General features: G+C 67.9%; 58 protein-coding genes and 1 tRNA gene (2 of these 59 only partly in view). 37 read left to right on the top strand and 22 right to left on the bottom strand.

Features of this window, described 5'->3' with window-relative positions; translation table 11 throughout:
- Both A5756_RS05160 and A5756_RS05155 read right to left on the bottom strand, forming a co-directional pair.
- Positions 1 to 606: the 5' portion of a PPE family protein gene (locus A5756_RS05160; RefSeq protein WP_066948252.1), read on the bottom strand. The gene continues 552 nt to the left of window position 1, outside the view; the window shows 606 of its 1158 coding nt (coding positions 1-606); its start codon is at positions 604 to 606; the stop codon falls past the left edge of the window.
- Positions 607 to 669: 63 nt separating this feature from the next.
- On the bottom strand, positions 670 to 1563 hold the full coding sequence (locus A5756_RS05155; protein ID WP_066948249.1) for a PE domain-containing protein: 894 nt from the start codon (positions 1561 to 1563) through the stop codon (positions 670 to 672).
- Positions 1564 to 1919: 356 nt separating this feature from the next.
- Between A5756_RS05155 and A5756_RS05150 the strand changes: the two genes are divergently transcribed.
- The 14 genes from A5756_RS05150 to A5756_RS05085 all read left to right on the top strand — a co-directional run bounded on the left by A5756_RS05150 (position 1920) and on the right by A5756_RS05085 (position 13200).
- Positions 1920 to 1996, top strand: a tRNA-Leu gene (locus A5756_RS05150).
- A 185-nt stretch (positions 1997 to 2181) separates the two neighbouring features.
- On the top strand, positions 2182 to 2652 hold the full coding sequence (locus A5756_RS05145) for a hypothetical protein (RefSeq protein ID WP_066948246.1): 471 nt from the start codon (positions 2182 to 2184) through the stop codon (positions 2650 to 2652).
- Positions 2653 to 2794: 142 nt separating this feature from the next.
- Complete coding sequence (locus A5756_RS05140; RefSeq protein ID WP_066948243.1) at positions 2795 to 3097, top strand: hypothetical protein; 303 nt, start codon at positions 2795 to 2797, stop codon at positions 3095 to 3097.
- A gap of 44 nt (positions 3098 to 3141) precedes the next feature.
- Positions 3142 to 3507 carry a DUF732 domain-containing protein gene (locus A5756_RS05135; RefSeq protein ID WP_066948289.1) on the top strand — a complete coding sequence of 122 codons (366 nt, stop codon included), beginning with the start codon at positions 3142 to 3144 and terminating at the stop codon, positions 3505 to 3507.
- An 85-nt stretch (positions 3508 to 3592) separates the two neighbouring features.
- Positions 3593 to 4819, top strand: a complete 1227-nt coding sequence (locus tag A5756_RS05130) for a methyltransferase (protein ID WP_066948240.1) — start codon at positions 3593 to 3595, stop codon at positions 4817 to 4819.
- Between the two features lie 116 nt (positions 4820 to 4935).
- Entirely contained in the window at positions 4936 to 5718 is a 783-nt protein-coding gene (locus A5756_RS05125) for a hypothetical protein (RefSeq protein WP_066948237.1), read from the top strand.
- Positions 5719 to 5815: 97 nt separating this feature from the next.
- Entirely contained in the window at positions 5816 to 6571 is a 756-nt protein-coding gene (locus A5756_RS05120; protein WP_066948234.1) for a dienelactone hydrolase family protein, read from the top strand.
- Between the two features lie 12 nt (positions 6572 to 6583).
- Complete coding sequence (locus tag A5756_RS05115; protein ID WP_066948231.1) at positions 6584 to 6859, top strand: DUF6295 family protein; 276 nt, start codon at positions 6584 to 6586, stop codon at positions 6857 to 6859.
- A gap of 23 nt (positions 6860 to 6882) precedes the next feature.
- On the top strand, positions 6883 to 7638 hold the full coding sequence (locus A5756_RS05110) for a DUF427 domain-containing protein (RefSeq protein ID WP_156659238.1): 756 nt from the start codon (positions 6883 to 6885) through the stop codon (positions 7636 to 7638).
- Between the two features lie 376 nt (positions 7639 to 8014).
- Positions 8015 to 9103, top strand: a complete 1089-nt coding sequence (locus tag A5756_RS05105; RefSeq protein ID WP_066948225.1) for a YncE family protein — start codon at positions 8015 to 8017, stop codon at positions 9101 to 9103.
- A gap of 145 nt (positions 9104 to 9248) precedes the next feature.
- On the top strand, positions 9249 to 10880 hold the full coding sequence (locus tag A5756_RS05100) for a long-chain fatty acid--CoA ligase (RefSeq protein WP_066948222.1): 1632 nt from the start codon (positions 9249 to 9251) through the stop codon (positions 10878 to 10880).
- 41 nt (positions 10881 to 10921) lie between these two features.
- Positions 10922 to 11395, top strand: a complete 474-nt coding sequence (locus A5756_RS05095; protein WP_066948219.1) for an SRPBCC family protein — start codon at positions 10922 to 10924, stop codon at positions 11393 to 11395.
- Between the two features lie 20 nt (positions 11396 to 11415).
- Positions 11416 to 12300, top strand: coding sequence for a class II glutamine amidotransferase (locus A5756_RS05090; protein WP_066948215.1), 885 nt, complete (start codon positions 11416 to 11418; stop codon positions 12298 to 12300).
- 30 nt (positions 12301 to 12330) lie between these two features.
- A complete protein-coding gene (locus A5756_RS05085; RefSeq protein WP_066948286.1) occupies positions 12331 to 13200 on the top strand; it encodes a patatin-like phospholipase family protein in 870 nt (289 codons plus the stop codon).
- Positions 13201 to 13232: 32 nt separating this feature from the next.
- Here the strand turns inward: A5756_RS05085 and A5756_RS05080 are convergent, their stop codons facing one another.
- Positions 13233 to 14312: a patatin-like phospholipase family protein gene (locus A5756_RS05080; RefSeq protein WP_066948283.1), complete on the bottom strand. Its 1080-nt coding sequence runs from the start codon at positions 14310 to 14312 to the stop codon at positions 13233 to 13235.
- A 90-nt stretch (positions 14313 to 14402) separates the two neighbouring features.
- Positions 14403 to 14846 (bottom strand): lipoprotein LpqV, encoded by a 444-nt coding sequence (locus tag A5756_RS05075; protein WP_066948212.1) that lies wholly within the window; start codon positions 14844 to 14846, stop codon positions 14403 to 14405.
- Between the two features lie 111 nt (positions 14847 to 14957).
- Between A5756_RS05075 and A5756_RS05070 the strand changes: the two genes are divergently transcribed.
- Both A5756_RS05070 and A5756_RS05065 read left to right on the top strand, forming a co-directional pair.
- On the top strand, positions 14958 to 15554 hold the full coding sequence (locus A5756_RS05070) for a cysteine dioxygenase (RefSeq protein WP_066948209.1): 597 nt from the start codon (positions 14958 to 14960) through the stop codon (positions 15552 to 15554).
- A complete protein-coding gene (locus A5756_RS05065; protein WP_066948205.1) occupies positions 15554 to 16003 on the top strand; it encodes a rhodanese-like domain-containing protein in 450 nt (149 codons plus the stop codon). Before A5756_RS05070 ends, A5756_RS05065 begins: the two co-directional genes overlap by 1 nt.
- On the opposite strand, the gene A5756_RS05060 is transcribed toward A5756_RS05065, so the two are convergent.
- The 3 genes from A5756_RS05060 to A5756_RS05050 are packed head-to-tail and all read right to left on the bottom strand — an operon-like array spanning position 16004 to position 19618.
- Entirely contained in the window at positions 16004 to 17764 is a 1761-nt protein-coding gene (locus A5756_RS05060; RefSeq protein ID WP_066948201.1) for an alpha/beta-hydrolase family protein, read from the bottom strand.
- 7 nt (positions 17765 to 17771) lie between these two features.
- Positions 17772 to 18554 (bottom strand): enoyl-CoA hydratase, encoded by a 783-nt coding sequence (locus A5756_RS05055; RefSeq protein ID WP_066948197.1) that lies wholly within the window; start codon positions 18552 to 18554, stop codon positions 17772 to 17774.
- 14 nt (positions 18555 to 18568) lie between these two features.
- Positions 18569 to 19618 (bottom strand): enoyl-CoA hydratase/isomerase family protein, encoded by a 1050-nt coding sequence (locus tag A5756_RS05050; RefSeq protein WP_066948194.1) that lies wholly within the window; start codon positions 19616 to 19618, stop codon positions 18569 to 18571.
- 224 nt (positions 19619 to 19842) lie between these two features.
- Here A5756_RS05050 and A5756_RS05045 point away from each other — a divergent pair, with 224 nt between their 5' ends.
- On the top strand, positions 19843 to 20694 hold the full coding sequence (locus A5756_RS05045; protein ID WP_066948279.1) for a Bax inhibitor-1/YccA family protein: 852 nt from the start codon (positions 19843 to 19845) through the stop codon (positions 20692 to 20694).
- Positions 20695 to 20834: 140 nt separating this feature from the next.
- Here the strand turns inward: A5756_RS05045 and A5756_RS05040 are convergent, their stop codons facing one another.
- Together A5756_RS05040 and A5756_RS05035 are read right to left on the bottom strand one after the other, a co-directional pair.
- On the bottom strand, positions 20835 to 22052 hold the full coding sequence (locus tag A5756_RS05040) for an acetyl-CoA C-acetyltransferase (RefSeq protein ID WP_066948191.1): 1218 nt from the start codon (positions 22050 to 22052) through the stop codon (positions 20835 to 20837).
- Positions 22053 to 22135: 83 nt separating this feature from the next.
- Positions 22136 to 23110, bottom strand: coding sequence for an SGNH/GDSL hydrolase family protein (locus A5756_RS05035; protein WP_066948188.1), 975 nt, complete (start codon positions 23108 to 23110; stop codon positions 22136 to 22138).
- Positions 23111 to 23341: 231 nt separating this feature from the next.
- On the opposite strand from A5756_RS05035, the gene A5756_RS05030 reads away from it, so the two are divergent.
- From A5756_RS05030 to A5756_RS05015, 4 genes are all read left to right on the top strand, one after another.
- Entirely contained in the window at positions 23342 to 24412 is a 1071-nt protein-coding gene (locus A5756_RS05030; protein WP_066948185.1) for an alpha/beta hydrolase fold domain-containing protein, read from the top strand.
- Positions 24413 to 24482: 70 nt separating this feature from the next.
- Positions 24483 to 25889 carry a cystathionine beta-synthase gene (locus A5756_RS05025; protein WP_066948183.1) on the top strand — a complete coding sequence of 469 codons (1407 nt, stop codon included), beginning with the start codon at positions 24483 to 24485 and terminating at the stop codon, positions 25887 to 25889.
- Between the two features lie 102 nt (positions 25890 to 25991).
- Complete coding sequence (locus A5756_RS05020; RefSeq protein WP_066948180.1) at positions 25992 to 26702, top strand: RDD family protein; 711 nt, start codon at positions 25992 to 25994, stop codon at positions 26700 to 26702.
- 48 nt (positions 26703 to 26750) lie between these two features.
- Entirely contained in the window at positions 26751 to 27911 is a 1161-nt protein-coding gene (locus A5756_RS05015; RefSeq protein ID WP_066948177.1) for a cystathionine gamma-synthase, read from the top strand.
- A gap of 64 nt (positions 27912 to 27975) precedes the next feature.
- Here the strand turns inward: A5756_RS05015 and greA are convergent, their stop codons facing one another.
- Complete coding sequence (gene greA / locus A5756_RS05010; protein ID WP_007168983.1) at positions 27976 to 28470, bottom strand: transcription elongation factor GreA; 495 nt, start codon at positions 28468 to 28470, stop codon at positions 27976 to 27978.
- A gap of 221 nt (positions 28471 to 28691) precedes the next feature.
- Complete coding sequence (locus A5756_RS05005) at positions 28692 to 29126, bottom strand: DUF4307 domain-containing protein (RefSeq protein ID WP_066948275.1); 435 nt, start codon at positions 29124 to 29126, stop codon at positions 28692 to 28694.
- Between the two features lie 115 nt (positions 29127 to 29241).
- Here A5756_RS05005 and mca point away from each other — a divergent pair, with 115 nt between their 5' ends.
- Genes mca through A5756_RS04985 form a run of 4 tightly spaced genes read left to right on the top strand, consistent with a single transcriptional unit; the run spans position 29242 to position 32801 of the window.
- Complete coding sequence (gene mca, locus A5756_RS05000) at positions 29242 to 30114, top strand: mycothiol conjugate amidase Mca (RefSeq protein ID WP_066948174.1); 873 nt, start codon at positions 29242 to 29244, stop codon at positions 30112 to 30114.
- Complete coding sequence (locus A5756_RS04995; RefSeq protein ID WP_066948171.1) at positions 30111 to 30419, top strand: hypothetical protein; 309 nt, start codon at positions 30111 to 30113, stop codon at positions 30417 to 30419. Before mca ends, A5756_RS04995 begins: the two co-directional genes overlap by 4 nt.
- Positions 30406 to 32418, top strand: a complete 2013-nt coding sequence (locus A5756_RS04990; RefSeq protein ID WP_066948168.1) for a thioredoxin domain-containing protein — start codon at positions 30406 to 30408, stop codon at positions 32416 to 32418. The genes A5756_RS04995 and A5756_RS04990 overlap by 14 nt, the downstream gene beginning before the upstream one ends.
- An 11-nt stretch (positions 32419 to 32429) precedes the next feature.
- On the top strand, positions 32430 to 32801 hold the full coding sequence (locus tag A5756_RS04985) for a nuclear transport factor 2 family protein (protein ID WP_066948165.1): 372 nt from the start codon (positions 32430 to 32432) through the stop codon (positions 32799 to 32801).
- A 4-nt stretch (positions 32802 to 32805) separates the two neighbouring features.
- Here A5756_RS04985 and A5756_RS04980 read toward each other — a convergent pair whose 3' ends face one another.
- Positions 32806 to 33585: a hemolysin III family protein gene (locus A5756_RS04980; protein ID WP_066948162.1), complete on the bottom strand. Its 780-nt coding sequence runs from the start codon at positions 33583 to 33585 to the stop codon at positions 32806 to 32808.
- Positions 33586 to 33738: 153 nt separating this feature from the next.
- Between A5756_RS04980 and A5756_RS04975 the strand changes: the two genes are divergently transcribed.
- The 3 genes from A5756_RS04975 to A5756_RS04965 all read left to right on the top strand — a co-directional run bounded on the left by A5756_RS04975 (position 33739) and on the right by A5756_RS04965 (position 36682).
- Entirely contained in the window at positions 33739 to 34527 is a 789-nt protein-coding gene (locus A5756_RS04975) for a (2Z,6E)-farnesyl diphosphate synthase (protein ID WP_066948159.1), read from the top strand.
- Positions 34528 to 34677: 150 nt separating this feature from the next.
- Positions 34678 to 36048, top strand: coding sequence for a hypothetical protein (locus A5756_RS04970; protein ID WP_066948156.1), 1371 nt, complete (start codon positions 34678 to 34680; stop codon positions 36046 to 36048).
- Positions 36049 to 36256: 208 nt separating this feature from the next.
- Positions 36257 to 36682 carry a hypothetical protein gene (locus A5756_RS04965; protein ID WP_066948153.1) on the top strand — a complete coding sequence of 142 codons (426 nt, stop codon included), beginning with the start codon at positions 36257 to 36259 and terminating at the stop codon, positions 36680 to 36682.
- Between the two features lie 26 nt (positions 36683 to 36708).
- Here A5756_RS04965 and coaA read toward each other — a convergent pair whose 3' ends face one another.
- Complete coding sequence (coaA, locus tag A5756_RS04960; protein ID WP_066948151.1) at positions 36709 to 37647, bottom strand: type I pantothenate kinase; 939 nt, start codon at positions 37645 to 37647, stop codon at positions 36709 to 36711.
- 113 nt (positions 37648 to 37760) lie between these two features.
- On the opposite strand from coaA, the gene glyA reads away from it, so the two are divergent.
- The 5 genes from glyA to A5756_RS04935 all read left to right on the top strand — a co-directional run bounded on the left by glyA (position 37761) and on the right by A5756_RS04935 (position 43941).
- The gene (gene glyA / locus A5756_RS04955; protein ID WP_066948148.1) at positions 37761 to 39041 is read left to right on the top strand and encodes a serine hydroxymethyltransferase; all 1281 of its coding nucleotides are present in this window, start codon (positions 37761 to 37763) and stop codon (positions 39039 to 39041) included.
- Between the two features lie 98 nt (positions 39042 to 39139).
- Entirely contained in the window at positions 39140 to 39967 is an 828-nt protein-coding gene (locus tag A5756_RS04950) for an acyl-ACP desaturase (RefSeq protein ID WP_066948272.1), read from the top strand.
- Positions 39968 to 40182: 215 nt separating this feature from the next.
- Positions 40183 to 41484 (top strand): PhoH family protein, encoded by a 1302-nt coding sequence (locus tag A5756_RS04945; RefSeq protein WP_066948145.1) that lies wholly within the window; start codon positions 40183 to 40185, stop codon positions 41482 to 41484.
- Between the two features lie 41 nt (positions 41485 to 41525).
- On the top strand, positions 41526 to 42401 hold the full coding sequence (locus A5756_RS04940; protein WP_066948142.1) for a polysaccharide deacetylase family protein: 876 nt from the start codon (positions 41526 to 41528) through the stop codon (positions 42399 to 42401).
- A gap of 58 nt (positions 42402 to 42459) precedes the next feature.
- Positions 42460 to 43941, top strand: coding sequence for an adenylate/guanylate cyclase domain-containing protein (locus A5756_RS04935; RefSeq protein WP_066948139.1), 1482 nt, complete (start codon positions 42460 to 42462; stop codon positions 43939 to 43941).
- A 10-nt stretch (positions 43942 to 43951) separates the two neighbouring features.
- On the opposite strand, the gene A5756_RS04930 is transcribed toward A5756_RS04935, so the two are convergent.
- The 3 genes from A5756_RS04930 to glpX are packed head-to-tail and all read right to left on the bottom strand — an operon-like array spanning position 43952 to position 47369.
- Positions 43952 to 44863: a hypothetical protein gene (locus A5756_RS04930; RefSeq protein WP_066948136.1), complete on the bottom strand. Its 912-nt coding sequence runs from the start codon at positions 44861 to 44863 to the stop codon at positions 43952 to 43954.
- A gap of 15 nt (positions 44864 to 44878) precedes the next feature.
- A complete protein-coding gene (locus tag A5756_RS04925) occupies positions 44879 to 46291 on the bottom strand; it encodes a class II fumarate hydratase (protein ID WP_066948133.1) in 1413 nt (470 codons plus the stop codon).
- Between the two features lie 25 nt (positions 46292 to 46316).
- Positions 46317 to 47369, bottom strand: a complete 1053-nt coding sequence (gene glpX, locus A5756_RS04920) for a class II fructose-bisphosphatase (RefSeq protein ID WP_082948385.1) — start codon at positions 47367 to 47369, stop codon at positions 46317 to 46319.
- A 55-nt stretch (positions 47370 to 47424) separates the two neighbouring features.
- On the opposite strand from glpX, the gene A5756_RS04915 reads away from it, so the two are divergent.
- The 3 genes from A5756_RS04915 to A5756_RS04905 are packed head-to-tail and all read left to right on the top strand — an operon-like array spanning position 47425 to position 50491.
- On the top strand, positions 47425 to 48123 hold the full coding sequence (locus A5756_RS04915) for a DUF4245 domain-containing protein (RefSeq protein WP_066948130.1): 699 nt from the start codon (positions 47425 to 47427) through the stop codon (positions 48121 to 48123).
- A gap of 13 nt (positions 48124 to 48136) precedes the next feature.
- Positions 48137 to 48934 (top strand): dienelactone hydrolase family protein, encoded by a 798-nt coding sequence (locus tag A5756_RS04910; protein WP_066948127.1) that lies wholly within the window; start codon positions 48137 to 48139, stop codon positions 48932 to 48934.
- A gap of 15 nt (positions 48935 to 48949) precedes the next feature.
- Complete coding sequence (locus A5756_RS04905; protein ID WP_066948124.1) at positions 48950 to 50491, top strand: carboxylesterase/lipase family protein; 1542 nt, start codon at positions 48950 to 48952, stop codon at positions 50489 to 50491.
- Between the two features lie 17 nt (positions 50492 to 50508).
- On the opposite strand, the gene A5756_RS04900 is transcribed toward A5756_RS04905, so the two are convergent.
- From A5756_RS04900 to A5756_RS04880, 5 genes are all read right to left on the bottom strand, one after another.
- Positions 50509 to 50871: a VOC family protein gene (locus tag A5756_RS04900; protein WP_066948121.1), complete on the bottom strand. Its 363-nt coding sequence runs from the start codon at positions 50869 to 50871 to the stop codon at positions 50509 to 50511.
- Positions 50872 to 50924: 53 nt separating this feature from the next.
- Entirely contained in the window at positions 50925 to 52025 is a 1101-nt protein-coding gene (locus A5756_RS04895) for an NAD-dependent epimerase/dehydratase family protein (protein WP_066948118.1), read from the bottom strand.
- A gap of 61 nt (positions 52026 to 52086) precedes the next feature.
- Positions 52087 to 52323, bottom strand: coding sequence for an exodeoxyribonuclease VII small subunit (locus tag A5756_RS04890; RefSeq protein ID WP_066948115.1), 237 nt, complete (start codon positions 52321 to 52323; stop codon positions 52087 to 52089).
- On the bottom strand, positions 52313 to 53563 hold the full coding sequence (gene xseA, locus A5756_RS04885) for an exodeoxyribonuclease VII large subunit (RefSeq protein ID WP_066948114.1): 1251 nt from the start codon (positions 53561 to 53563) through the stop codon (positions 52313 to 52315). Before xseA ends, A5756_RS04890 begins: the two co-directional genes overlap by 11 nt.
- Positions 53560 to 54147 (bottom strand): lipid droplet-associated protein, encoded by a 588-nt coding sequence (locus tag A5756_RS04880; protein ID WP_066948112.1) that lies wholly within the window; start codon positions 54145 to 54147, stop codon positions 53560 to 53562. The genes xseA and A5756_RS04880 overlap by 4 nt, the downstream gene beginning before the upstream one ends.
- Positions 54148 to 54236: 89 nt before the next feature.
- Between A5756_RS04880 and A5756_RS04875 the strand changes: the two genes are divergently transcribed.
- A complete protein-coding gene (locus A5756_RS04875; protein ID WP_066948109.1) occupies positions 54237 to 55235 on the top strand; it encodes a 4-hydroxy-3-methylbut-2-enyl diphosphate reductase in 999 nt (332 codons plus the stop codon).
- Between the two features lie 22 nt (positions 55236 to 55257).
- Here the strand turns inward: A5756_RS04875 and A5756_RS04870 are convergent, their stop codons facing one another.
- Positions 55258 to 55770: the end of a DUF6542 domain-containing protein gene (locus tag A5756_RS04870; protein ID WP_197505740.1), read on the bottom strand. Its footprint extends 654 nt past the window's final position; 513 of the gene's 1167 nt are visible here — the last part of the coding sequence; its start codon lies off the right edge, out of view; it ends in the stop codon at positions 55258 to 55260.

The following is a 55770-nucleotide window of genomic DNA, read 5'->3' as shown; positions in this document are numbered from 1 at the left end:
AGCGAGCGCCTGCACCGTGCCGCCGGTCGAGTCAGCGGCGAGGGCGGTGCTGTCCGCGGCCGCGGCGGCCGCAGGGTTGGTGGTCGAAGCCAGCGGAGTCACTGGAGTCAGCACCCCCGCCGCCGCGGAGGCAGCCTGGTAGGCGGCCATCATGGCGGCGTCCTGTGCCCACATCGCGGCGTACTGCGCTTCGGTCGCGGCGATCGCGGCCGAATTGACCCCAAGGAAGTTGGTCGCGACGAGTGTCGCCAGCAACGTCCGGTTGGCTGCGATCACCGGCGGGGGGACCGTCGCCGCAAACGCGGCCTCGTAAGCGGCCGCGGAAGCCGTGGCCTGCGCGCTGGCCTGCTCGAGCGTCGTTGCCGTCTCGGTCAGGTAGGCGATGATCGGCTGGGCCGCGGCGGCCGCCGCCGCCGATCCGCCGCCGGTCCAGTTTTCGGTGGTGAGCAACGAGACGATCGACTCCCACTGGGTTGCCGTGGCGCTCACCTCGGCGGCCAAATTGGCGTATGAGGCCGCGGCGGCCATCAGCGGTCCGGCACCGGCGCCGGCGTACATGAGAGAGGAGGTGATCTCCGGGGGAATTGCTGCAAAGTCAAGAACCATTTGTGTTTCCCGCTCCTTATGTTGTCTTTTGCAATTCGAGGACTTTGAGGGATTGGCGGAGGGCTAGACGGTCGCCGGTTTGGGCATGACGATCGGCTTGACGCCGTAGCGCGGCGCACCGAAGCCCGCGCTGTTTCGCGCAGCCGCGCCCATCCCCGGCATGCCCGGGATGATGGTCCCGGTGCCGGCCTGCGGCGCGGCGGCGGTCCAGCCCACCGTCTGCAGCGGTGCGGCGCTGGTGCCGGCCACCGGGGTGGCCGCGCCGGCCCAACTCGGCGGCACCGACAGGTTGTTGACCATGGTCGCGGACCCCACGGAGGCCACCGGCATGGCGCCCATGCCGGCCATGCCACCACCGGCCATGGGCGTCGTGACATCGGCAAGCCCCGCCGCGTCGGCGGCCGATCCGGCGGCGTCGGCCGCGGAGGTGTCCAGCAGTCCGCCACCGGCCAGACCCAGCAGGTCGGAACCGGCAGAGGCCCAGTTGCCGAAGCCGATGTTGCCGATGTTGGCTCCGTTGCCGGAGAGGCCGAAGATCCCGCCGAGCATGTTCGGGTTGGTGCCGTTGCCGGTGCTACCGAGGAGATATGCGAGCCAGTCGAGCGGGGTGTTCGACGGCGTCGCCGCGGCGGACGCGAGCGGAGAAGCGGCGCTCGACAGCGCGGCCTGGCTCGCGTTGACGGCCTCGGTGTCGCCGTAGCTGCCCGAGCTGATGCCCAGGGTCTGCGCGTAATTCTCCAGCAGCGTCTGCGCCTCGGTGGCGATCGCCTGGTACTGGGTGCCGTACGCCGAGAAGATCGCCGCCTGCTGGGCCGACACCGGGTCGGCGGCGGCCGGAGCGATCACCGTGGTCGCCGCCGCGGCGCCCGCGTTCTGCGCCGCCAGGTTGGTGTTTATCCCCGACAGCAGCTGCTCGGCAGCTAGCATCTCTTCTGTCTGTGTTGTCAGAAATGCCATTTATTGCTCCTAGTGTTCGGAACGAGTCGACCCCCATGCGGTGGATCGACCTGAGTGTTTACGTAACGGCCCCTGTGCGCTGGCGTAACACTAACGACCCCCGACTCCACGTTCCCGGCCGAAAGGGGCAGGGTTACAGCCGTTTACGGCTTCTTAACGATCAGGCCGGTAGTTTTAACATCGTCCTGCCGGACGACATAGCGGTGTCATCTGTTACCCGAAGGAAAGCCGTGGTTAAGGCTCGGGGGAGCGGATCTTAGCTGACACACTCTCGCAGCGCATCTTGCAAATTTCGGTTATTTCGAGCGAGACGCGATGTCCCGGATTCGGCGCCGGCGCGCTACATTCGCCGCCGAGCCCCCATAGCCCAATTGGCAGAGGCAGCGGACTTAAAATCCGCCCAGTGTCGGTTCGAGTCCGACTGGGGGCACCAGCGTCCGCGCAGGTCAGTGCATGCAGCGCGATAACGCGCGCGCGCCACCCTCAGCCTGTTTGCCCGGCCGCTGATCCGGCGATCGAATCGGGGCCATCCTCTATTCGAGGTAGAGCCTTTATGCCCTGTCTGGCGGGCGGGCTCGGGGCGAAGGATCACCGTTCACAGGACTTAGGAGGTCGACGGTGATCAAGCAAGCCATCGTGGGCGCCGCGGTGGTGCTCATCGTCGCCGGCTGCTCACCCCAAAAACACGCCAGCGGTGGCGGCGCCACCACGACAACGTCTCACACCCAGGCCGTGCGCGGATGGGTCCAACTGACTCAGGACCACATGCAAGACCTGGGTATCGCCATGGGCAAGGCCACCTTCGCCATCGGTAGTAAGGACAACGCCGCTCTGGGGGCGGCCTGCCACGAGGGCCATGACGCGGCGAGCTTCCTGCAGGCCCATCTGCCCTCCCCGGACAAAGAACTCACCGACGCGCTGCAAGCCAGCCTCGACGACTTCGACGCCGCCTCCCATTTCTGCGTCGCCGCGGTCGAGGACAACGATCCGAACGAGGCCCGCCACGCGGGCGAGTTCATGAACTCTGCCGAGGCGCACCTCACGACCGCCACCGCCATCCGCGATCGCATCGTCAACGGACCCGGATAGGTCCATTTTCAGCGCGGTTCCTCGAGAACGCCGGAAAGCGACGAATGGTCCGATGCCGGAGGACCTTGGCCCCTACTCCATTGCAGGGGAGGGGCCGACAGTGAGATCACACGCGTCGTCGCAACCGAGAGAGGACAAGGACATGAATCGCGAAGTGAGCAAATTCTTCTGCGGAGCGTTCGCCGGAATCGCCTATGCGCACGCGGGTTACGCCGTCGCCGCATCCACCGGCATCATCGACGAGCCCATCTTCCTCGGCAGGAAGTGGGGCGTCGGATACATGTGGACGGAGGCCGTTGTCTATACCGCGATCAGCGCCGCCCTTGGTTACGCCGGCTGGCGTACGCAACCCGTCAACTTGCGTGAGGTAAGCGCGCCGGAGACAAGCGGGCAGACCGGGCAGGGTGTGGGCGAGGCGAAGGTACCCCTGTCGACGTCGAATTGATCGTTCTCGACGGGATGCCGCCACAGAAGGAGACCGCAGCCGGTATGAACGTTCGTCTCGGGAAGTGGTCGGCCAGTTGTGCTGTCCTGCTGTTCGCCGCCGTGCCGTTCTCCTCGGCGTCAGCATCAGCAGATCCAGTCGATGATGCGTTCATCGCGTCCCTGGTGAATTACGGGATCGAAGTTCGAGACAGCGACACCGCGATCGCGATGGCCCACCGGGTGTGCACGGGATTCGACAACAACGCGAATGCGAGCGTTCTGGCGCTGAAGGTCAAGCACGACACCGATCTCACGATGAAGGAATCCAGCTACTTCGTCGGCCTGTCCGTGTCGGCCTACTGTCCGCAGTACCGGGGGCAGATCGACAGTTCGCTGATCTGGCTGGTTCCGGGCCCCCCGCTGATGTGAACGCCGAGGCACGCCGTCAGCAAGCCGAACGACGCGAGGCACAGTAAGTTGGTCGCGACCGCCACCGCGAAGGAGCCGCGCCGAAGTGACCGACGATCCGCGGGGTGACGGTGTCTCCCGTCAATACGATCGGTGGGAGTATCCGCCCCCGGTAACCGATCTCGCGGCGTGGACCAAAAATCACTGGGATTGGTTCGATCCCTTTTGGGCGCACCGCGTCCTGTGGCCCAACCGGGAGTACAAGCCGGACCTCGACATTCTCATCGCGGGTTGCGGCACCTTCCAGGCGGCCGTTTTCGCCTTCATGAACCGCGCCGCCAGGGTGGTCGCGATCGACGTCAGCCGGTCAGCGCTCAAGCACCAGCAGTATCTGAAGGACAAGCACGGCCTGGACAACCTGGAATTGCATCTGCTTCCCATCGAAGAGGTGTCGACGCTGTCCCGCGACTTCGACCTCATCGTGTCCACCGGCGTCTTGCACCACATGGCGGACCCACTGGCCGGGCTCAAAGCGCTTGGCGGCTGCCTGCGCTCTGACGGGGCACTCGGAGTCATGCTTTACGCGAAGTACGGCCGGATCGGGGTCGACATGCTCGAATCGGCGTTCCAGGACCTCGGGCTGAAGCAGGACGACGCATCGGTCCAGTTGGTCAAAGAGGCGATCGCGGTGCTACCCGCCGACCACCCGGTTCGCCCCTATCTGAACGGCGCCCGCGATCTGCTGTCCGACGGCGCGTTGGTCGACACCTTTTTGCACAGCCGCCAGCGCGCCTACACCGTTGCGGAATGCCTGGACTTGGTCGGCTCCGCCGGACTGGCGTTCCAGGGCTGGTTTCACAAAACGCCGTACTACCCGCACGACTTCGTCGCGCCGGCGAGCCAGTTCCAGGCCATGCTGAACCGACTGCCCGACATCAAACTCTGGTCCGTGATGGAACGCCTGCAGCCGGCGAATGCCACCCACTTCTTCATCGCCTGCCGCCCGGAACGTCCGAAAGAGCATTACGCAATCGATTTCTCGACGGACGGGGCGCTCGATTACGTTCCGCTACTGCGGACGGCCTGCCTGCTGTCCGGCGACGAGATCCACGTGCCCGGCACGAAGCTGAAGCTGAACCCGGCTCAAGTGCCGTTCGTTCAGCAGGTCGACGGCCGTCGCACGATCAGGGAGATTATCGATTCTGTGGCACAGCGCGGTGACGTCGGCCCGGAAAACGCCGGCCTGGTAAGGGAATTCGGACGCACGCTGTTCCAGTCGCTGTGGCGTCTCGACTTTCTGGCGATGGCGCTGAACACAAACGCATCCGGTTAGTCGTCGGCGTTTGCCGTCAGAAGACCCTGGCGTCACGGCTCACGTCATGACCCCGGACCAAATTTTGGGCCTGCCGCCGACGGTGCGGCGAACCGCCACTCATACACTGACCAATCGTGGGCATGCTGTCTGGTCTTGTGCCGTGGATCGCTTATTGGGTGCTCGTCGGTAACGTCCCGTTCCCTGCCGCGGCGTTGGCAGCGCTAGCGATCACGGCCGTCGCGGTGGTGGTCGGGAGCGTCGCCGGCAAGCCGGAGCGTACGCTCGAATTCGGTTCTGCCGCCGTGTTTGTGGTGCTCACCGGGCTGAGTTTCGCGCGGGACGAGTGGTTCGCCCAACGGTGGATGCTGCCACTCAGCGCCGCCGGGTTCCTCGTGGTGGCCCTGGTCGGAACGCTGACCGGCAAGCCGTTCGTGCGTGCGTTCGCAGCCGCGGAACAACCCGCCGACGTCGCCAAGACCGAGCTGTTCGGCCGGCTCGTCAGCGTCCTGAGCTGGGTCTGGGTGGGGACGGCGGCGGCCATGACGGTGTCGTCGGCGATCCCGCCGATGGTGCGGGATGACGCCACGATCCTGGACACCAAGACCCCGTTGTCGTACGTGTGTTACTGGCTCATTCCGTTCACGCTGTTGGGCCTGGCGGCGCTCGCGTCGCGGTTCCTGCCCGACCGGATGCTGGCCGGCATCGGCGACGTCCCCCGAGAAACCTCGTTCGTCGCGTACGACGAGGCCACCATCGACGAGCTGTACTTCCTCGCCCAGGAACACGCGAACCGGGAGGTCGGCCCCGGCAAGGAGGCCTACAACGTGAAGGTCGGCGGCATGGGCGTCCCGTTGACCGGGGATGAGTCCCGCAAGTCGTGGCCCTCGACCTACAAGGTGCGCGACAAACGGCGCTGAACGCGCGACCGGTGTTCCGATACGTTGGTTTCCGTACCGGCCGCGTGGGCCGCCGGGTCCGGTTGTGCGGCCACCACGGAGCCCCAAAGGAGTTGCGATGAACGCGCTCAGTCCAGACGCCATCCGGGCGGAAACGATCACCATCACCGGCCACGGCGGTGACGAGATCGAGGCGTACCGGGCCACGCCGCTCGCCGAGGGGTCCCGCGGTGGAGTCGTGTGGATCCATCACATGCCCGGCTACGACCGCGAAACCAAGGAGTTCGTCCGGAGGCTGGCCGTCAGCGGTTACCACACCGTGGCCCCGAACCTCTATTCACGCGAGGCCCCCGGTGCGTCACCCGACGACGCGGCGGCGGCGGCGCGGGCGGCGGGCGGCGTGCCCGACGAGCGACTGGTCGGCGATGTGGCGGGTGCGGTGGAGCACCTGCGTTCCTTGCCTGGGGCTAACGGGAAGTTCGGCGTCATCGGGCATTGCTCGGGCGGGCGGCACGCGTACCTGGCGGCGTGTTCGCTGCCCTTCGACGCCGTGGTGGACTGCTACGGCGCGTTCATCGTCGAGGATCCGCCGGAGGGCATGCCCAAGGTTATGAAGCCGATCCTGCAGCTGGCGCCGAACCTGAGCTGCCCGCTACTCGGCCTGTTCGGGCTCGACGACCGCTTCCCGGCTCCACCCGCGGTTGCCGCACTGGACGAGGAGCTGACCAGGCTGAACAAACCGCACGAGTTCCACTCCTACGAGGGCGCGGGACACTCGTTCTTCTCGGTCGATCGGCCCGCCTACCGACCGGAGGCGGCCGTGGACGGCTGGCGGCGCATCGACGAGTTCTTCGCCACCCAGCTGAAAGGTTAGGTCTCGCCTGCCATGTGTACTTATCTCACCGAACACATCGGAATCGACGGCAGCGGCAAGGGCGCCACCGGATGGTTTGGCGCCAGCCGCGCGACGGTCTACGTCGATCACCCGGTCCACGCGCCCTACGGCCACACCGTCAACATCGACGTGATCAACCCCGAACTCGGGCCGTCGGCGCGGGTGGCGCTGGAACTCACCGAGGAGAGCGCGCTGGCGCTGGCCGACGCCATCCGCAAGGCGATCGCCCACGCGCCGGCCGGGCTCGCGTCCAAGGACCAGATGTGACCGCCGACCGGGACTATCCGCAGATGGCCGCTGAGCGCGGCCGGGTCGAGCCCGCGCCGCGCCGCGTGCGTGGCTACCTCGGGGACGCGCTGGTCTTCGACACCACGGCGGCCCTGTATGTGTGGGAGGTCCCGTACTACCCGCAGTACTACATCCCGCTGGCCGATGTCCGTGCGGAGTTCCTGCGCGACGAAAACCATTCGCAGAAGGTGCAATTCGGGCCGTCGCGGCTGCACTCCCTAGTGGGTGCCGGCGAGACCCACCCGTCCGCCGCGCGCGTGTTCGACGCCGACGGTGGCGGACCGGTGGCCGGGACGGTGCGATTCGAATGGAATCCGTTGCGCTGGTTCGAGGAAGACGAACCGATCTACGGCCACCCACGCAATCCGTATTCGCGGGTTGACGCGCTGCGCTCACACCGGCATGTTCGGGTGGAGCTGGACGGAATAATGCTGGCCGACACCAGTTCTCCGGTCCTGCTATTCGAAACCGGTTTGCCCACAAGGTATTACATCGACCCAACGGATGTCGACTTCAAGCATCTGGAACCCAGCTCCACCCAGACGCTGTGTCCGTACAAGGGGGTGACGTCGGGTTACTGGTCGGTGCGGTTGGGCCCCCCTGATGATGGTGTCCTGCATCCGGACCTGGCCTGGACGTACCACTACCCACTGCCCGCGGTCGCCCAGATCGCCGGTCTGGTGGCGTTTTACAACGAAAAGCTGGACATCTTCGTCGACGGCGATGCGCTGCCCCGGCCGCGCACCCAGTTCAGTTAGCCAACGAGGTGTGATCTTTCCCTCTTCGCGCCCGCACCCTGAGAGTTTCTTAACCTGGACAACTCCACGGCGCTGACCGGTGACGTTAGCGGCGAATGCGAAATCCGCCGGATGCGCGTTTGCATCGGTTTCGCTACGGGTAAGCGACTGCGATACAGCGTAATTGAAAGCCTGAGCAGAACCTGAGTGCGCGGGGTGACGTAGCTAACGTCGGGGGATTTAAAGGGATTTGACGCGATTTTTGGCCGGTAGACTCGCCAAACCAGTCGCGTCGGCGCCTTTTGGTGCTGAGATCTTTCTGGATCTGTAGGCGAATTGTCGCGCAACTCCCGGCGACGCCGCCTCCGCGCCGACAACATAGCAAAGGCGGTGCAGCGTGAGCGGTATAAACGACCGCAAGGCCTTCCAGGACGATCGAGACGAGCGGTTGTTCGGATTCGACGACGCCCCGGTGGTTCAGATCCCGGTGCGAAACGGTCCCATCAGCGACATCGGCGTCAGTCCCGACGGCACTCGGCTGGTGGTGGCGAATCACGGCCGCGACACGGTCTCGATCCTCGACGCCGATGCGCGTCGGGTGGTGCAGACAATCACGGGCATCGACGAACCGTTCGCGATCGCCGTGAGCGGCGGGGCCTCCCCGCGCGCCTACATCAGCACCGCGTCGTCCTCATATGACTCCATCGACGTCGTCGACCTCGCCACGAACGCGCGGATCGCGACCCATCCGCTGGCCGACCGTGTGAGCGATCTGACCGTCAGCGCCGACGGGAGGTTCGTCTACGCCAGCCGCAACGGCGCCCGCGGCGCCGACGTCGCGGTCATGGACACCACCACGGATGACTACGAAGTGATCGGACTCGACGCGACACCCGGCACCACCGCGGATTGCGTGCGCATCAGCACCGACGGGCGCCACCTCTACGCCGCCACCAACGGGCCGTCCGGCGGCGAACTCGTCGTCATCGAGACCGGGGCGCAGTCCGACGGCCGGGCCGGCGCCGAATCCCGCGTCGTCGGCGCCTACGAGCTGGGTTTGCCGATTCGCGACGTCGCGCTGAGCAACGACGGCGCCACGGCCTATGTGGCCAGTTGCGGCCCCGTCGTCGGTGCGGTGCTCGACGTGATCGACACCCGGGCCCGCAAGATCACCGGAACCCGCAAGCTCAGCGAGCTCGCCGGCCCGCTCACCCGTTTGGCGCTCAGCCGCGACGGCCGCCGCGCCTACTTGGTCAGCGACGACCGCGTCGCCGTGGTCTGCACGCGAACCCACGACGTCATCGCCGACATCGGGGCGGCGAACGACTCATCCTGCGTGGTCGAGAGCCCCGACGGCAGGTACCTCTACATCGCCGGCCATTCCGGTGTGGTCACCGTCGTGCCGATCGCCGCGGGCGGGGGACCGGCTGAGGCGTCGACCACCCGGCTGCCCGCATTGGCTCAGCGGGAACCCGTACTCGCCTAGGGTGATTGCCTGACGCCGGCGCCGAACTCGGGCTTAGGGTGGAGGCTGCTGGCGGCTCATCGCCACCGGCCCGGGATGCGGTCACGCCGTTTCTCGAGGATTGACATCAGGCGACGCTGCGCCGGGATCCAAAGGCGGTACCTCAATGGACAGCACGATGCAGGACTTTCCGTTGACGATCACCGCGATCATGCGGCACGGCTGCGGTGTGCACGGGGAGCGCACGGTCACCACCGCCACCGATGACGGCTACCGGCAAATCAGCTACCGCGAACTGGGTCACGACGTCGCCCGGCTGGCCAACGGATTACGCCGCCTCGGCATCAACGGGGACCAGCGGGTGGCGACGTTCATGTGGAACAACGCCGAACACCTGACCACCTATCTGGCGGTGCCGTCGATGGGCGCCGTGCTGCACACCCTCAACATCCGGCTGTTCGCCGAGCAGATCGCCTATGTCGCCAACGAGGCCGAAGACCAAGTGGTGCTGGTCGATATGTCGTTGGCCAAGCTGCTCGGTCCGGTGTTGGGCGACCTCAAAACCGTGCACACCCTGATTGCGGTGGGGGAGGGTGACACCGCCGCGTTCGAGGGGTCGGGCAAGACCGTGCTGCGATATGCCGACGTGCTCGCCGGCGAGTCGACCGAGTTCGACTGGCCGCAGATCGACGAGAAGTCCGCGGCCGCGATGTGCTACACCAGCGGCACCACCGGCAACCCGAAAGGTGTTGTCTACAGCCACCGTTCGAGCTACCTGCACACCATGGCCGCCTGCACCACCAACGGCATCGGCGTGGGTTCCGTCGACAGCGTGCTGCCGATCGTGCCGATGTTCCACGCCAACGCGTGGGGCCTGCCCTACGCCGCCCTGATGGCCGGTGCCGACCTCGTCTTGCCCGACCGCCATCTCGACGCGCGCTCGCTGATCCGCCTGGTGGAGGACCGGCGACCGACCGTGGCGGGAGCGGTGCCCACGATCTGGAACGACGTCCTGCACCGCCTGGAGGAAGAACCGGGCCACGACATGTCGTCGCTGCGGCTGGTGGTCTGCGGGGGCTCGGCCGTTCCGGTGTCGCTGATGCGCACCTTCGAGGAAAACCACGGCGTTGAGATCCGGCAACTGTGGGGCATGACGGAAACCTCCCCGATGGCCACCATGGCGTGGCCCCCGCCGGGAACCCCGGAGGACCAGCATTGGGCGTTCCGCGCCACCCAGGGCCAACCGGTCTGCGGCGTGGAGATGCGGATCGTCGACGACGACGGTCAGGTGTTGCCCAACGACGGTGAGGCCGTGGGCGAGGTGGAAGTCCGCGGCCCATGGATCGCCGGCTCGTACTACCTGACGGCCGACGACTCGAAATTCGACTCCGGCTGGCTGCGCACCGGCGACGTCGGACGGCTCGACGAGCGGGGTTTCGTCACCCTGACCGACCGGGCCAAGGACGTCATCAAGTCCGGCGGCGAGTGGATCTCGTCGGTCGAGTTGGAGAACAGCTTGATCGGGCATCCGCATGTGGTAGAGGCCGCGGTGGTCGGCGTGCCCGACGAGCGGTGGCAGGAGCGGCCGCTGGCCGTCGTGGTGGCCAAGGAAGGCACCACAGTCAGCGCCGAGGACCTACGAAAGTTCCTCGCGGAGAAGGTGGTTCGCTGGTGGCTACCCGAGCGGTGGGCGTTCGTCGAGGAGATCCCGCGCACCAGCGTCGGCAAGTACGACAAGAAGGCCATCCGGTCGCGCTACGCCGAGCATGGCTACTGGGTGGTCGAGGCCCGCGACTGAGTGTGCGTCTCCGCGAATAACCCAGGGCAGGAAGGAACCCCATGTCCCAGCCGCTTGTCGTCGAACAATCGCACGTGGTGTCCGTCGCGCCCGACGCGGCGTTTCACGGCACGCTGCCCATCCCGCTGCCCGAGATCTTCGGCCGCCGGTATGGGCCGATACCGCCGATCAAGGAGGTGCGGGACCAGACCGGCGCCTGGGACGCAGCGGGTCAGAGCCGCACCATCATCCTCGCCGGCGGCGGCAGGGCGCGCGAAGACCTGACCAGTGTCGACCCGCCACGATCGTTCGGCTACCGGCTCACCCAGATCCACGGTCCGATGGCGCTGCTGGTCGGCTCGGTCACCGGTGAGTGGATCTTTACCCCGGCCGATGGCGGCACCGAGATCACCTGGCGCTGGGCCATTTACCCGAAATCCGTCCTGTCCGTACCGGGCCTGCCGCTCTTCGGGATGCTGTGGAAGCGCTACGCGCGCCAAGTGCTGGGCGACCTCGCCGAGGTGCTGAGCCACTGAAGCTGGGTACCGTCGAGACCATGTGTCGACTATTCGGGCTGCACGCCGGGACCGACGTTTGCACCGCGACGTTTTGGTTGTTGGACGCCCCCGACAGCCTCGCCGATCAGAGCAGAAGGAACCCGGACGGCACGGGCCTGGGGGTGTTCGACGAGCGTGGCCGGCCGCAGCTGGACAAGCAACCCATGGCGGCCTGGGAGGATGCCGCCTTCGCCACCGAAGCCCACGAGTTGACCGGCACCACCTTCATCGCGCACGTGCGTTACGCCACGACCGGTGCGCTCGACGTTCGCAACACCCACCCGTTCCTGCAGGACGGCAGGATCTTTGCGCACAACGGCGTGCTGGAGGGGCTGGACGTTCTCGGCGAACGGCTGCGCGAAGTCGGCACCGGCGACCTGGTCCTGGGCGACACCGATTCCGAGCGGGTGTTCGCGTTGATCACCGCCTCGATCCGGGCGCTGAACGGTGACGTGACCGCGGGCCTGACCGATGCCATGACATGGCTCGCCGCCAACGTGCCGATCTATGCGGTCAACGTGCTACTGAGCACGGCGACCGACATGTGGGCGCTGCGGTATCCCGAAACCCATGAACTGTACGTCTTGGATCGGTCCGACGATGCCCCCGCCCGGGGCCCGGAATTCGACTTGCGCACCAAGCGAATTCACGCCCGGTCGGAACATCTGTGCACGCGCCCGTCGGTGGTGTTCGCCACCGAACGCATGGACGACGACCCCCGCTGGCGGCTGCTCGAGCCGGGTGAGCTGGTCCACGTCGACGCCGCGCTGCAAGTCGACCGCGGTCTGATACTGCCCGACCCGCCCGCCCACCTGCTGCGCCGGGAGGAGCTGAGCGCGCGGGTGCAGGAATCGCAACACGCGTTACCGAGTGGCCGCCGCTAGCCCAATGTCGTCCTGGCAGAGTGGGTGGGCGTGACAACCAGACGAGCGCTTGTGCTGGCGGGTGGAGGAATAGCGGGAATAGCGTGGGAGACAGGAGTTTTGCGCGGCATCGCCGACGTGTCGCCGGCAGCGGCCGGGCTGTTGCTGGGTTCGGACGTGCTGGTGGGGACCTCGGCGGGCTCCGTGGTGGCCGCGCAGATCGGCAGCGGCAGCACGCTTGACGTGCTGTTCGACCGGCAGATCGCCGAATCATCGGCCGAGATCGATTCCGGGGTCGACGTGGAGGAGATCACCGAGATGTTCCTGGCTGCGTTGGCGGAGCCCTGTGCGGACCCGTCGAACAAGACCCGGCAGCAGATGCAGCGGATCGGGGCTGTGGCGTTGTCGACGAAAACCGTTCCGCCGCCGGTGCGCCTCAAGGTGATCGCCCAGCGCCTGCCGTCGCACCACTGGCCCGATCGGGCGCTGCGGATCACCGCGATCAACGTGGACACCGGCGAATTGGTGGTTTTCGATCGCGAATCCGGCGTCGACCTCGTCGACGCGGTGGCGGCCAGCTGCGCGGTCCCTGGGGCGTGGCCCCCCGTCGCGATCGCGGGCCGGCGCTACATGGACGGCGGGGTCGCCAGCTCGGTCAACCTCGGCGCGGCCGGTGACTGCGACACGGCGGTGGTGCTGGTGCCCTCGGGCGTGGACGCGCCCTCGGCGTTCGGCGACGGGCCGGCCGCGGAGATCTCCGCCTTCACGGGCGCGACGTTCACGGTGTTCGCGGACGCCGACTCGCTGGCGGCCTTCGGGCCCAACCCGTTGGACCCGGCCTGTCGCGTCGCGTCGGCACTGGCCGGACGCGAGCAGGGCCGCCGCGAAGCCCGAGGCGTCGCGCGCTTCCTGGGCGTCTGATCGGGCCGGGACGGTAACGCGCAGTACGGGTTTCAGCTTTCGGGCGGCGGTGGCGTGTTTCTTTCGTTCTCGAAGGCGTCCAGGGCCTCGTCCGCCAGCGCACGGCCGACGGCGATCACCTCGGCCGCCCGGTGGAACTCCAGTCCCCGGCAGACCGAGCGCGGGACCTCGATCAACAGGTCGGGCGGGTAGACCGCCAGCGTATGGCGCGCCAGCGCCGCCTGGGCGATGTCGATCGTCCGGTTCATCACCTCGAAGCTGCCCAGCTTCGGGATCTCGGGTGCGGCGTCGGCCAGTACGTCGGCCGCGTCATCCCCGGCAGCGGGCTCCGCGACGTCCGCACCGTCCGACCAGCTGTCCGCTTCCGCGGGGGAAGCGCCGAATCTGCCCAGGACGGCGCGCGCGGTCGGGCGATCGAGCAGCGACCGGGCCGCGGAGGTGTCGAGCAGCGCGGAGGTGCTGCGCACCATGCGGTTCAACCATTCGGCGGTCACCCCGGCCTCGCCCTCGCGGTTGGCGATCGCCTCGCTGCCGGACAGGCTCACCGCGATGGTCACGTCTGCGTTGATTGCCGACAGCGGGGCCATCGGCAGCGGGTCCAGGATGCCCCCGTCGGCCAACAGCCGCCCGTCGACCTCGTGTGGCGCGATCACGCCTGGTATGGCGATGGAGGCACGGATCGCCGCGTCGATCGGACCGCGCTGGAACCACACCGACTTGCCGGTCAACAAGTCCGTTGCCACCGCGGTGAAGGGGATGGGCAGCTGCTCGATGTCGAGGGGGCCGAGGATGTCGCGCACCGCGTCCAGGATTTTCTCGGCCCGCATCACCCCGGCCGCGCTGATCGAGAAGTCCAGCAGGCGCAGAATGGTGCGCTGCGTCAGGGACTTCGCCCAGTCGGCGAACTCGTCGCGACGACCGGCCGCCTCCAAACCGCCGACCAGCGCGCCCATCGACGAGCCCGCGATCCCCACGATCTCGTAGTCACGGGCGCGCAGCGCGTCGATCACCCCGATGTGGGCGTAGCCGCGGGCCCCGCCGCTGCCCAGCGCCAACGCGACGCGCGTCGGTGACGATCGGCGCGCGATGACTCCGCCAGGTCCGTCCGGCATCTCTTCATTTTGCGCGGCGGAGCGGTATTGCACCGGCCGGGTTGGCACTTTCTCTACCCGTGAGTTCAATCGCGCAGCAGTTCGAAAGCGCTAGCCGCATTCGTCGCCGGCGGCGGCGCGCGCGGCGGTGATCACGGCCGCCTGCCGGGCCGGCGTCAGATCCGCCCAGCGGGCATTCCAGCTGCCCGCGGTGCCCGACGGGGCGGCCTGGACCATCGCCAGATAGGGCTCGAGCAGCGGCTGACCGGTCTTGGGCTGGGCGTCCATCCACAGTTTTGCGGCGTGACAGGCCTGGTAATACTCTTCCTCGGTCGAATTCGCGGGCACGTCGACCCTGGTCGTCACGCCCGCCGGCGACATACCGATGGCGCCCGGCGGCGCCGCAGCGGGGCGGCCCGGTAGGTCCGCCGGCCGCGCAGATGAGGACGCGGGCTTACCGCTCGGGGCGTCAGGCGAGCATCCCGTAGCCGCCAATAATCCGGCCGCCACGAGGAGCGTGCCCCACAGTCGGGGCCGTTGACCGCACCAGCGCACCCTCTCAATCTATGCAACACTGGCGGCCGTGATGGAGCGCTTCGGATTTTGCGAGTGTTGTCGGCCGTAACACGCCGCCGCCTGTCCGATCCTTCTTTGTGGAGCTCCACCATGTCTTTGCCTCTTGCCGCTCCGGCTGCGTTGCGCCCGCGCACCGTTTCGTCCCCATCGTCGGGACCGACCCGCCTGCGGGTTCCCGACCTCCTGCAAGCCACCGACCAGGCCGCCGACGACGTGCTGAGCGGACGCTGCGACCACCTGCTGCCGCCGGGCGGAATACCCGAGTCGCGCCGCTGGTTCACCCGCATCCACGGTGACGAGGAGCTGGACGTCTGGCTAATCAGCTGGGTTCCCGGTCATCACACCGAACTGCACGACCACGGTGGGTCCCTGGGCGCGCTGACGGTCCTGTCCGGGTCGCTCAACGAATTTCGTTGGGACGGCCGGGCCCTGCGGCGTCGCCGGCTCGACGCGGGCGATCAGGCCGGGTTTCCGCTGGGCTGGGTGCATGACGTGGTGTGGGCGCCGCGACCCGTGACGGTGCCGGTCTCGGGCCTGTCGGGCACCGTCCGAGAGCCGGTGACACCTTCGCTCAGCGTGCACGCTTACTCGCCGCCGCTGACCGCGATGTCCTACTACGAGGTCACCGGCCGAAATCGGTTGCGCCGCCAGCGCACCGAACTGACCGACCAACCGGAAGGACCGTGATGAGCCGCATCGATGTCGTGTTGAGATCCGCCCGGCGCCGCTACCGTCGCCTTCCCGCCGCCGAGGTGCCCGATGCGCTGCGGCGCGGGGCGGTGCTCGTCGACATCCGGCCGCAGGCGCAGCGCTTCCGCGAGGGTGCGATCCCCGGCGCGCTGGTGATCGAACGCAACGTGTTGGAGTGGCGCTGCGATCCGACCAGCGAGGCCAAGCTGCCCGAGGCCGTCGGCGACGACGTCGAATGGGTGATCGTGTGCTCGGAGGGCTACACCTCCAGCCTCGCGGCCGCCGCGCTGCTGGACATCGGCCTGCATCGCGCCACCGACGTCATCGGCGGCTATCACGCGCTCGCGGGTGCCGGTGTGCTGGAACAACTTTCCGGCGCCGGCTCGCACGACGCCGGCCCGGGAGTGCTCGCCAGCTCCGGCAACCCCGGTCGCCGCTGGCTCTAGCTACCCGGTGGAGGAGGCATCCGAATGAAGCAGTGGCCGTAGCTTGTTGGTCTTTTCCGGCGTCCAACCCGGCGGTGACAGCACGGCGGCCCAGCCGTCGGCCGCGTCGGCGACGTAGTGGTGGCCATGGCCCTCGGGGACGTCGACCGCGACGGCCATGTCCGCCGTGACCTGCAGGAACGTCACCACCGGGATCCAGCGGGTCTCGGGCAGCACGTCGTAACCCCGCCGCTCCCGCAGCCAGTCCGGTTTGCTGAACAGCAGGTCGGGGGACCACCAGGCGATCGGATCCGAGGCGTGTTGCAGATAGACCACCCGGGGGTGGTCCCATGCGGAATTCGGGCGCCCCAAATCGTTTGGGCGAGCGACAAACCGGACGTTTTTGCCGTCGTTGTAGATGGGCAACCACTCCGGGGAACCGGCGTCCCGCGTCGACGTCAGGTCGGTCCAGATGGTGTTCTGGAATGTCGGTCCGCTGAACAAGGCGCCGTCGGTGCGGGCGAGGACGTTGTTCAGGCTCATGAACGGCGCCTCGCCGCCGAACGATCCCAGACTCTCGCCGAACACGACGAGCTTGGGGCGTTGCGCTTCGGGCATCTGGCGGATCAACCGGTCGACGGCCTCGAACAGTGCCTGCCCGGCGTGGCGGGCGTTCTCCTTGTCCACCAAAAACGACAGCCAGCTCGGTAGGAACGAGTACTGCATGCTGACGATCGCGGTGTTGCCGTTGTACATGTACTCGAGCGCGTCGGCTTCCGCCTCGTTGATCCAGCCGGTGCCGGTGGTGGTCGCGACGGCGACGACGGCGCGTTGCAGCCCGCCGGTGCGCTGCAGCTCGCGCGCCGCCAGCTCGGCGGTCGCCGTGATGCCGTCCGCGGAGTTCAGCCCGGCATAGGCCCGGATCGGCTCGGTTGCCGGAGCGCCGTTAAAGGCGGCCAGCTGGTCAACCCTCGGGCCGGCTTCCACGAAGATGCGACCTTGGTGCCCAAGGGATTCCCACGACACCAGTGACTCGGGACCGCCGGACCGCAACGGCGTCTTCGGCGGCGCAGTGTCAGGATTCATCTCGTTGTTCGCCGAGGCGAAGGTGTTGTTCATGGTCCGCATCGCGGACTTGAGCACGACACCGTTGAGCAAGGTGATGGTGAGCACCAACAGCAGCGCCACCACGATGGTCGCCGACAACCGAAACGGCGCGATGCGGTCGACCTGGCCGACCAGGAACCTGACCAGCCAACGGATGAACTGACCGATTTCGACGAGGGTGAACAGCACCACCAGCGAAAGGCCCGCGGCCACCGGGTAGTCGTACCACTTCAGGTGCTGTACGCCCATGAGGTCGCGCACGTTGTCCTGCCACACGTGGAACCAGATGGCCATCAGCACCATGCCGAGCGCACCGATCGGAATCAGCACCTTCCACGCCCAGCGCGGCGGCGGTGGACTGTGATCCTTGGCGCGCATGTAGCGGACCAGCCACACGGCGAAGACGCCCAGCCCGTAGCCGATGGCGCCGGAGATGCCGCTGACCAGCCCCTGAAACAACGCACCGCGCGGCAGCAGGGACGGCGTCATGGAGAACCAGATGAAGATGAGGCCCACCGTGGTGCCGGTGAAGGTGTAATGCCTTACCCACCAAGGCTTTTTGGGTGACCGCGGCTCGCGAGTCTGCGGCCGGGTATCCGGACGCGCGCCTTCCTCGGTGACGACCGTCGCGTTGCCGCCGGCTTCGGTGTTCGTCGCTGTGCCCGGCTCGGTCATCGCATGCCTACCGGTGGGTGAAGTTGGGCGCGCGCTTCTCGATGAACGCCGTCATGCCCTCGGACTGGTCCTCCGTCGCGAAGGTGGAGTGGAAGAGGCGACGTTCGTAGAGCAGCCCTTCGGACAGCGTGGATTCGAACGCCCGGTTGACGGCCTCCTTGGCCATCCGGGCCGCCGATCGTGACATTTGGGAGATCGTGGTGGCGACGGCCTTGGCCTCGGCCAGCAGATCATCGGCGGGCACCACTCGCGAAACCAGGCCGCTGCGTTCGGCTTCGGCGGCGTCGATGGTGCGCCCGGTCAGAATGAGGTCCATGGCCTTGGCCTTGCCGATGGCGCGGGTGAGGCGCTGGGAGCCGCCCATGCCGGGCAGCACACCGAGTTTGATCTCCGGCTGGCCGAACTTGGCTGTGTCGGCGGCGATCAGCACATCGCACATCATGGCCAGCTCGCAGCCACCGCCGAGCGCGTGCCCCGCCACCGCGGCGATGGTCGGGGTGCGCACGGCCGCCAGTTTGGCCCAGGGGCCAAAGAAGTCGGCGTCGAACGCCTCGGCGTACGTCAGGGCGGCCATCTCTTTGATGTCGGCACCGGCCGCGAACGCCTTGGCCGAACCCGTGATGATGATCGCTCCGATGCCGGGATCGTTGTCGAATTCCGTTGCCGCCCTGGTCACTTCGTTCATCACCTGGGTGTTGAGCGCGTTGAGCGCTTTCGGCCTGTTCAGGGTTATGGTGCCGACGCGCTCGTCACGCTCGACCAGGATGGTTTCGTAATCAGCGTCTGTCATCGCCAATAGCCTTTCTAGAAACTCAAGTCGTCGTCGACCGGGACGAAATACGCCTCGACGTCGGCCCCGGTCACCGCGGCGAGCGTCGCCGGCGACCACTTCGGGTTGCGGTCTTTGTCGATCAGCTGTGCTCGGATGCCCTCGACCAGGTCGTGTGAGCGCAGCGATGCCGACGACACCCGATAGTCCTGAATGAGAACGTCTTTCACCGTCTCGAGTTTGGCGGCGCGCCGGACGGCTTCCAGGGTCACCGACAACGAGATCGGCGATCGCGTGTCGATCAGGTCGGCGGCGTCTTGGGCAGGTCCAGGGCCGGGGCCGCTGTCATGCGCGCGAAGCGCGGCGACGATGTCCTCGACCGTGTCGCCGGCGTAGCACTCGTCGATCCAACCGTGTTGTGCGGCAAGCTCGCTCGGCGGGGACTCAATGGCGTGCGCGGCAAGCGCGCTCTGGACGCCGTCAGCCACGATCGCGCGGGTGAACGCCTCGAGATCGTCGTGCGGCACGTAGTGGTCGGCGAATCCCATGGCGATGGCGTCGGCTCCGGAAAACGGAGCTCCGGTCAGGGCGGCGTGCAGACCCAGCCCACCGGGCGCTCGGGATAGCAGGAACATCCCGCCGACATCGGGAACGAAGCCGATGCCGACTTCGGGCATCGCGATCTTGGAGGTGTCGGTCACCACGCGGATGTTCGCGTGCGCGCTGACGCCGACGCCGCCACCCATCACGATGCCGTCCATCAGCGCCACGTACGGCTTGGAGAAATCGGCGATCTGGGCATTGAGCAGATACTCGTCGCGCCAGAACCGCCGCGCCTCGACCCCGTCCTTACGCGCGCTGTGATAGATGGAGACCACGTCGCCGCCGGCGCACAAGCCGCGCTCGCCGGCGCCGGAGAGCACCACGGTGGATACCGCGTCGTCTCCTGCCCAGCGGGTGAGTATGGCGCTCAGCGCGTCCACCATCCGCTGATTGAGTGAGTTGATCGCCTTGGGGCGGTTGAGCGTGATCAGACCGACGTTGCCGTCGACGCGGGTTAGAACCTCGTCGGATTCCTCGGTCACGCCCTGACCTCCCATCGCCGGTGCACCTTCGAACGAAAAATCTAGATCGTGACGACCGACGCGATACCCCCGGGTAAGGGTTATCTTTAACCCGACGAGAGCGGCCGTGTCATTTAGAAGGCTCCAGGCACCGGAAAATGCCCAGGTCGGCCGGGAACCCGGACGGGACGCTGATCGTTGAGATTGTGTTCGCACAGCTCGAAGCCAATAGAGAGGATCCGACGGTGCGGGAGACAAGCAACCCGGTATTTCGTTCGCTGCCCAAGCAGCGGGGCGGATACGCGCAATTCGGCACAGGCGCGGCCCCAATGCAGGGCTATGGAGGCGACCCCTACGCGGCGCCCTACCAAGCTCCCTACCAGGAGACCAGGGCTTCGCGTCCGCTGACCATCGACGACGTCGTCACCAAGACCGGCATCACGCTGGCCGTGTTGGCGGTGTCCGCTGTGGTCTCCTACTTCCTGGTGGCGTCCAACCTCGCACTGGCGATGCCGCTGACCCTGGTCGGCGCGCTCGGCGGCCTGGGGCTGGTGCTGGTCGCGACCTTCGGCCGCAAGCAGGACAGCCCGGCCATCGTGCTCAGCTACGCCGTCCTCGAGGGGCTCTTCCTGGGCGCCATCTCGTTCGTCTTCGCCAATTTCGCGGTCTCGCACGCCAACGCCGGCGTGCTGATCGGGGAGGCCGTCATGGGCACCTTCGGTGTCTTCTTCGGCATGCTGGTGGTGTACAAGACCGGCGCAATCCGGGTCACCCCGAAGTTCACCCGGATGCTCGTCGCCGCGATGTTCGGCGTGCTGGCCTTGATGCTCGGCAACTTCGTGCTGGCCATGTTCCACGTCGGCGGAGGCACCGGCCTGGGCCTGCGCAGCGGCGGTCCGCTGGCGATCATCTTCTCGCTGGTCTGCATCGGCATCGCGGCGTTCAGTTTCCTGATCGACTTCGACGCGGCCGACCAGATGGTGCGCGCGGGCGCGCCGGAGAAGGCGGCCTGGGGTATCGCCCTCGGCCTGACCGTGACCCTGGTGTGGCTCTACCTCGAGATCCTGCGTCTGCTCAGTTATCTGCAGAACGACTAGTTCTCTTCCACGAAAAGACCGGCACGCCGATTGGCGCGCCGGTCTTTTCGTGTGTGCGACGTCGAGTGTGCGCTGAGGGCGGACCTGCCCGGCGTGTTGCGACCATGGCCGCACACTCGACGACGAGCTCGTACGGTCGGTTAGCTCAGTCGCTCGATGATCATCGCCATGCCCTGCCCGCCGCCGACACACATGGTCTCCAGCCCGAACGTCTTGTCGTGCGTCTGCAGGTTGTTGATCAACGTGGTCGCGATGCGCGCGCCGGTCATGCCGAACGGGTGTCCCAGCGCGATCGCCCCGCCGGAGACGTTCAGCTTGTCCTCGTCCATGCCCAGCTCGCGCGCCGAACCCAGCACCTGGACCGCGAAGGCCTCGTTGATCTCGTAGAGGTCGATGTCGTTGATCGACATCCCCGCCCGCGCCAGCGCCTTCTTGGACGCCTCGATCGGGCCCAGACCCATGATCTCCGGCGAGAGGCCGCTGACGCCGGTGGACACGATTCGGGCCAGCGGCGTCAGGCCGAGTTCCTTGGCCTTGGTGTCGCTGGTGATCACCAGCGCGGCCGCGCCGTCGTTGAGCGGACAGGCGTTGCCCGCGGTGATCGTGCCGTTGGGCCGGAACACCGGCTTGAGCTCGGAGACCTTCTCGTAGGTGGTGCCGGGACGAGGGCCGTCATCGGTGCTCACGGTGGTGCCGTCCGGCAGGGTCACCGGGGTGATCTCGCGCTCGAAGAACCCGCTCTTGATCGCCTCCTCGGCCCGGTTCTGGCTGCGCACCCCCCAGCGGTCCTGGTCTTCGCGGCTGACGCCGGTCAGGATGGCGACGTTCTCGGCGGTCTGCCCCATTGCGATGTAGACGTCGGGCAGGTTGCCGTCGGCGCGGGGGTCGTGCCACTCGTCGGCGCCCGCGGCCGCCGCCGCAGAACGCTCCTGGGCGTCGTCGAACAGCGGGTTCTTGGTGTCGGGCCAGGAGTCGGAGTTGCCCTTGCCGAACCGGGACACGGTCTCCACGCCGGCGGAGATGAAAGCGTCACCCTCGCCGGCCTTGATGGCGTGGAACGCCATCCGGGTGGTCTGCAGCGAGGACGAGCAGTACCGGTTCACGGTGGTGCCGGGCAGGAAGTCGAAGCCGAGCTCGACGGCGACCACGCGCGCCATGTTGAAGCCGGACTCACCGCCCGGCAGGCCGCAGCCCAGGATGAGGTCGTCGATCTGGTGCGGGTTGAGCGCGGGCACCTTGTCCAGCGCGGCGCGCACCATCTGGGTGGCCAGATCGTCGGGCCGCATGGAGACCAGCGACCCCTTCATCGCGCGGCCGATCGGCGAGCGAGCGGCAGAGACAATAACGGCTTCAGGCATGACGGTTCCCTTCAAATCCCTTCCGGATTCCGGCGAGTTCGCTTCACAAACCGTTGACTTGACGCCGACGGGCTAGCACAAATCTAGTCGCTGGCCACCTGCGGGCACGACGACGGGGCGAGTCCCGGCGCCGGGCGCCGCCACAGCCGCGACATCACGCTGGTTCGGGTGTGGCGCTGACCGAGCACCGGCGCGGTCGTCGATGCCGCCAACTCCAGCGGTGGGAGGTCGACCTCCTCGCCCAGCGCCTCACACAGCGCGCGCAGCAGCGCGTCGGCCGCGATCGCGTACGCCGGGGCGGACGGGTGGAAGCCGTCCGGGGAGAACATCACGTGGGGCGTCGACCGGAATTGCGGTGTCATCAACTGCGCCAGGGGCACCGGCATACCGCCGGCGGCCCGCACCGACGCGGCCTGGGCGCGCGCCAGTTGCAGACAACGCTCGTGTGCGATCGACCGAAGGGGTTGGGGGATCGCGGTGATGACACCCAGGTCCGGGCAGGTGCCGGCGATCACCACCGCACCGCGGGCGCGCAACTTGCGCACGGTCAGCCCGAGCCGCTGCGCCGACTGGCTGACGCCGTTGAGGGCCGTCACGTCGTTGGCCCCGACCATGATCACCGCCGCATCCGGCGGCTTCCCGGCCACGAACATCGCATCGACTTGGCCGCACAAGCCTTTCGACGTGGCGCCGACGATTGCCTTGGTGCTCAACCGGATTCGCTTGCCCGTCTGTTCGGCGAGGCCGCGCGCGATCCGCACTCCCGGCACTTCCTCGGCGCTGATGCACCCGTAGCCGGCGGCCGTCGAGTCACCGAAGATCATCAGGCTCAGATCGAACGGCACGCCGCGGTGCCACCGCTCCACCGGGCCGCCGCCGCGGGTGTACACGCCGTCGGCGCGGGGCGGGATGTCCCACGCCTTGGGGATGACGGTGCGCGCGTGCGTCGCCTGGCCGGCCAGCAGGTTGCGCGCGCCCAGATAGGCAGTTCCTGTCGAGGCGAGTGCGCCCGCCGTGGCCAGGGCGATTGCCGAACGACGGGGCACCCGCATGGTCACGCGACCAGTTTAGTTCGGCTTGCATGTTTGCGGGGTCGGCTGACCAACAATGTGATCACGGTGCGAAGCAAATGAGGTAACAAATCAGACTCTTTAAATGTTGTCTTAAGAAGTGGCTGTCAAGCTAAGTTCGCGGGGTTGGCTGAGTGCCTCGGGCAAACGGCTGAACCAGATGCTTAGCTGCCTCGTCACATGCTGTATCGCACTACAAAGGCGTAGGAAGTGTTGAGCATGAGCGCACCCGGCAAGGTATCCGGCTCGCCCCGGAACGCCCTTCGTCCACACGACGTCCTCGCGGCTCGCAGGGCCAGCAGGCCGCGCAAGTTCGCGATGAGCGATGGCACCCCGGTCGAGGTCCTCGAATCCGGACCCAGCGTTGCTGCGCGGGTGGCCAACCTGACGTCGCGGGTGACGGTTAGGCCGGTCCTGTCCGTCGGCAGCCACATTCCCAACTTCCCCTGGCCCTGGGGCCTCATCGACCTGGCGGCCCGGGTGGTGCTCCCGGTGACGGCCACCGTCCGCGAGACGGTGAACTTGCCCAACGCGTCGGCGCAGCTGGTGCGCGCCCCGGGCGTGCTGCCCGCGGATGGCACCCGTCGGGTGGTCGTCTACTTCCACGGTGGTGCGTTCTTGACGTGCGGGGCGAACTCGCACGGCCGGCTGGTCGAAGCGCTGTCGCAGTTTGCTGACGCGCCGATCTTGGTGGTCAATTACCGGCTGCTGCCCAAGCATTCGATCGGGATGGCCCTCGATGACTGCCACGATGGCTACCAGTGGCTGCGGCTGCGCGGATATGAGCCGGATCAGATCGTGCTGGCCGGCGACTCCGCGGGCGGCTACCTCGCACTCGCGCTGGCGCAACGCCTCCAGGAGGAGGGCGAGGAGCCGGCTGCGCTGGTAATGATCTCGCCGCTGCTGCAGCTGGCAAAGGAACACAAGCAGGCCCATCCCAACATCAACACCGACGCGATGTTCTCCGCCCGGGCGTTCGACGCGCTGGCCGAGCTGGTTGCCAGCGCGGCCGAAAAGCACAAAGTCGGGGGGCGGCCCGAGGAGATCTACGAGCCGGTGGAGCACATCAAGCCGGGCCTGCCGCGGACGCTGATCCACGTGTCGGGATCCGAGGTGTTGCTGCACGACGCGCGGCTGGCGGCGAGCCGGTTGGCCGCGGTCGGTGTGCCGGCCGAGGTGCGGGTGTGGCCCGGCCAGATTCACGACTTCCAGCTGGCCGCTCCGATGGTCCCGGAGGCGGTTCGCTCGCTGCGCCAGATCGGCGACTATATCCGCGAGGCCACCGGCTAGCGCAATCTCCGTCAGACGCCAACTCCGAAGCCGTCGTGCACCCCCGGAACCTGCCTGAGACGATGAACGCATGCGGATCGCCCAGCACATCAGCGAGCTCATCGGCGGCACGCCGCTAGTTCGCCTGAATTCCGTGGTTCCCGACGGCGCCGGCACTGTGGCGGCCAAGGTCGAGTACCTCAACCCCGGGGGTAGCTCGAAGGACCGGATCGCGGTGCGGATGATCGACGCCGCCGAAGCGAGCGGCCTACTGAAGCCCGGCGGCACCATCGTCGAACCCACCTCCGGCAACACCGGCGTCGGCCTGGCGCTGGTGGCGCAGCAGCGCGGGTACAAGTGCGTGTTCGTGTGCCCCGACAAGGTCGGCGAGGACAAGCGCAACGTGCTGCTCGCCTACGGCGCGGAAGTGGTCGTCTGCCCGACGGCGGTGCCGCCCGACCATCCGGACAGCTACTACAGCGTCTCCGACAGGCTGACCCGGGAGATCGAGGGCGCCTGGAAGCCCGACCAGTACGCGAACCCGGAAGGCCCGGCCAGCCACTACGCCACCACCGGTCCGGAGATCTGGGCCGACACCGATGGCAAGGTCACCCACTTCGTCGCCGGCATCGGCACCGGCGGCACGATCACCGGTGCGGGCCGCTACCTCAAAGAGGTGTCGGACGGGAAGGTGCGCATCATCGGCGCCGACCCCGAGGGTTCGGTGTACTCGGGCGGGACCGGCCGGCCCTACCTGGTCGAGGGCGTCGGCGAGGACTTCTGGCCGGCCGCGTACGACCGCACGGTGCCCGACGAGATCATCGCGGTGTCCGACTCCGACTCGTTCGACATGACTAGGCGGCTGGCCCGCGAGGAGGCGATGCTCGTCGGGGGGTCGTGCGGGATGGCGGTAGTGGCGGCGCTGAAGGTCGCCGAGGAGGCCGGACCCGATGCGCTCGTCGTGGTGTTGCTGCCCGACGGCGGGCGCGGCTACATGGCGAAGATCTTCAACGACGCCTGGATGTCTTCCTACGGGTTCCTGCGCAGCCGTCTAGACGGCTCGACCGAGCAGGCCTCGGTGGGTGACGTGCTGCGCCGCAAGTCCGGCGAGCTGCCCGACCTGGTGCACACGCATCCGTCCGAGACGGTCCGCGACGCCATCGGCATCCTGCGCGAGTATGGGGTGTCCCAGATGCCCGTGGTCGGCGCCGAGCCGCCGGTGATGGCCGGGGAGGTGGCCGGCAGCGTCTCCGAGCGCGAACTGCTCTCGGCCGTCTTTGAGGGCCGGGCCAAATTGGCCGACGCCGTCTCGCTGCACATGAGCCCGCCGTTGCCGATGATCGGCGCGGGGGAGTTGGTCAGCGCGGCCGGCAAGGCGCTGCGCGACTGGGACGCGTTGATGGTGGTCGAGGAGGGCAAACCGGTCGGTGTGATCACCCGCTATGACCTGCTCGGTTTCCTCTCGGACGGGTCTCGTGGACCGTTAGGCCGTCGGTAGCCGGGGCCCCTTTCGGCCGCGACGCGTGTCTCGCCCGGCCGCTGCGCGCTCAGGTACTGTAATGCGGCCTGGTTCAGCTGGTCCGCAGGGGAAGAGGTGCCCATGACCGATCAACCGCCGGCTGGCGACGCTTATCCGCCACCTCCGCCGTCGCCCGGGTCGTCCGGTGGTCAGGCGGTTCCGCCCCCTCCATCGACTCCCGCGGGTGGCTCCTATCCGCCGCCTCCGCCGCCGCGCGGCGGCTCCTACCCGCCGCCCCCGCCGTCCGCCGGTGGGTACGCGCCACCACCTCCGGGACCGGCGATCCGCACGTTGCCGACGGAGTCCTACACGCCGTGGCTGACCCGGCTCGTGGCGTTCATCATCGACATCCTCCCGTACGCCGTCGTGCACGGTATCGGGACCGGGATCCTGGTCGCCACCCAGCAGACGTCGTGCGTCACCGATGTCACGCAGTACGCCGTCAACCAGTACTGCGCGACGCAGAACTCGACCATCGGCCTGGCCGCGCAGTGGTTGGCGTCGCTGGTGGGGTTGATCTATCTGATTTGGAACTACGGCTACCGCCAGGGCACCACCGGGTCGAGCGTCGGCAAATCGGTGATGAAGTTCAAGGTGGTCAGCGAGGTCACCGGTCAGCCCCTCGGCTTCGGGATGTCCATCGTGCGTTCCCTCGCGCACTTCGTCGACGCCATCATCTGCTTCATCGGTTTCCTTTTCCCGCTGTGGGATTCGAAGCGGCAGACGCTGGCGGACAAGATCATGACGACGGTCTGCCTGCCGCTCGACGGGACCGAGCAACAGCTGAGCTAGTCGTGCGGGCGCGGTAGCCGGCTCGGTCGTCACCTAGGCTGGTCGTCGATGAGCGACGACCACACCGGACATTTCACCGGACTCGCCACCAAAGCGATTCACGCCGGCTACCGGCCGGACCCGGCGACGGGGGCGGTCAACGCCCCGATCTATGCCAGCAGCACGTTCGCCCAAGACGGGGTCGGCGTGCTGCGCGGCGGGTTCGAATATGCACGCACCGGCAACCCGACGCGCGCCGCGCTGGAGGCCTCGCTCGCCGCGGTGGAGGAGGGCAGCTACGGGCGGGCGTTCGGTTCCGGCATGGCCGCCGCCGACTGCGCCCTGCGGGCGATGCTGCGGCCCGGCGATCACGTGATCATCCCCAACGACGCCTACGGCGGCACCTTCCGGCTGATCGACAAGGTGTTCACGCAGTGGAACGTCAGCTACACGCCGGTGGCGCTGTCCGACCTGGACGCCGTCCGCGCCGCGGTCACGCCGCAGACCCGCCTGATCTGGGTGGAGACACCGACCAACCCACTGCTGTCCATTGCCGACATCGCGGCCCTCGCCGAACTGGGCAAACAGTTCTCGCTAAAAGTCTTGGTGGACAACACATTTGCCTCACCCGCGCTTCAGCAGCCGTTGAAGCTGGGCGCCGACGTGGTGCTGCATTCGACCACCAAGTACATCGGTGGACACTCCGACGTGGTGGGCGGGGCGTTGATCACCGACGACGCGGAGCTGGACGCGGCCTTCGCCTTTTTGCAAAACGGCGCGGGCGCGGTGCCCGGCCCGTTCGACGCCTACCTGGCCATGCGTGGCCTGAAGACCCTGGTGCTGCGGATGCAGCGACACAGCGAAAACGCTTCGGCCGTCGCGGATTTCCTCTCCGGCCATCCGGCGGTGAGCACCGTGTTGTACCCCGGTCTGCCCGGCCACCCCGGGCACGAGATCGCCGCTCGGCAGATGCTCGGCTTCGGCGGCATGGTGTCGGTGCGCATGCGGGGCGGCCGGCAAGCCGCGCGGGATCTGTGCGCGCGCACCGAAGTGTTCATCCTGGCCGAGTCGCTCGGCGGCGTTGAGTCGTTGATCGAGCACCCGAGCGCCATGACGCACGCGTCGACGGCCGGTTCGCAACTGGAAGTGCCCGACGACCTGGTGCGGTTGTCGGTCGGCATCGAAGACATCGCCGACCTGCTGGCCGACCTCGGCCAGGCGCTGGACTAACCACCGCGAGCAGACACAAAATCGCACGCCCGAGGCGTGTTTCTGCTCGCGGAGGTGGCGGCGGTTAGGAGTGGTAGGGCTCCGCGCTGACCAGCGTGACCTCGACGGTGTTGCCGTTGGGCACCACGTAGCTGCGGGTCTCGCCGACCTTGGCGTCGATCAGGGCGCCGCCCAGCGGTGAGTTGGGCGAATACACCTCGAGCTTGCCGTCGTTGACGCCCTCCTGGCGGGTGGCGATCAGGAACGTCTCGGTGTCCGACTTGTCGCCGTTGTAGTAGACCTTCACCACCGAACCGGGCAGTGCGACGCCGGACTGCTTGGGCGCTTCGCCGACCTTGGCGTTGTTGAGCAGGTCCTGCAGCTGACGGATGCGGGCCTCTTGCTGGCCCTGCTCTTCGCGGGCGGCGTGATATCCGCCGTTCTCGCGCAGGTCCCCTTCTTCACGGCGGTCATTGATTTCCGCGGCGATAACCGGACGATTGGCGATCAACTGATCGAGCTCCGCCTTCAGCCGGTCATGTGACTCCTGGGTCAACCAGGTCACAGAAGTGTCCGTCATCTCGTCGTGCTCCTCATGTTGTCGTTCCGCGTACCCGCGTAAGCCTGTTTAACCCCGCCGCCGGGAGTATCCGGGTCTGCTCCCCGTGTGCTGCCGATCCGTTCTGCTCACGGCCTTAATGCAGCAATACACGGTCCCATCAGGAACCGTGCATTCACCCATGTTACCACCGCGCAAACAATTGATGACCCGAAATTCGCAGTTCGGCTGTTGTTACGGGGTCACGCCGACCGCAGATAAGCCGGCACGTCGGTGCCGCAGCCGTAGATGTCGGCCATCACCGGCGGTTTGCTGGACTTCACCGTGGTGGTCAGCTGCACCGTGGCCGCATCGGACGGGGGGACCAGCACTTCCCGCCTGCCCGTCTCGCTGCCGTCCTTGGCCCGGACCCGCACGATGCAGTCCACCGGCCGCGACGGATCGGATCGCGTCACGCTGATCGTTACCGACGCCGTCTCGTCGTCGATCACCCGATAGCTGCCCAGCGTGCCCGTCACGGGGCTGGTGCCCAGCCGGTGGTAGCCGACGACGGCGATCACCAGCCCGGCCGCGACCACCAGCACGCCCAGCGCGACGACCAGCCAACGCCGGGGTACGCGGGGGCGTCCGGTGCGCCCGTAGCGGGCCTCCGGGAGTGCAGGGGGAGTTTCGGTCATGCCTGGGTATGCCTGGGTGGTCGGCTGCCGGACACCGGCCGGCAGCATGCAACGATCTGAAGAACTGGAATTATAGGTTTCGCAACCGGCGACCAGCAGACCGACAAGGGGGCACGTGAGCGAACTGCGGTTGATGGCGGTGCACGCCCACCCCGACGACGAGTCCAGCAAGGGCGCGGCCACCCTCGCCCGCTACGCCGACGAGGGCCACCGGGTGTTGGTGGTGACGCTGACCGGCGGTGAGCGCGGCGACATCCTCAATCCGGCGATGGACCTGCCCGAGGTGCACGGCCACATCGCCGAGATCCGACGCGACGAGATGGCGAAGGCCGCCGAGATCCTCGGTGTCGAACACACCTGGCTGGGCTTCGTCGACTCCGGCTTGCCCAAGGGCGACCCACCGCCCCCGCTGCCCGAAGGATGCTTCGCGCTGGTGCCGCTGGAGGAATCGATCGAGTCGCTGGTTCGCGTGGTCCGCGAGTTCCGGCCGCACGTGATCACCACCTACGACGAGAACGGCGGCTACCCGCATCCGGATCACATTCGCTGCCACCAGGTTTCGGTCGGCGCCTTCGAGGCGGCCGGAGATTACCGGCGGTTTCCGGACGCGGGCGAGCCGTGGGTCGTATCGAAGCTCTACTACATCCACGGATTCCTGCGGGCCCGGATGCAGCTGTTGCACGACGAGGCGATCAAACACGGGCATGAACCGCCGTTCGCGAAATGGCTTGAGCACTGGGACGCCGCGCACGACCCGTTCGAGTCCCGGGTCACGACGCGTGTCGAGTGCTCGGCGTATTTCAGCCAACGCGACGACGCGCTGCGGGCGCACACCACGCAAATCGATCCGGACCACGACTTCTTCGCCGCGCCCATCGAATGGCAGCAGCGGCTCTGGCCGACGGAGGAGTTCGAGCTCGCACGCTCGCGGGTGCCGGTCCGTCTGCCCGAGGACGACCTGTTCGCCGGGATCGAGAGGCACTTGTGAACCACCTCATTTTGACAGCGAGTGCGTTGGCCGACGGCGCGCCGCAGCACACCGGGCCGGACTTCGGCAAGGCCAGCCCGATCGGGCTGCTGATCATCGTGGTGCTGCTGATCGCCACGCTGTTGCTGCTGCGCTCGATGAACAAGCAACTCAAGAAGGTGCCCGACTCGTTCGAGCCCAAGCACCCCGAGCCCGACCAGGCCGCCGACGAAGGCACCGACGCGGTCGACCAGGCAGACAACCGCGCCCCGGGCCAGGCCAACGGATCGGAGCGGGCACCGGGACCCGGCGATGAGCCCGGCTGACGCTGCAGCGACGAACACCCTCGGGCTGGCCACCAGCCCGTATCTGCGGCAGCACGCCGATAACCCGGTGCACTGGCAGCAATGGACCCCGCAGGCGCTCGCGGCCGCGGCCGAGCGCGACGTGCCCATCCTGCTCTCCATCGGCTATGCCGCCTGCCACTGGTGTCACGTGATGGCCCATGAATCGTTCGAGGACGACGAGGTGGCCGCCGCGATGAACTCGGGATTCGTCTGCATCAAGGTCGACCGGGAGGAGCGCCCGGACCTCGACGCCGTCTATATGAACGCCACCGTGGCGCTGACCGGACACGGCGGCTGGCCCATGACGTGTTTCCTGACGCCCGACGGCCGGCCCTTTTTCTGCGGCACCTACTACCCGAAAGACAGCTTTCTGCAGCTGCTTTCGGCGGTTTCCGCCACCTGGCACCAGCGCCGCGGCGAGGTGGAGGAGGCGTCCGAGGCCATCGCGGGCGAATTGCGTGCGATGGCTTCCGGGCTGCCCTCCGGCGGCCCTGACATCGCGCCGGCGCTGTGTGACCACGCGGTCGCCGCGGTGCTCGACGATCGGGACGCTGTGCATGGCGGCTTCGGCGGCGCGCCCAAGTTCCCGCCGTCGGCGATTCTCGAGGCCTTGCTGCGCAACCACGAACGCACCGGCTCGACGGCGGCGCTGGAGGCCGTCGCGCACACCGGCAGCGCGATGGCCCGCGGCGGCATCTACGACCAGCTCGCCGGCGGGTTCGCCCGTTATAGCGTCGACAACGCTTGGGTGGTACCGCATTTCGAGAAGATGCTGTACGACAACGCGTTGCTGCTGCGCGCCTACGCGCACTGGGCCCGGCGGACCGGGGATCCGTTGGCGCGCCGGGTCGCCGCCCAGACCGCGCGCTTCCTGCTCGACGACCTGGCCGACGGCGCGGTGTTCACGTCTTCGCTGGACGCCGACACCGACGGCCGCGAGGGCTCGACCTATGTCTGGACGCCCGGGCAGCTCACCGACGTGCTCGGCCCCGACGACGGCCCCTGGGCCGCAAACGCTTTCGCGGTCACCGCGTCCGGCACGTTCGAACACGGAACCTCGGTGCTGCAATTGCCCGCCGATCCCGACGACCCGCAACGCCTCGAACGCGTCCGGGCTGCGCTGCTGGCCGCCCGGCTCAGCCGCACCCAGCCCGGCCGCGACGACAAAGTCGTCACGTCCTGGAACGGTCTGGCGATCACCGCGCTGGCCGAGGCCAGCGTGGCCCTGGACGCGCCTGAATTGGCCGGGGCCGCAAGCGATTGCGCACGCGCACTGCTGGACTCGCATCTGGTCGACGGGCGGTTGCGGCGCGCCAGCCTGGGCGGGGTGGTCGGCGACAGCGCCGCCATCCTCGAGGACCATGCGATGCTCGCCACCGGCCTGCTCGCCCTCTACCAGCTGGACGCCGGCGCCGGCTGGTTGACGGCGGCAACGGATCTGCTCGACACCGCGCTGCGGCACTTCGCCGACCCGCAGCGGCCCGGCCGGTGGTTCGACACCGCCGACGACGCCGAGCGGTTGATGCTTCGGCCCGCCGACCCGCTGGACGGGGCGACGCCGTCGGGCGCATCGTCGATCACCGAGGCGCTGCTCACCGCCGCGCACCTGGTCGACGGCGATCGGGCGGAACGGTATCTGCGGGCGGCGGGCGACGGGCTCAACACGCATTCGGTGCTGCTGGAGCGCGCGCCACGCTCCGCGGGCCACTGGCTGGCCGTGGCTGAGGCCGCGGTGCGCGGACCGCTGCAGATCGCGGTCGCTTGCGAACCGTCGCGGTCGGCGCTGCTGGCCGACGCGCGGCGGCTGGCACCGGGCGGGGCGATCGTCGTGGGCGGCGACAAGGACTCGTCGGCGCTGCTGAGCGGTCGCGACCGGGTGGCCGGCGCCGACGCCGCGTACGTGTGCCGCGGCCGGGTGTGCGACTTGCCGGTCACCACCGCGGAAGACCTCGCACGGGCGCTCGGCGCGCCACGGTAGCGTGAAGTTTCATGCCGAGCGCCCAACACATCACCGACACGGTCCACCGCTACATCGAACTGGTCGCCAAGGGCGGCGCCGATGAGTTGGTCGAGCTGTACGCCGATGACGCCACCGTCGAGGATCCCGTCGGCGGTGAGGTGCACATCGGCCGCCAGGCGATCCACGGCTTCTATTCGGCGGTCAACGATGTGCAGCGCGAATGCGAGCTGGTGACGCTGCGGGTCGCCGGCAACGAGGCGGCTTTCCATTTCCGGCTCACGATCACCGCCGGGGAGCACCGGATGGTGATCGAGCCGATCGACGTGATGGCATTCGATGAGGACGGCAAGGTCGCTCACATGAAGGCGTACTGGTCGCCCGCCGACGTCACGCAGCTGTAGTCGTTCAGTGCATCAGCCACGCGTGGTCGCCGACGTAGAACACCGCGAACCACATGGCGATGTAGTGCAGGACGGCCGCGATCACGGTGAAGGCGTGGAAGAACTCGTGATACCCGAACGTACTGGGCCACGGGTCGGGCCACCGTAGCCCGTAGAAGATGCCGCCGACGCTGTAGAACACCCCGCCGACGGCCAGCAGCACCATCGCCGCCACGCCGGCCTTGTGCAGGATCGTCGGGCAGTACCACACGGCCACCCAGCCCAGCAGTAGGTACAGCGGCACACCCAGCCACCGCGGCGCCGTCGGCCAGCACACCTTCAGCAGGATGCCCGCCACCGCGCCGCCCCACACGATCCACAGCACCTCCACGCCTGTCTGCTGCGGCATGGCCAGGCGCGCGAATGGCGTGTAGCTGCCGGCGATGAACACGAAGATCATCGAATGGTCCAGCCGCTTCATAAGGTTCCGGGCCGCATCGGACGTCCACTGCACCCGGTGATAGGTGGCGCTGACGGCGAACATCGCCACGGTCGCCGCCGCGTAGATCAGCGTCGAATGACCGGCGCGCGGCGAGGAGGCGGCCCACGACACAGAGACCAGCGTCGCGCCGGTGATGATCGCCAGCCACGCGGAGAAGAAGTGGATCCAGCCGCGCATGCGGGGCTTGCTCAGCGCCTGGGCCGCACCCTCGACAAGCTGTTCGACGGTGTTGCCGGGGGTGACGGTCTCGGATTCGCGATCCGAGCGGTCCGAATTGGCAGACGTGCTCGTCTGGCTGCTCATGTCTCCTGTGCCCTCGTCTTGCAGGTCGGGGATTGCCAGTGGCTGCTCATCACTAACATAGTCGGCGTCGGTAACGGCATGGTCTCTCCGCGCTGGTGACATCGCCGAATAGCAGGGCGGAATTTGGCGCAGCTCACAGTAGGCTGAATCTCCGTGGAAATTATCCCGCCGCGTCTCAAAGACCCGCTGTATCGCGTCTACGAGTTGCGGCTGCGGCAGGGCCTGGCCTCCGCCCAACCGCACCTGCCCCGTCACATCGCGGTCCTGTGCGACGGCAACCGGCGATGGGCCCGCGACGCCGGCTATACCGACGTCAGCTACGGCTACCGCATGGGTGCGGCGAAGATCGCCGAGATGCTGCGCTGGTGCCAGGAAGCCGGCATCGAGATGACCACCGTCTACTTGCTGTCCACGGAAAACCTCCAACGCGACCCCGACGAGCTGGCGGGGCTCATCGAGATCATCACCGACGTCGTCGAGGAGATCTGCGCGCCCGCCAACCGGTGGAGCGTGCGCACCGTCGGCGATCTGGAGTTGCTCGGCGAGGAACCGGCCCGGCGGGTGCGCGACGCGGTGGAATCCACACCCGTCGTGGCGACGTTCCACGTCAACGTCGCGGTCGGCTACGGCGGCCGCCGCGAGATCGTCGACGCGGTGCGGGCCTTGCTGAGCAAGGAACTCGCCAACGGTGCGTCCGCCGAGGAGCTCATCGACGCGGTCAGCGTCGACGGCATTTCCGAAAACCTCTACACCTCTGGGCAACCCGATCCCGACCTGGTGATCCGCACGTCGGGGGAGCAACGCCTCTCCGGGTTCCTGCTGTGGCAGAGCGCGTATTCGGAGATGTGGTTCACGGAGGCGCACTGGCCGGCGTTTCGCCGGGTGGATTTTCTGCGTGCGTTGCGTGACTACAGTCAGCGGCACCGCAGGTACGGCAAGTAACGGGTCGGCACGCATCAGACCCCTTCCGATCGCAAGCGCGGCGCGAGCCGGGCGCGGCGGGTCGGAACGCATCAGACTCCTTCCGATCGCAAGCCCGGCGCGAGCCGGGCGCGGCGGGTCGGCACGCATTACCCGTGCCAAACTGGGTGCATGGCTGCGCTGTCGGCGGTGGTTTTCACGCTGAGCGGGTGGCTCGGGCTATACCTGCTCGCTCGCGATCCGCGGAAGCCGGTGCTCGTGTTGGCGGCGATCGGTCTGTGCGGTTTCGCGCTGGTGGTCGCGCTGGATGCCGTGCGGACCGCCAGCCCTGCCTACGCGCACCTGCTCAGTCGCGTTGAGATCTACCTGGTGACCATCCCTGGCGTGGCGTGGTTCGCGGTGCTCGTCGAGCTGGCCCGGCCTAGCGACGGCTCGAGACCGCGCACGCGCGAGTTTCTGCTGGTGGCCGCTGTCGCCGTGCTGAGCCTGTTCGGGGCGATGCTGGCCGGCAGTGTCGAGGGACCACTCCGGACCGGCCACTGGGTGATGTTCGCGGTGATCTCGGTATCCACCTTCGCCGCGATGGCCGTCGCGTTGCGGCAGGCGCGTCGGCCGCGGTCGGCAGTCGGGCTGGCCGTCGTCGCGACGCTGTTCTTCGCGCTCGGCAACGCCATCCTCATCATTCCGCTCGGCCTGGTGCCCAGCTGGGTGGCGCTGGCGTCGACGAGTCTCGACGTCCTCTCGCTCGGGCTCGCCGTCGCGCTGTGGGACGCGTTCGACGAAGGCCAGGCGTTGCGCGCCGACATGCTCCGCTCGTTTGCCGGCTCGGTGGCGGTGGCGGTGTTATTCGGCGGCCAGGCGTTGATCGGCCTGGCGCTGACCCGCCACGACCGCGCCGCGCAGACCGCGCTCACCGTGCTGCTGTTCACCAGTTTGGCGGTCGCGATCGCCGTGCAGGTGCTGGCGGATCCGCTGGCCGGGGTTCTCGATCGGCTGGCATTTTCGAAATCGCCCGCGCTGCGGGAGGATCGGGCGGCGTTGCGCAATACCGGCGCGGCGCTGCCGCTGCGGTCGGTGGATCCGCTCCGCCACGTCGACGACGTCACGTTCGCCAGGCTCACCCGCCGCGCCCTGGGACATTACGGCGACCTGAGCAAGCTGGTCGCCAGCCCGTTGACCGCGCTGCCCGTCATCGACGAGCGCCTCGCCGCCCGGGGCGCGCCCGACCATCCGCTGGAGCGGGCCAACGAACTCAAGGCGGTTCTCGCGGACGCGATCGGGCGGCTCAAGCCGCGTGACGCCGGCGATTTCGGGACCACCGAGCAGTGGCGCCACTACAACTCGCTCTATTTCCCCTACGTCGTCGGCGTGCGTGCGTACGCGCAGAACGCCACCGCCACGGGACTTGATCCCATCGCCCGGCAGGCCTGGCAGTGGTTGGTCACCGAGGTCCCCCAGCGCTCGCTGCACAACTGGCAGAACGCTGCCGCCCGGCTGATCGCGGCCGACCTGCGCGGGCGGGTCCCGGTGGCCAGCGACTAGCGCGATCCTGTGACTGCTGGGGCTGTTGAATGCCAGACTGGCGGTTGTCGAATAACGATTTCGATTGTTGCTCGCATATGGGAATAGCCCGGCGAGCCCACTGGTCTTTTTATCCGTGGCAGTAGTTGGCAGTGCCACGAGTCGATATGGCAGTGCGCCGGCGGCACGCTGAAGTTCGACCCAATCCGCCATCGCGAGGAGTAATCACATGATGTATGCATCTGGCGCGCCAGGTCTGGCAACCCGCCCCCTCTACGACTCGACCGACTCACTGCTGCGTTTCGCCATGCGCGCCGACGCCACGCTGACGGGCCTGTGCGGTTTGGCGATCGCTTTTCTGGCCGACCCGCTTTCGTCGCTGACGGGCCTGACGTCGCTGCAGGAGTACAGCCTCGGCGCGTTCTTCGTGCTCGGCGGCTTGGTTGTCTTCAGCCTCGCGGCGGCGCCGAACCTGCGTCGCGTCGGAATGGGCGTCGTCGTGGCCAACGTCGTGTTCACACTGGGCGCGATCGTGGCCGCCGAAGCGCTGCCGTTGCCCGCGACAGGCATTGCCGCCACCCTGGCGGGTGGCGTGTACACCGCGGCGTTCGCCGGACTGCAGTACTGGGGCGTGCGTCGTCTCGAGACGGCGTAACCGCCACAACGGCTGCTTGGACGCCGCTAAAGCTTGCGCAACCGGAGCCGGTTGATCGAGTGGTCGGCGTCCTTGCGCAGCACCAGGGTGGCCCGGGGCCGGGTCGGCAGGATGTTCTCGACCAGATTGGGCCGGTTGATGGACCGCCAGATCTCGCGCGCCGCGACGATGGCCTTGGTGTCGTTGAGGGCCGAGTAGTGGTGGAAGTGTGACTCCGGGTCGGCGAAGGCGGTGCTGCGCAGCGACAGGAACCGCGACACGTACCACTGCTCGATGTCTTCGATGCGGGCGTCCACATACAGCGAAAAGTCGAACAGGTCCGACACCATCAGGGTCGGACCTGTCTGCAGGACGTTGAGGCCCTCCAGGATCAAGATGTCGGGATGGCGCACGACGTGCTTGGCGCCGGGGATGATGTCGTATTTCAGGTGCGAGTAAACCGGCGCGCACGCGTAGTCGCTGCCGGATTTGACCGACGTCACGAACCGCATCAGCGCCCGGCGGTTGTAGCTCTCCGGAAAACCCTTGCGGTGCATCAGGTTTCGCCGATCGAGTTCGGCGTTCGGGTATAGGAAGCCGTCGGTGGTCACCAGGTCCACCCTGGGGTGGTGGTCCCAGCGGGCCAGCAGGGCCTGCAGCACGCGCGCGGTGGTCGATTTGCCGACCGCGACGCTGCCGGCCACGCCGATCACGAACGGCACCGGCCGGTCGGGGTTCTGTTGCGGCTCACCGAGGAACTCGGCCGTGGCGGCAAACAACCGCTGGCGCGCGGCGACCTGAAGGTGGATCAGCCGAGCCAGCGGCAGGTAAACCTCTTCCACTTCGAGTAGGTCGAGCTGCTCACCAAGACCGCGCAGGCCAACCAATTCCTCTTCAGTGAGGGCCAGCGGCGTCGACATGCGAAGCGCGCGCCATTGCTTTCGGTCGAACTCCACATAGGGGCTCGGCTCGCTAAGCCGCGGCATAGTGCAAGTGTTGCAGGGGCGGACGCGCCCCCGACGGCTGGGCTGGCTAAACCGTCGCTGGATAGACTGGCGCCGTGACTGCTGCACCCGACGCCCGCGCCTCCACGTCCGTCATGTCCGCCGCGCTGGGCGAGGTCGACCCCGAGATCGCCGAGCTGCTCGGCAAAGAGCTGGGCCGTCAGCGCGACACCCTGGAGATGATCGCCTCGGAGAACTTCGTGCCGCGGTCGGTACTGCAGGCCCAGGGCAGCGTGCTGACGAACAAATACGCCGAGGGCCTGCCGGGCAGGCGCTACTACGGCGGCTGCGAGTACGTCGACGTCGTGGAGAACATCGCCCGCGATCGGGCGAAGGCGCTCTTCGGCGCCGACTTCGCCAATGTGCAGCCGCATTCGGGAGCGCAGGCCAACGCCGCCGTGCTGCAGGCGCTGATGACGCCGGGGGAGCGGCTGCTGGGCCTCGACCTCGCCAACGGCGGGCACCTGACGCACGGGATGAAGCTCAACTTCTCCGGCAAGCTCTACGAAACCGGCTTCTACGGTGTGGATCCGACGACGCACCTGGTGGACATGGACGCGGTGCGGGCCAAGGCCCTCGAGTTCCGGCCCAAGGTCATCATCGCCGGCTGGTCGGCCTACCCGCGGATTCTGGACTTCGCGGCGTTCCGCTCGATCGCCGACGAGGTCGACGCCAAGCTGTGGGTGGACATGGCGCACTTCGCGGGCCTGGTCGCCGTGGGACTGCACCCGTCGCCGGTACCGCACGCGGACGTGGTGTCCACGACCGTGCACAAGACGCTCGGCGGCCCGCGTTCCGGCCTGATCCTGGGCAAGCAGGAGTACGCCAAGTCCGTGAACTCCGCGGTGTTCCCCGGCCAGCAGGGCGGACCGCTGATGCACGTCATCGCCGGCAAGGCCGTCGCGCTCAAGATCGCGGGCACTCCCGAGTTCGCCGACCGTCAGCAGCGCACCCTGTCCGGTGCCCGCATCATCGCCGACCGGCTGACGGCCCCCGACGTCACCAAGGCCGGTGTGTCGGTGGTCAGCGGCGGCACCGACGTCCACCTGGTGCTGGTGGACCTGCGCAACTCGCCGCTGGACGGCCAGGCCGCCGAGGACCTGCTCCACGAGATCGGCATCACCGTCAACCGCAACGCGGTCCCCAACGACCCGCGCCCGCCGATGGTGACATCCGGCCTGCGGGTGGGCACGCCCGCGCTGGCGACCCGCGGATTCGGGGACGCGGAGTTCACCGAGGTTGCCGACGTCATCGCCACCGCGTTGGCGGCGGGCAGCGGGGCGGACCTGTCCGCTCTGCGGCAGCGGGTGACGCGCCTGGCCAGGGACTTTCCGCTGTACGAGGGTCTCGAGGAGTGGACGCTGGTCGACCGCTAGGCGCGGCGAAAGGACCGGCGAAAGGACCAAAGTCACCAGTTGGCGCGACACGGGTTAGGTGATTTCACGAACCTGTGTACGCGAGTTACAGTAACCGCATGGCACAGAAACCTGTCGCTAACGCGCTGACCCTGGAACTCGAGCCGGTGTGCGAAGCCAACATGGACCGGCACCTGAACACCGAGGAACTCTGGTTCGCTCACGACTACGTGCCGTTCGACCGGGGCGAGAACTTCGCGTTCCTCGGCGGACGTGACTGGGACCCGTCCGATGCGACGCTGCCCCGGGAGTACACGGACGCCTGCGAGATCCTGCTGCTGCTCAAGGACAACCTCGCCGGGCATCACCGCGAGCTCGTCGAGCACTTCATCCTCGAAGATTGGTGGGGCCGCTGGTTGGGCCGATGGACCGCCGAGGAGCACCTGCACGCCATCGCGCTGCGCGAGTATCTGGTGGTGACCCGCGAGGTCGACCCGACCGCCAACGAGGAGGCGCGGGTCCAGTACGTCATGAAGGGCTACCGCGCCGACACCTACTCGCAAGTGGAGACCCTGGTGTACATGGCGTTCACCGAGCGCACGCACGCCGTGTTCTGCGAGAACCTGGCGGCCAAGCTCGAGGAGCCCATCCTGGCCGGGCTCATCGACCGGATCGCGCGCGACGAGCGCCGCCACGAACTGTTCTTCTCCAACCTGGTCGAGCACTGCCTGTCCTACGCCCGCGACGAGACGATCGCGGCCATCGCGGCCCGGGCGGCCGATCTGCAGGTGCCCGGCGCCGACATCGACTCCTATCGGGACAAGCTGCGCAACGTCGCCGACGCGGGCATCTTCGACCAACAGCAGCTGCGGCAGGCGATCTCGGATCGCATCACCGCATGGGGTGTGGCCGACGAGCCCGCCCTCAAGCAGTTCGTCATCGCCTAGGCGATCTTCGCGCGGCGCCCGTCGTCGGCGCGCCTGCGCTGCTGCAAAGCGGCGACGAGAGTAGCGTCGATCTCGATGGTCAGCGTCATGCTCAGCTGCCAGGGCGGCACCTCCCGTCAACACAACGGAAGGACCGGCCCCGGTCCTGGTGTCGCAGTTCCCGCCGACATGCCTGTGCGGGTCCGCGCGGGCTCATCCCGCTCGAGGAGCGCTACGTGACCGAAATCCGGACCTACGTGATCGACACCTCCGTGCTGCTGTCCGACCCCTGGGCGTGCAGCCGGTTCGCCGAGCACGAGGTGGTGGTTCCGCTGGTGGTGATCAGCGAACTCGAGGCCAAACGGCATCATCACGAGCTGGGTTGGTTCGCCCGTCAGGCGTTGCGCCTGTTCGACGATCTCCGGCTTCTGCATGGCCGGCTTGATCAGCCCATTCCCGTTGGGGCACAAGGCGGTACGCTTCACGTCGAGCTCAACCACACCGACCCCGCGGTGCTACCCGCCGGTTTCCGCAGCGACAACAACGACTGCCGTATTTTGAGCTGCGCCGCCAACCTCGCCGCCGAAGGCAAGCGAGTTACGTTGGTCAGCAAGGATATTCCGCTTCGCGTCAAGGCCGCCGCGGTCGGGCTGGCCGCCGACGAGTATCACGCTCAAGACGTGGTGGCCTCCGGATGGTCGGGGATGCGCGAGGTCGAGACCGCCGCCGAGGACATCGACGCGCTGTTCGCCGAGGGTGAGATCGATCTGACCGAAGCGCGAGACCTGCCCTGCCACACCGGCATTCGACTGCTTGGCGGCAGCTCGCACGCGCTGGGCCGGGTCAATGCGGACAAACGCGTGCAGCTGGTTCGCGGCGATCGCGAGGCATTCGGCCTGCGCGGCCGGTCCGCCGAACAGAGGGTGGCCCTCGACCTGCTGCTCGACGAGTCGGTGGGCATCGTATCGCTGGGCGGAAAAGCCGGCACCGGCAAGTCGGCGCTGGCGTTGTGCGCGGGCCTGGAGGCTGTCCTGGAACGGCGGACCCAGCGCAAGGTGGTGGTCTTCCGGCCGCTCTACGCCGTGGGCGGACAGGAGCTGGGCTACCTGCCCGGCAGCGAGAGCGAGAAGATGGGCCCCTGGGCGCAGGCCGTCTTCGACACGCTCGAGGGACTGGCCAGCCCGGCCGTGCTCGAAGAGGTGCTCTCCCGGGGCATGCTCGAGGTGCTGCCGCTGACCCACATCCGCGGCCGGTCATTGCACGACTCGTTCGTCATCGTCGACGAGGCCCAGTCGCTGGAACGCAACGTCTTGCTGACGGTGCTGTCCCGGCTGGGAGCCGGGTCGCGGGTGGTGCTGACGCACGACATCGCCCAGCGCGACAACCTGCGGGTAGGCCGGCACGACGGGGTCGCCGCGGTGATCGAGAAGCTCAAAGGCCACCCGCTGTTCGCCCACATCACGCTGTTGCGCAGCGAGCGATCGCCGATTGCCGCGCTGGTCACCGAGATGCTCGAGGAGATCGCCGGACCGCAGTGACGGCGCATTTCGCCTGGCCAGCCGTTCGTTAAACTGCGACGGTGCCGAAAAGACCCGACAGCCAAGCCTGGCGCTATTGGCGCACGGTTGTCGGTGTCGTCGCGGCGGTTGCGGTGCTGGTGATCGGGGGTCTGACCGGTCACGTGACGCGCGCCGACAATCTCAGTTGCTCGGTGGTCAAGTGTGTCGCGCTGACGTTCGACGACGGACCCAGCCCATTCGACGGCCGGCTGCTGCAGATCCTGAAGGACAACGACGCGAAGGCCACGTTCTTCGAGATCGGCAACAAGGTGGCCGCGAACCCCGCGGGGGCCAAGCAGGTCGCCGACGCTGGGATGGAGATCGGCAACCACACCTGGGAACACCCCAACATGGTGACGATCCCTCCCGAAGACATCGGCCCCCAGTTTTCCAAGGCCAACGACGCGATCGCCGCCGCCACCGGCCGGACCCCCAACCTGTATCGCCCCGCCGGCGGGCTGTCCAACGATGCCGTGCGCCAGACGGCGGGCCGGTTCGGGCTCGCCGAAATCCTTTGGGATGTCATTCCTTTCGACTGGGCGAACGACTCGAACACGGCGGCGACGCGGTACATGCTGATGACGTACATCAAGCCGGGTTCGGTGGTGTTGTTCCATGACACCTACTCGAGCACCGTCGATTTGGTCTACCAGTTCATCCCGGTGCTCAAGGCCAACGGCTACCGGATGGTGACGGTCAGTGAACTGCTGGGCCCGCGGGCGCCGGGGAGCAGCTATGGCAGCCGCGAGAACGGGCCGCCGGTGAACGAACTCCACGACATCCCGCCCGGTGATATCCCGCCGCTGCCGAGCACGTCCTCGCCCAAGCCGATGCCCAACTTCCCGATCACCGACATCCCGGGCCAGAACTCGGGGGGCCCCAACAACGGTGCCTAGCATCAGCTTGTGGGCCCACACGGCCGCGCGGCTTCGGAATTGCCGGCCGCGAGCGTCGGTGGGGCAACGAAAGTCCGCCCGCCGGTTGGCGATTCAATACGGGGTCGACCTCGCCCTGTCCTACTTTCTGGCCGTCATCGAAGCGGCCGCCATCTTGGTTCCACTGCGGGGCCACACGTCGGTCGGAGCCAACGCCGACTTCGCGAAGGCCAACACCGCGGCGGTGTTGGTGCTCGTGTTGTTGGGCATCGTCGGCGTCGCGGCGGCCGCGATGCTGAGCGCGGCCCCGACGCTGCGCTGGTACGCGGCCGGGGCCGAACCCAACCAGGAGCAGCGCGAGGCCGCGATGAAGCTGCCCGGCCGCCAGTCCGCGATCCTGTTCGGGGCGTGGGCTGTCAGCGGCGGCATTTTCATGTTGCTGAACCTGGACGGCGGGGCGCAGCTGCTGCTGCCCATCGCGCTCGGTGTGCTGCTCGGCGGGCCGGCCGCCGCCGGCACGGCGATGCTGCTCGCGCAGCGCGTCCTGCGCCCCATCATGCGCGCCGCCACGCTCGGCTGCGAGCCGCGGCTGGCAGTGCCCGGCGTGTACGCGCGACTGGTCCTGCTGTGGTTTTTGTGCAGCGCCTTCCCCATCGGGGTGATCGCAACTCTGGTTGTCCTTCGTTCGTACGGGTGGCTGATCGAGAAGTCCGCGTCGCTGGATGTTCCGATCCTCGTGGTGTCCCTGGCCGCATTGGTGCTCGGGCTGCCGACCATGATCTTGACGTCACGGTCCATTTCCGACCCGCTCGGCGAGGTGGTCGACGCCATGGCGGAGGTCGAACACGGCCGCATCGGGACCTACGTCGGGGCGTATGAGCGCTCGCAAATCGGCCGTCTGCAAACGGGTTTCAATCGCATGGTGGCCGGGTTGGCCGAGCGCGACCGGTTGCGCGACCTATTCGGGCGCCACGTCGGGGCGGACGTCGCCCAGCGCGCCATCGACGAGGGTGCATCGCTGTCGGGGGACGTGGTCGAGGCGGCGGTGCTCTACATCGACCTGGTGGGCTCGACGCAGCTGGCGGAAAGCCGTCCCCCGCAAGAGGTCGCCGAAGTCCTCAACGATTTCTTCTGCATCGTCGTCGATGCCGTCGACGAACACCACGGGCTGATCAACAAATTCGCCGGGGATGCCGCGCTTGCCGTCTTCGGGGCACCGTTGGCGACCAGCGAGCCGGCGTCGGCCGCGCTCGCGACCGCCCGCGCCCTGGGCACCCAACTGCGTCGGCTACCGGTCGATTTCGGCATCGGCGTCTCGGCGGGCCGCGTCTTCGCCGGCAACATCGGCGCCGAAAACCGGTACGAGTACACGGTGATCGGCGACGCGGTCAACGAGGCCGCGCGGCTGGCGGACCTCGCCAAGACCGCCGACCGGCGGATCCTGTGCGCGGCGGCGGCCATCGAGCGGGCGGACCAGACCGAGGCAACGCATTGGGCCGAGTGCTATTCCACCGTTCTGCGGGGGCGATCCGAAGCCACCCACGTCTCCGCGCCGGCCTAGTCGGGCCGCGTCAGGACTTCGCGACCTTCAGCGCGGCGATGATCCGCCCGATGATGTCCGCGGAAGCGCTATCACCGATGGGTGTGCTGCCCACGAACACGGTGACCGGTTTGGTGTCGACGGCGATGACGCTGACGGAGTCGCCTTTGACGTTGCGGGTGCGGTCGGCGATCGTGACGTCGCCGTCGGCGCGGGCGGCCTTGGTCCCGTCAACGGTGATCGACGACGTCTTGGTCGGTCCCAAGGTGGGCGACGCGTTCGCGTATCCGGGCCCGTTGGCGATGCACTGCAACAACTTCGACGCCTGGGCGGTGACGTCCATGCTGGAGACGAGGTTGCTGACGCCGACCTCCGCCGTCATCATCCACTGACTGGCCCCGGGCACTTCCTGGGCGACACCCACGGCGCCGATCAGGTTCGGGTTCTGGTCGTCGGAGAACACCGTCCAGTTGGGCGGCACCGCGCTGGCCGGGAACGAGAGCTTGCCGGCGGCGATCGAGTCCGTCCGCGGTATCTCACCGCCGGACACGTTCGGGGTGCAGTCGGTGGCGGTCTGCTGACCCTTCGGTTGGCTGGTCGTGCTGCTGGTCGACGACGGCCCGGCGGCCGGGGACTTGCCGTGGCTGCCGCCGCGCATCACGACCAGGGTGGCCACCAGCGCGATGACGGCCAGGATGACGAGGCCCCCGACGATCAGCCAGGGCAGCTTCGAGCCCGGGCCCCCGGGTGGGGGCCCGGGTGGGTACGCTCCGGGCGGGAACGGCTGTCCCGCTTGCGGATACGCCTGGGGCGGATACTGGTAAGGGCCGGTCGGCGGGTACGGTTGCGGGCCGCCCTGGGGCTGGCCGCCCCAATAGGGTTGCTGCCCATACGGATTTCCGTAAGGCCCCTGGCCGTAGGGGCCGCCGGGAGGAGTCGTCATCGCTGCACCACCCGCCTACTTCGCCGGCTTGACCTTGGCCATCGCCAAGACATCCAGGCGGCGGTCCAGTTCTTCTTCCGAGAGCTTCTCGCCGATCAGGCCGCGGTCGATCACGGTCTGGCGAATCGTCTTGCGTTCCTTGAGGGCCTGCTTGGCCACCGCGGCGGCCTCCTCGTAGCCGATCGCCGAGTTGAGCGGCGTCACGATCGACGGCGACGATTCGGCCAGCTCCCGAAGGTGGTCGACGTTGGCGACCAGGCCGGTGATGCACCGGTCCGCGAACAGCCTCGACACGTTGGTCAGCAGCTTGAACGACTCGAGGATGTTGCGGGCCATCATCGGGATGTAGACGTTCAGTTCGAACGCGCCGGACAAGCCGCCGACGGCCACCGCGGCGTCATTGCCGATCACCTGGGCGGCTACCTGCGTAACTGCTTCCGGCAGAACGGGATTCACCTTGCCCGGCATGATCGAGCTACCCGGCTGCAGGTCCGGCAGCTGGATCTCCGCCAGGCCGGTCAGTGGGCCCGACCCCATCCAGCGGATGTCGTTGGCGATCTTGGTCAGCGACACCGCGATGGTGCGCAGGGCGCCGGAGGCCTCGACCAAACCGTCGCGCGCCGCCTGAGCTTCGAAAGAGTTGGCGGCCGTGCGCAATTCGTTCAGCCCGGTGGACGCGATCAGCGTCTCTACCACCCGGGCTCCGAAGCCGTCGGGGGCGTTGAGGCCGGTGCCGACCGCGGTCCCGCCGATCGCCAGCTCGCCCAGCCGTGGCAGCGTGGCGCGCACCCGCTCGATCCCCGCCTCGATCTGGCGGGCGTAGCCGCTGAATTCCTGGCCGAGGGTCACCGGAACGGCGTCCATCAGATGGGTGCGGCCCGACTTGACCACGGTGTGCCATTCGCGGGCCTTGCTCTCCAGCGCTTCGTGCAACACCTCGAGCGCCGGGATCAGGTGACGCACCGCGGCCTCGGTCGCCGCGATGTGGGTGGCGGTCGGGAAGGTGTCGTTGGACGACTGCGACATGTTCACGTCGTCGTTGGGGTGCACCGTGACACCGTTGGCCGCGGCGATGCTCGCGATCACCTCGTTGGTGTTCATGTTGGAGCTGGTGCCCGACCCGGTCTGGAAGACGTCGATGGGGAACTGGTCGTCGTGTTGGCCGTCGGCGATTTCGGCGGCCGCGGCGATGATGGCGTCCGCCTTCTCCGGTGCCAGCAACCCGAGGTCCTTGTTGACCTGCGCGCACGCGCCCTTCAGCAGGCCCAGGGCGCGGATCTGGGTGCGCTCCAGGCCCCGGCCCGAGATGGGAAAGTTCTCCACGGCGCGCTGGGTTTGTGCGCGCCACAACGCCTTTGCGGGTACCCGGACCTCGCCCATGGTGTCGTGTTCGATGCGGTATTCGGTATCGGTGGCGCTATCGGCCATAGGTAGCAGTCCTCGCTGGTGTCGGTCAGGGCAGGGGATAGGCGGCGGTGCTGTCGCCGGTGAAGTCGATCGCGGAGTACTCGTTGAGCTTCGAGAGCCGGTGATAGGCCTCGATCATTCGGACAGTGCCCGACTTCGACCGCATCACGATCGACTGCGTGGTGCAGCCGCCGGGGTAGTACTGCACGCCGCTGAGCAGGTCGCCGTTGGTGACCCCGGTGGCGCAGAAGAAGACGTTCTCGCCGGACACCAGGTCCTCGGTGGTCAGCACCCGATCGACGTCGTGGCCGGCGTCGATCGCCTTCTGGCGTTCCTCGTCGTCCTTGGGTGCCAGCTGCGCCTGGATGGCGCCGCCCATACACCGGATCGCGGCGGCGGCGATGATCCCCTCGGGCGTGCCGCCGATCCCGGCCAGCATGTCGGTGCCCGAGTGCGGCCGGCAGGCCGAGATGGCGCCGGCGACGTCGCCGTCGGTGATCAGCCGGATGCGGGCACCGGTCAGCCGCACGTCCTCGATCAGCTGGGCGTGCCGGGGCCGGTCCAGGATGCACACGGTCATGTCGCGTACCGACAGCGCTTTCACCTTGGCCACGGCCTTGATGTTCTCGGCGATCGGGGCGGTGATGTCGAGCACGTTGGCGGCCTCGGGCCCGACGGCGATCTTGTTCATGTAGAACACCGCCGACGGGTCGAACATCGCGCCGCGGTCGGCGACCGCCAGGACCGAGATGGCGTTGGGCATGCCCTTGCTCATCAACGTGGTGCCGTCGATCGGATCCACGGCGAAGTCGCACTCCGGGCCGTCGCCGTTGCCGACCTCCTCGCCGTTGTAGAGCATCGGCGCATGGTCCTTCTCGCCCTCGCCGATGACCACCACGCCGCGCATCGACACCGTGTTGACCAGTTCGCGCATCGCGTCGACTGCCGCGCCGTCGCCGCCCTCTTTGTCGCCGCGGCCCACCCAGCGGCCGGCCGCCATGGCGCCGGCCTCGGTCACCCGGACCAGTTCCAGGGCCAGGTTGCGGTCCGGGGCTTCACCACGTGGCCGTCCAGATGGGCGGTTGCCCTCAACTGTCATGGTTGGAGATTGTCCCAGAAGCTGATCGGTCTGCTGGAACTGGGATACTCGGGGGATGACCGAAGAGCCGCCGCTGAATGCCAGCTCGGAGGGCCAGGTAGCCGGCGAGCCGGCCCGCGCGGCCGGACCGGCTGCCAGGCCGGCCAAACCGCGGTTGCTGCAGGACGGCCGCGACATGTTCTGGTCACTGATGCCGCTGGTCATCGGGTGCATTTTGCTGGCCGGTCTGGTGGGGATGTGCTCGTTCCAGCCCGGCAGTCACCAGGGCGCCGTCCCGTCCTACGACGCGCCGGCGGCGCTGCGGGCCGACGCCGCGACGCTCGGCTTCCCCATTCGGCTGCCCAAGCTGCCCGCCGGCTGGCAGGCCAACTCCGGCAGTCGCGGCGGCATCCAGGGCGGGCGCACCGATCCCTCGACCGGTCAACGGGTGAACGCGGCCATCTCGGTCGTCGGCTACATCAGCCCGAGCGGGATGTATCTGAGCCTCACCCAGAGCAACGCCGACGAGGACAAGCTGGTGGGCTCGATCCATTCGTCGGCGTATCCGGGCGGAACGGTCGACGTCGCCGGGACCAACTGGGTGGTCTACAACGGCGCCGGCCAGAGCGGGGCGGACGCCGAGCCGGTGTGGACCACCCGGCTCACCGGCCCGACCGGGGCCACCCAAATCGCGATAACCGGTGCCGGCAACACCGATCAGTTCCGTACGCTGGCGTCGGCGACGCAATCGCAGCCGCCGTTACCCGCGCGCTGAAGGAAGGCCGAGCGTGACTGCACCCCAAGCAGATCTATCCGGATGGTCGGCGGCGCCGTTCAGCGGAGGCGGCTACACCCATGACGTCTACCGCAAGGGCAGCGGCCCGGGGGTGGTGCTGATTCCCGAGATACCCGGGATCCACCCCGGCGTGCTGGCCCTGGGCAATCACCTGGTGGACAACGGCTTCACCGTCGCCATGCCGTCGCTGTTCGGTGAGCCGGGCAAACCCAAGACGGTCGGTTACATCGCCTCCTCGATCAGCCGGGCTTGTGTGGCAAAGGAATTCGCGGCCTTCGCGACGAACAAGCAGCGGCCGGTGTCGATGTTCCTGCGCGCGCTGGCCCGTGACCTCAACGCGTCGACCCCCGGCAAGGGTGTCGGCGTGATCGGCCAATGCTTCACGGGCGGTTTCGCGCTGGCCGTCGCGGTCGACGACGCCGTGCTGGCCCCGGTGCTTTCGCAGCCGTCGGTACCGCTGCCGCTGGGGCGTGCGCGGCGCCGCGATCCCGGCCTGAGCGAATCAGAACTGGCCACCGTGGCCGATCGCTGCGCCAACGACGGCCTATGCGCGATGGGTCTGCGGTTCAGCGAGGACAGCGCCGTGCCGCGCGAACGGTTCGCGGTGCTCAAGGAGCGCCTCGGTGACGCGTTCGAGGTGATCGAGATCGACTCGCGGCCGGGCAATGTGGGCGGTTTCGGCAAGCTGGCGCACTCGGTGTTGACCGACGAGGTCCGCGAAGTCGACGGCCAGCCGGCGTACGAGGCCCGCAAGCGGGTAGTCGAGTTCCTCACCGAGCGCCTTGGTTAGGAAAGTTCCACACGCATGACGACAACGACCAGTGACCGGGTGGTCGAAACCGCCTTCGGCCCCGTCCGCGGCGCCGACGACGGCCGCGTCAGCTCGTGGAAGGGCATCCGGTACGCCGCCCCGCCCGTCGGCGCGCTGCGCTTCCGGGCGCCGCAGCCCCCCGAGCGGTGGAAGAAGGTCGCCGACGCCACCCGCTACGGGCCGGCCTGCCCGCAGCCGGTCTTCCCCAACATGCCGCTCGATTTGGGCGCGCCGCAGGGCGAAGACTGCCTGCGACTGAACGTCTGGGCGTCGTCTGGCACCCAGCCGGGCGACGGAAAGCCCGTGATGGTGTGGCTCCACGGGGGCGCGTACGTCCTGGGGTCGGGCAGTCAGGCGCTCTACGATGGGCGGCGGCTGGCCGGCGACGGCGAGGTCATCGTGGTCACGGTCAACTACCGAGTGGGAGCGCTCGGTTTCATGGACCTGTCGTCGTTTAGCAGTTCGCGGCGGCGGTTCGACTCCAACGTCGGGCTGCGCGACGTGCTGGCCGCACTGGGCTGGGTGCGCGACAACATCGCGGCGTTCGGCGGCGATCCTTGCAACGTCACGCTATTCGGTGAGTCCGCCGGCGCGGGGATCGTGACGACCCTGCTGGCCAGCCCGTCGGCCGGGGGGCTGTTCGCCCGCGCGATCGCCCAGAGTTCACCGGCCACGTCGGTATACGACCGGCGCAGGGCCGAGCGCGTCGCCGAGACCGTCCTCGACAGGCTTGACGTCGACGCGGACCGGTTGCCCGACGTGCCGACCGCGGTGCTGCTTGCCGCTTCCCAAGAGGTCTTCGATGAAGTGCCCGTGCGTAATCCGGGCCTCCTGGCGTTCGTCCCGATCATCGACGGCGAGTTGCTGGACGACTACCCGGTCAAGCGCGTGCAGGAGGGCCGCTCGCTGCCGGTCCCCTTGATCATCGGGACCAACAAGCACGAGGCGGCGCTCTTCCGGCTGATGCGGTCGCGGCTGATGCCGATCACGCCTCGCGCGATCACGTCGATGTTCGACCAGATCGCCGCCGAGCAACCCGACCTGCAATTGCCGACGGACGAGCAGATCGGATTGACGTATTCTCGGTTGCGGCGCAGGGCAAGGAGTTTGAGCATCGCAACCGACGTCGGGTTCCGCATGCCCTCGGTCTGGCTGGCCGAGGGCCACGCCCGCGTGGCACCGGTGTACCTGTACCGGTTCGATTATGCGACCCCACTACTGAAGCTGCTGTTGGTCAATGCCGCTCACGCCACCGAATTGCCCTACGTTTGGGGCAATCTCGGGGCGCCGAAGGATCCCACGCTGAAACTGGGCGGCAGCAAAACCGCCAAGGCGGTCTCCAAGAGAATGCGCACCCGGTGGATCAATTTCGCTGCGCAGTCAAAGCCGGCGGGCCCGGCCGGCGAGCCGGACTGGAGGCCCTACCGGGAGGCCGATCGCGTTTGCCTGGTCATCGACAAGCGCGACACCGTCGCGCACGATGTCGATGCGAACATCCGCGCGGCCTGGGGCAGCGAGATGGTGGGTTTCCGGTAGGTCCGCCAAGGCCGAAGCTACAGCGGCTCCGAGAGCATGAACCGGTGTCCGTCGGGCGATCGCAGACCCATCTCGCGGCGGCCCCAGGGTTCGATCGTCGGGGGCTTGAGAATGTCGGCTCCTTCAGCGAGAGCGCGCCTGTGGTACTCGTCGATGCCCGCGACGGTCAAATACGCGACGTAGCTGTGGTCCCCGAGGTCCGACGCCGGCAACGACTCCGGGCTGCGGCCGAACCTGAACGTCACCGACCCGGCCGAGCAGAATGCCCAATTGCCCGGGTCGGGCTCCGTCACCGTGCAATTCAGTATTCGGGTGAACCACTCCGCCGCACGGTCAAGGTCGTGCACCGCGAGGACGGGATCGGCGCGGAGGAGCGTCATGGGTTCAGTCTGTCGCATTGGTATCCCCGATGTCGCAATGGGGAATCGCCGTGCTACCCCGCGGGCTTAGCCTGCTGCGCCTGGCATTTCATGCGATTGAACATGTCGACGTAATAGGGCAGGCATTCCGCCATCGCCTGTTCGGTGGTGAATGGGGGCTCATAGCCGAGGTCGCGGCGGGCCTTGGCGATCGAGAAGTAATTGTCCAGATACAGTCGCTCCACGGCCAGCGGCTCGAGCAGCGGCGCGGGTATGCCGAAGCGGAAATGCAGCCGCTGCCAACCGGTCATCGCCGCGCGGACGAGGGGGCCGTTGACCCGTACCCGGGGCCAGTTCACGCCGCACGCCTCGACGACCGGCCGCGCGAACTCGAACATGTTGATCGGTTCGTCGTCGTTGATGAAGTACGCCTGACCCGGCGCCGCGCCCCCGGGGACGAGGTGCTGGGCGGCCAGGATGAAACCGTGAATGAGGTTGTGCACGTAGGAGTTATCCAGTCGGGCCGACTTGCGGCCGATCAGCACCTTGACGTGGCCGGCGATCACGCTTTCGAACAGCCTGCGGAACATCGTCTGATCGCCGCGGCCCCAGATTCCGCTGGGCCGAATCGCGCAGGTCAACATTTCGCCAATGCCGTTCTGCGACAGCACGAACCGCTCGGCGACGACCTTCGTCTCGGTATACAGGTCGTTGAACCGGTTGGTGTAGGGCAGCGTCTCGTCCCCGCCGGGGATGTTTTGGCCGCCCATCACGACGCTGTTGGACGAGGTGTAGACGAATCGCTTCACCCCCGCCGCCTGCCCGGCGTGCACCAGGTTCTCGGTGCCGCCGACGTTGACCCCGAAGCTGCGCTGCCGGTATGCGTCCGTCACCGACGCGCCACCCATCAAATCGATGATCGCCGCGGTGTGGAAGATGGTGTCGATGCCGTCCACCGCTTGGGCGCAGATCGCCGTGTCGGTGATGTCGCCCTCGAGCACATCCAGTTGCGGGTGCTGCGCAAGCGGCGACGGCGCGCGGTCGAACGAGCGCACGTGGTGGCCGCGGTCCAGCAGGGTGGTGACCAGATTGGCGCCGACGAACCCGGAGCCGCCGGTGACGAGGACGCGGCCGAGTTCGGTGGTCAGTGATGCATCAGCCATGGGCCGCAGCATAACTGAAACGTGTTCCAATTTCGAAAATGATCATGGTTTGCGTTTCGCAAATTGGCCGAGATCAGGCGTCGTCCGCCTGGCCGGCCGCGAGCGCATCCTCAATCCGCTTGCGGGCGCCAGCTAAGTGTTCCTCGCACATTTTTGCAAGCTCCTCGCCCCTTTCCCACAGTTTCAGCGACGCGTCGAGATCCAGGCCTCCCTGCTCCAGCAGGCGGACGACTTCGATCAGCTCGTCCCGGCACGCTTCGTAGCCGAGGTTACTAATAGGCGTCATTGACTGCTCGTCTTCACCGGCCATCGGTCTGCCCTTCGCTCACCGCGGCGATCGCGCCGTCGGCCACCCGCACCCGTAGCCGGCTGCCGGCGGGCGCGTCGGCGACCGACCGCAGCACCACCGGGGCCCCGGAGTCCGGCACCGCCTGCACCACGGCATAGCCGCGGGCCAGGGTGGCCGCCGGGCCCAGCGTCGCCAGCCGCGCGCTCAGGTGACCGACGCGCTCCGTCTCCGCGGCGGCCAGGCGGGTGACGTCGCGGCGAATCGCCACCCGGGCGCGATGAATCTCCTCGGCGCGCGCCGTCAGGACCGTCAGCGGTTCGGCGAGCACCGGGCGGCTGCGGACCTGGGCCAGCGCGCGTTGTTCGCGAGCCACCCAGTTGCGCAGCGCCTGCGCGCTTCGCCGGCGCAGATCATCGATCAGGCGCTGCTCGGCAGCGGTGTCGGGCACGACCTTCTTGGCCGCGTCGGTCGGGGTGGCGGCGCGCAGGTCGGCAACCAGGTCGCACAGCGGATTGTCGGGTTCGTGACCGACCGCGCTGATGACCGGGGTTCGGCACGCCGCGATGGCGCGGCACAGCGTCTCGTCGGAGAACGGCAACAGGTCCTCGACGCTACCGCCGCCGCGGGCCACCACGATGACGTCGACCTCGACGTGGCGGTCGAGTTCGTATAGCGCCTCGACGATCTGCGCCACCGCATTGGGTCCCTGGACCGCGGTGTTTCGCACGGCGAAACGCGCCCCGGGCCAGCGTCCGGTGGCCACCGTCGTCACGTCGCGTTCGGCGGCGCTGGCCCGGCCGGTGATCAGGCCGATCATGTTGGGCAGGAAGGGGATTGGTCGCTTGAGCCGGGGGTCGAAGAGCCCTTCGGCGTCCAGCAGCCGGCGCAGCCGATCGATCCGTGCCAGCAGCTCGCCCACCCCGACGGCGCGAATCTCGCTGAGCCGCAGCGAGAACGTGCCCCGACCGGTGTAGAACGACGGCTTCCCGCACACCACCACCTGCGTGCCCTCGGTCAGTTTCACCGGCGCGTTGGCCACCAAGTCGCGTGAACAGGTCACGGTCAGCGACATGTCGGCAGCCGGATCGCGCAGCACCATGAACACCGTCTTGGAGTCGGCCCGCGCGCTGATCTGGGCCAGCTGGCCCTCAACCCATACCGTGCCGAGCTTGTCGATCCAGCCGGCGACCCGAATTGCCACCGCGCGCACCGGAAATGGGTTCTCGGCGGAGTTCGGTTCGGATTGTGCGGCCGGGGTCACTTCGCGTTCGCGCGGGTGATCCTGTTGGCGAGCAGCGTCTGAAAAGGCGCGCGGCCCTTGGTGGCCTGCTCGTATGCCAGCAGGGCTTCGAGTTCGTCGACGCTCAGCGATTGCAGACGGGCCCGCAGCTGCGCCAGCGTCAGCGCCGCGTAGTCCAGCTCGGTCACCACCGACGGTTGCGGAACCGCCGGCGCGTCCGCGGATTTCCTGCCCTGCTTCAACGGGGCGGCATCGGACGCGGCGTCGGCGAGCGAGTACAACGCGAACCTCCCCTCGGTTCGCCGATCGCCCTCGCCGATACCGTCGTCGGCGGGGCCGGGCGCTTCGACCGCTTCGGGCAGGTCCTCGTCGAACGTTGCCCATTCCGGCTGCTCATCCTTTGGCGGAAAGATGTTCTCCAGGGTGCTGTCACCCTTGATCGCCAGTTCGGCGAGGTTCTGCTGAAATCGCATCACAAGGTGCGCCGCCTGACTGGCTAATGTCATGGGGTACATCAGGATGGTTTTCGGCAGCTTCATGGTCTCCTCGACGGCGACTGTCGCCGCGCCGACCAGTAGCCGAACTCCATACGGTGCAGTAGCCATGGGTCCAAGATTGCCTTAAGCGACCGCTAACTCCAAGCCCGCCGGCGCGAGCTGGCAAGCCCGTGTCCGCAGAACGTACCCTGGGTGTCATGCCGCCGACTGTCGACATGGGAATTCCCGGCGCGTCCAGCTCGGTAGCCAGCGATCCAGCCCGCAAGCGAGTGCTTCTGGCCGAGCCGCGTGGTTACTGCGCGGGCGTGGATAGAGCCGTCGAGACCGTCGAACGCGCGCTGGAAAAGCACGGCGCGCCGGTGTACGTGCGTCACGAGATCGTGCACAACCGGCACGTGGTCACCACCTTGGAAAAGGCCGGTGCGGTGTTCGTCGAGGAGACCGACGAGGTCCCCGAGGGTTCCATCGTGGTGTTCTCCGCGCACGGGGTCGCGCCCACCGTGCACGCCGCGGCCGCCGCACGCAACCTGCACACCATCGACGCCACCTGCCCGCTGGTGACCAAGGTGCACAACGAGGCCAGGCGGTTCGCGCGCAACGACTACGACATCCTCCTCATCGGCCACGAGGGCCACGAGGAGGTCATCGGGACCGCGGGCGAGGCGCCCGACCATGTGCAGCTGGTCGACGGAGTCGCCGCCGTGGACAACGTGACGGTCCGGGACGAGAACAAGCTGGTGTGGCTGTCGCAGACCACGCTGTCGGTCGACGAAACCATGGAGATCGTCGACCGGCTGCGCCAGCGCTTCCCGAAGCTGCAGGATCCGCCCAGCGACGACATCTGCTACGCGACGCAGAACCGGCAGGTCGCCGTCAAGGCGATGGCCCCCGAGTGCCAGCTGGTGATCGTCGTCGGTTCGCGGAACTCCTCGAACTCGGTGCGGCTGGTCGAGGTGGCGCTGGGCGGCGGGGCCGCGGCCGCCCACTTGGTCGACTGGGCCGACGATATCCAGCCGGCATGGCTGGAAGGGGTGACCACTGTGGGCGTGACGTCCGGCGCGTCCGTCCCCGAGGTATTGGTGCGCGGTGTGCTGGAGCGGCTCGCCGACTACGGCTACGACGTGGTGCAACCGGTCAGCACGGCACAGGAAACCCTGGTGTTCGCGCTGCCGCGCGAGATCCGGTCACTGCTCTGACACATCGGGCGCCGGCCGGTGCTCAGCCGTCGTATTCCCATTCCGTCGGGGGTCGCTGAGGCCGGCCATACGTCCGTGAGCGGTTCCGCCGCTCGGGCGCGGCCTCGTCTGGTGCACCGGCCCCCCGGTAGCGCGCCTGCGAGATGGGGTGATGCGTCCCGTTGTTGCCGTTCGGCGCGGGGCGGCGTCGCCTCGGCTCGTAGGGGGACTCGTAGCTGTCGTAGCGGCCGAAACGCTCCGAGGACCCGGGCGGGTCAAACGGGTCCCCGTACCGATCCGAGCCTTCGAAACGCGACCTCGGCTGCTCGTACGGCCGCTCGTAGGGGCTGCGGCGGCTGCGGGGCTCCCGACGGCCTTCCCGGGACTGACCGCGCGCATCGGGATCGGCATCCGGCCTCGGGCGGCGGCGTGGCCGGCGGGGCGGTTCCGCGGCGTCGTAGTCCCGGGCGGTCGTCGAACCTCTCCGGGGCGAGCGCCGCTCGCCGGGTTCGCCTGCGTCGTCGAGCGGTTCCCGGGTACGGCGGGAACGGGTTCG

This window comes from Mycobacterium sp. 852002-53434_SCH5985345 (assembly GCF_001667155.1).
Lineage (GTDB): Bacteria > Actinomycetota > Actinomycetes > Mycobacteriales > Mycobacteriaceae > Mycobacterium.
This window is presented reverse-complemented; position numbering and strand designations above follow the sequence as displayed.

What these genes read in the sequence shown, in the direction of transcription:
- A5756_RS05155 (WP_066948249.1), bottom strand. Translation starts at nt 1,563, where the DNA reads ATGGCATTTCTGACAACACAGACAGAAGAGATGCTAGCTGCCGAGCAG.
- A5756_RS05140 (WP_066948243.1), top strand. Translation starts at nt 2,795, where the DNA reads ATGAATCGCGAAGTGAGCAAATTCTTCTGCGGAGCGTTCGCCGGAATC.
- A5756_RS05135 (WP_066948289.1), top strand. Translation starts at nt 3,142, where the DNA reads ATGAACGTTCGTCTCGGGAAGTGGTCGGCCAGTTGTGCTGTCCTGCTG.
- A5756_RS05120 (WP_066948234.1), top strand. Translation starts at nt 5,816, where the DNA reads ATGAACGCGCTCAGTCCAGACGCCATCCGGGCGGAAACGATCACCATC.
- A5756_RS05115 (WP_066948231.1), top strand. Translation starts at nt 6,584, where the DNA reads ATGTGTACTTATCTCACCGAACACATCGGAATCGACGGCAGCGGCAAG.
- A5756_RS05110 (WP_156659238.1), top strand. Translation starts at nt 6,883, where the DNA reads ATGGCCGCTGAGCGCGGCCGGGTCGAGCCCGCGCCGCGCCGCGTGCGT.
- A5756_RS05100 (WP_066948222.1), top strand. Translation starts at nt 9,249, where the DNA reads ATGGACAGCACGATGCAGGACTTTCCGTTGACGATCACCGCGATCATG.
- A5756_RS05095 (WP_066948219.1), top strand. Translation starts at nt 10,922, where the DNA reads ATGTCCCAGCCGCTTGTCGTCGAACAATCGCACGTGGTGTCCGTCGCG.
- A5756_RS05090 (WP_066948215.1), top strand. Translation starts at nt 11,416, where the DNA reads ATGTGTCGACTATTCGGGCTGCACGCCGGGACCGACGTTTGCACCGCG.
- A5756_RS05080 (WP_066948283.1), bottom strand. Translation starts at nt 14,312, where the DNA reads ATGCCGGACGGACCTGGCGGAGTCATCGCGCGCCGATCGTCACCGACG.
- A5756_RS05070 (WP_066948209.1), top strand. Translation starts at nt 14,958, where the DNA reads ATGTCTTTGCCTCTTGCCGCTCCGGCTGCGTTGCGCCCGCGCACCGTT.
- A5756_RS05065 (WP_066948205.1), top strand. Translation starts at nt 15,554, where the DNA reads ATGAGCCGCATCGATGTCGTGTTGAGATCCGCCCGGCGCCGCTACCGT.
- A5756_RS05060 (WP_066948201.1), bottom strand. Translation starts at nt 17,764, where the DNA reads ATGACCGAGCCGGGCACAGCGACGAACACCGAAGCCGGCGGCAACGCG.
- A5756_RS05055 (WP_066948197.1), bottom strand. Translation starts at nt 18,554, where the DNA reads ATGACAGACGCTGATTACGAAACCATCCTGGTCGAGCGTGACGAGCGC.
- A5756_RS05040 (WP_066948191.1), bottom strand. Translation starts at nt 22,052, where the DNA reads ATGCCTGAAGCCGTTATTGTCTCTGCCGCTCGCTCGCCGATCGGCCGC.
- A5756_RS05030 (WP_066948185.1), top strand. Translation starts at nt 23,342, where the DNA reads ATGAGCGCACCCGGCAAGGTATCCGGCTCGCCCCGGAACGCCCTTCGT.
- A5756_RS05025 (WP_066948183.1), top strand. Translation starts at nt 24,483, where the DNA reads ATGCGGATCGCCCAGCACATCAGCGAGCTCATCGGCGGCACGCCGCTA.
- A5756_RS05020 (WP_066948180.1), top strand. Translation starts at nt 25,992, where the DNA reads ATGACCGATCAACCGCCGGCTGGCGACGCTTATCCGCCACCTCCGCCG.
- A5756_RS05015 (WP_066948177.1), top strand. Translation starts at nt 26,751, where the DNA reads ATGAGCGACGACCACACCGGACATTTCACCGGACTCGCCACCAAAGCG.
- greA (WP_007168983.1), bottom strand. Translation starts at nt 28,470, where the DNA reads ATGACGGACACTTCTGTGACCTGGTTGACCCAGGAGTCACATGACCGG.
- A5756_RS05005 (WP_066948275.1), bottom strand. Translation starts at nt 29,126, where the DNA reads ATGACCGAAACTCCCCCTGCACTCCCGGAGGCCCGCTACGGGCGCACC.
- A5756_RS04990 (WP_066948168.1), top strand. Translation starts at nt 30,406, where the DNA reads ATGAGCCCGGCTGACGCTGCAGCGACGAACACCCTCGGGCTGGCCACC.
- A5756_RS04985 (WP_066948165.1), top strand. Translation starts at nt 32,430, where the DNA reads ATGCCGAGCGCCCAACACATCACCGACACGGTCCACCGCTACATCGAA.
- A5756_RS04980 (WP_066948162.1), bottom strand. Translation starts at nt 33,585, where the DNA reads ATGAGCAGCCAGACGAGCACGTCTGCCAATTCGGACCGCTCGGATCGC.
- A5756_RS04970 (WP_066948156.1), top strand. Translation starts at nt 34,678, where the DNA reads ATGGCTGCGCTGTCGGCGGTGGTTTTCACGCTGAGCGGGTGGCTCGGG.
- A5756_RS04965 (WP_066948153.1), top strand. Translation starts at nt 36,257, where the DNA reads ATGATGTATGCATCTGGCGCGCCAGGTCTGGCAACCCGCCCCCTCTAC.
- coaA (WP_066948151.1), bottom strand. Translation starts at nt 37,647, where the DNA reads ATGCCGCGGCTTAGCGAGCCGAGCCCCTATGTGGAGTTCGACCGAAAG.
- glyA (WP_066948148.1), top strand. Translation starts at nt 37,761, where the DNA reads ATGTCCGCCGCGCTGGGCGAGGTCGACCCCGAGATCGCCGAGCTGCTC.
- A5756_RS04950 (WP_066948272.1), top strand. Translation starts at nt 39,140, where the DNA reads ATGGCACAGAAACCTGTCGCTAACGCGCTGACCCTGGAACTCGAGCCG.
- A5756_RS04930 (WP_066948136.1), bottom strand. Translation starts at nt 44,863, where the DNA reads ATGACGACTCCTCCCGGCGGCCCCTACGGCCAGGGGCCTTACGGAAAT.
- A5756_RS04925 (WP_066948133.1), bottom strand. Translation starts at nt 46,291, where the DNA reads ATGGCCGATAGCGCCACCGATACCGAATACCGCATCGAACACGACACC.
- glpX (WP_082948385.1), bottom strand. Translation starts at nt 47,369, where the DNA reads ATGACAGTTGAGGGCAACCGCCCATCTGGACGGCCACGTGGTGAAGCC.
- A5756_RS04915 (WP_066948130.1), top strand. Translation starts at nt 47,425, where the DNA reads ATGACCGAAGAGCCGCCGCTGAATGCCAGCTCGGAGGGCCAGGTAGCC.
- A5756_RS04905 (WP_066948124.1), top strand. Translation starts at nt 48,950, where the DNA reads ATGACGACAACGACCAGTGACCGGGTGGTCGAAACCGCCTTCGGCCCC.
- A5756_RS04900 (WP_066948121.1), bottom strand. Translation starts at nt 50,871, where the DNA reads ATGACGCTCCTCCGCGCCGATCCCGTCCTCGCGGTGCACGACCTTGAC.
- A5756_RS04895 (WP_066948118.1), bottom strand. Translation starts at nt 52,025, where the DNA reads ATGCTGCGGCCCATGGCTGATGCATCACTGACCACCGAACTCGGCCGC.
- A5756_RS04890 (WP_066948115.1), bottom strand. Translation starts at nt 52,323, where the DNA reads ATGGCCGGTGAAGACGAGCAGTCAATGACGCCTATTAGTAACCTCGGC.
- A5756_RS04880 (WP_066948112.1), bottom strand. Translation starts at nt 54,147, where the DNA reads ATGGCTACTGCACCGTATGGAGTTCGGCTACTGGTCGGCGCGGCGACA.
- A5756_RS04875 (WP_066948109.1), top strand. Translation starts at nt 54,237, where the DNA reads ATGCCGCCGACTGTCGACATGGGAATTCCCGGCGCGTCCAGCTCGGTA.